Here is a 45,014-nt window from a genome sequence, read left to right on the forward strand (position 1 = left end):
ACGATGAACGGCGCCGTCCTGCCGGTGCTCGCGCTGTACATCGTCGCGGCGGAGGAGCAGGGCGTGCCGCCCGAGAAGCTCTCCGGGACCATCCAGAACGACATCCTCAAGGAGTTCATGGTCCGCACCACCTACATCTACCCGCCGGCACCGTCGATGCGGATCATCTCGGACATCTTCGCGTACACCGCGCAGAAGATGCCCCGGTTCAACTCGATCTCGATCTCCGGCTACCACATCCAGGAGGCCGGGGCGACGAACGACCTCGAGCTCGCCTACACGCTGGCCGACGGCGTCGAGTACATCCGCGCGGGCCTGGACGTGGGCCTGGACATCGACGCGTTCGCGCCGCGACTGAGCTTCTTCTGGGCCATCGGGATGAACTTCTACATGGAGGTCGCGAAGCTCCGTGCCGCCCGCGCGCTGTGGGCCCAGCTCGTCGCCGACTTCAAGCCCCAGAACCCCAAGTCGCTGAGCCTGCGCACCCACAGCCAGACCTCGGGCTGGTCGCTGACGGCGCAGGACGTCTACAACAACGTCGGCCGCACCGCGATCGAGGCGATGGCGGCGACGCAGGGGCACACCCAGTCGCTGCACACCAACGCCCTCGACGAGGCCATCGCGCTGCCGACCGACTTCAGCGCCCGCATCGCCCGCAACACCCAGCTGCTGCTGCAGCAGGAGACCGGCACGACCGACATCATCGATCCGTGGGGCGGCTCCTACTACGTCGAGAAGCTGACCCACGACCTCGCCAACCGGGCCTGGGCCCACATCCAGGAGGTCGAGAAGGCCGGCGGCATGTCCAAGGCCATCGAGGCCGGCATCCCCAAGATGCGCATCGAGGAGGCGGCGGCCCGCACGCAGGCCCGGATCGACGCCGGCACGCAGGCCGTCATCGGCGTCAACACCTACCGGCTGCCCGACGAGGACCCGCTCGACGTGCTCAAGGTCGACAACAAGGCGGTGTACGCCTCGCAGATCGCCAAGCTCGAGCGGCTGCGCGCCGAGCGCAACCAGGACGACGTCGACGCCGCCCTCGCCGCCCTGACCAGGAGCGCCGAGCGTGGCTCCGCCAGCGACGGCTCGCTGGACGACAACCTGCTGACCCTGGCGGTCAACGCCGCGCGTGCCAAGGCCACGGTCGGCGAGATCTCCGACGCGCTGGAGAAGGTCTACGGGCGCCACCAGGCCGTCATCCGTACGATCTCAGGTGTGTACCGCACCGAGGCCGGACAGGCCGGCAACGTCGCCCAGGTCATCGCGGCGACCGAGGAGTTCGAGAAGGCCGAGGGCCGCCGCCCGCGCATCCTGGTCGCCAAGATGGGCCAGGACGGGCACGACCGCGGCCAGAAGGTCATCGTGACGGCGTTCGCCGACATGGGCTTCGACGTCGACGTCGGCCCGCTGTTCTCGACGCCCGAGGAGGTCGCCCAGCAGGCGATCGACGCCGACGTGCACATCGTCGGCGTCTCGAGCCTCGCGGCGGGCCACCTCACGCTGCTGCCGGCGCTCAAGGCGTCGCTGGCCGAGCTGGGACGTCCCGACATCATGGTCGTCATCGGCGGGGTCATCCCGCCCGACGACGTGCCGACGCTGCTCGAGATGGGCGCCGCCGCGGTCTTCCCGCCCGGCACCGTCATCGCCGACTCGGCGCTGGACCTCCTGGACAAGCTGCGCACGGCGTCCGCCGGCTGATGGTCGACGTCTCTGACCTGTCCGACGACGTCCGGGTGGGCAAGCGGGCCGCGATCTCGCGGGCCATCACGCTGGTCGAGTCGAGCCGGGCCGACCACCGGGCCGAGGCGCGCGAGCTGCTCGGGATCCTGACCCCCGAGGCCGGGGGAGCCATCCGGGTCGGGATCTCGGGTGTCCCGGGAGTCGGCAAGTCGACGTTCATCGAGGCCCTGGGCAGCCACCTGATCGAGGAGGGCCACCGGGTCGGTGTGCTCGCGGTCGACCCGTCCAGCGTACGCACGGGAGGCTCGGTCCTCGGCGACAAGACTCGTATGTCGACGCTCGCGGTCAGCCCCGACGCGTACATCCGGCCCTCGCCCAGCGCCGGAACGCTCGGCGGGGTCGCCCGCGCCACGAGCCAGGCCATGACGATCCTCGAGGCGGCCGGCTACGACGTGATTCTCGTCGAGACCGTCGGTGTGGGGCAGTCCGAGATCACGGTCGCGGGGATGGTCGACACGTTCCTGTTTTTGACCATCGCCCGCACGGGTGACCAGCTCCAGGGCATCAAGAAGGGCATCCTGGAGATCGCCGACGTCGTCGCGGTCAACAAGGCCGACGGCGACCGGGCCCAGGAGGCCGAGGTGACGGCCAAGGATCTCGCCGGCGCGCTGCGGCTCGTGCACGCCGGCACGCAGGGCTGGGTCCCGCCGGTGCTGACCTGCTCGGCGCTCGACGGCACCGGGATCGACACGGTGTGGAGCCGGATCATCCGGCACCGCGAGTTCCTCGGCACCCGCGGGCTGCGCGAGAAGCGGGCCCAGCAGCAGCTCGACTTCACCTGGGCGCTGGTCCGCGACGAGCTCGACCAGCGGCTGCGCAGCGATCCCAGCGTCGCCGCCGTCCGGGCCGAGATCCGCGAGGCCGTGCTGTCGGGCGAGATGCCGGCCGCCACCGCCGCCGACCAGATCCTCGCCGCCTACGACTCCTGACCCCCCGCGATCCGCGAGTGGCGGAAAGCGATCCGCGAGTGGCGGAAAGTGCAGTTCTTGGGACGGCGTGTCGTCCACTTCTGCGCCACTCGCGGGATGGTCTGCGCCACTCGCGCTACTGCGTGATCCGCGGTGCACCTTCCCGCACCCGGCCAGCAGCAGTCCGACGCCGTGACAGTAGGGGACCGGTCAGCGTCACACCCGCTCGGCTGGGGCGATCCGTCCCGCTGTGACAGGATCGGGAAGTGAAGCGAACCGTCTCGGCCCACCTCCAGCTCCACCTCCACGGCGAGGCCGACCTGATCTTCTCGATCGCGGTCGCCGAGCGCGAGGGCGTGAGCGAGAAGCTCGAGATCACCTCCGGCGGGACGAGGCTCGAGGCGCAGGAGATCGTGGGTCGCCACGGCACTCGCCTGCACCGGCTGACCGGACCGGTCGGGCCCATGGTGATCGACTACTCCGCGGAGATCACGGGGCAGGCCGAGCCCGCCCCGATCGAGCAGCTCGACATCATCGAGTACCGCCGGCCGAGCCGCTACTGCGAGTCCGACACGCTCTTCGCGACCGCGCAGTCGGAGTTCGCCGGGGTCCACGGCAAGGAGCTCCTCGACGCCGTGAGCTCGTGGGTGGGGGACAAGCTGACGTACGTCCCAGGGGCCAGCCAGCCGACCGACGGTGCCGTTGCGACGATGCTGGCGCGCAAGGGGGTCTGCCGCGACTACGCGCACCTCGTCGTGGCGCTGCTGCGCTCGCTCGACGTCCCGGCCCGCCTCGCCTCGGTCTACGCCCCGGGCCTCTTTCCGATGGACTTCCACGCCGTCGCGGAGGCGTACGTCGAGGGGTCCTGGCGGGTCGTCGACGCGACCGCGCTGGCGCCCCGCAGCAGCCTGGTGCGGATCGCGACGGGGCAGGACGCCTCCGAGACGGCGTTCCTGTCGCAGCACGGTGCCGCCGTCGACCTGCGGTGGATGGCCGTGACGGCCGTCGTCGACGCGCTGCCGGGCGACGACCTGACCGAGCTCGTCTCGCTGCGCTGACCCGCCGGCGTCGGACTCAGCCCCGACGCCGGGCGGCGTCGGTCGCCTCGCGCAGCTCGGCCGACGTCAGCCGAGGTCCGTAGCCCGGGGTGTCGGGCTGGATGCGCCAGCCCTCGGCCAGCGGGCCGAGGTCCACGACGTCGAAGCCGATCTCGTCGATGAATGCCGCGACCGCCGCCTTCGCGGCCGCATCGTCACCGGCGATGCTCAGGGCGCGACGACCGGCGGATCCGGTCGGCTGCGCGTGCTCGGTGATGTGCGCGGAACCGATGTGGTTGAACGCCTTGACGACGTGCGACCCCGGCAGGTGGGCCTGCAGCAGCTCCGAGCTCGTCGTGGACTCGTCGTCGAGTGAGTCGACGTGGCCGTCGCGCTGCGGGTAGTAGTTGTTGGTGTCGATGACCGTCGTGCCGGCCAGCGGCTCGACCGGGACCGAGTCGATCGCCTTGAGGGGGATCGTGACCACCGCGAGATCGGCGGCTGCGGCGGCCTCGGCGGGGGTCGCGGCGCGGGCCGACGGGCCCAGCTCGGCGGCCAGGTCCTGCAAGGTCTCGGGTCCGCGTGAGTTGCTGATGACGACGTCGTGGCCGGCCGCGACGGCGGCGCGGGCGATCTGGCTGCCGATGTGGCCGGCGCCGATGAGTCCGATGGTGTGGGTCATGCAGTCCTCAACGCCCGGCGTCGCGGCATATTCCTCCTCGGGGATGGCCTGCCTCGGTGGGACCATGGACATCTAGTCCCAAATAACTATGTGTCGAGCAAATGTCAAGACTGCACTTGTCGGCAGTTATTGGTTACTGTCTTTCACAGATGCACTGACGCGCGAGCGTTGTGGGCCGGCCGTCTCGGGGGGATGGCCGGCCTCCTCTTTTTCCTGGGAACAGGAGGGGTTACCGGACGTCGAGCCGGGCGTACGTCGACGGTCCCGTCGTGAGGGTGTCCCAGCCGCCGATGCGCCAGCTCGGCCGCCCTGGTGGCGCAGTGCCGGTCGAGGACGAAGCGGACCGCGGCGCACGCGGCGGCGCGGGCCGGTCCGCCTCAGCCGGTGCGGGGTTCCAGCAGGTCGAGGGCGACCATCCGCTGGTACAGGTACGGCGCGAGGGTCCGCATGAAGGTGAACGTGGGGTGCGACGTGTCGCGATAGACGTTGACCCCGCCGATCACGGCCGGACAGGTGCCGCCGCGACAGTAGAAGTCGGTCAGGTCGATGCTCGCGCCGTTGTCGGTCACGCGGGCCGCGTCGGGCATCGCGTCGTCGAACCGGAGACCGTGCGCGCGGGTGAACGAGCAGCTGTCGGGCGTGATGGGCCGCGTCTGCGCGAGGCACGTGTTGGGGTCGCGCCCCGGGTCGGGGTTGTCGCGCAGCGCGAGCACCGGGATCCCCTTCCGGCCCATCGAGCTCCACGTGGCGGAGAAGGCCTTGACCCGGGCGGCGTGGCTCCCGCTCTGGTACTTCGCCCGCCCGGTGGTGACGACGAGGTCGATCGACGGCGCCTGCGCCTCGAGCCACCGGGCGAGCTTGTGCCGCCAGGTCGTGCAGCTCTCGACCCGCAGCGTGTCCTCGTCCTCCAGGGGGATCGAGGTCCAGGCGCAGCTGCTCTTGAGCTGCGCCGTCAGGGTGATCTGTCGGTTCTTGGCCAGCTCTACGAAGATCGGCAGGTACGAGCGCAGGTGCGAGTCGCCGACCAGGACGACGTGCGGCAGGGACGTGTCGCTGACGTCGCCGAACGAGCAGTCGGTGCTGAGGTCGGGCGTGCCCGGGCCGGCGAAGCACCCGGGGTAGGCGTCGTCCTCCTCCCGTCCCGCGGCCTCGGGTGCCGGCACCAGGGTGCCGACCAGGTCGGGGTTGGTGCACGGATGGTCGGGGTCCATCGCCGCGGCGCCGAAGCAGGCGGGCTGGTTGGCGTTGAGCCTCTTGGTGACCGCCTCGGCCCGGTCGGCGGCGGCCCCGGCGATCGAGGACCCGACCAGGCTCGTGGTCACGAGAGCCGTGGCCGCGACACCGGCGAGCGCGAACGTGACGCCGCTGCGCCGCAGGCCGAAGGAGCCGGCGACACGGACCGGGTCCTCGACGTAGCGCTTCGTCAGCACGGAGAGGGCGATCGTGCCGGCCAGGATGCCGATCCGTGACCACAGCCCGAGCTCGTGGCCCAGCACGAACGGGAGGACGACGATGGGTGCCCAGTGCCACAGGTACATCGAGTACGAGATGTCGCCCAGCACCTGCACGGGGCGCAGCCGGATCAGGGGGGCGGGGGACACGGGGCCGCTGGGCGTACCGGCCACGATGACGGCCATGGCCGCCGCGACCGGCAGCAGCGCGGCGACGCCGGGAAATGCGGTCGACGAGGAGAAGGCGAACGCGCACCATGCCAGCGCGAGCAGCCCGCCCCACGACACCAAGGCCATCGAGGTCCCCGGCTCGCGGCGGGCTCCGCGCGTCCCCGGCGCACGCCGGGTCGTCCAGAGGGCGAGGAGCGCGCCGGCGCCGAACTCCCACGCGCGCGTCGGCGTCACGAAGTAGGCGGCTGCGGGGTTGTGGTCCGTGAGGTACAGCGAGTACGCCAGGCTGGCGAGCGTCACGCCCCCCAGGACGAGGGTCAGCGCCCGGCGGCTGGAGATCCGGGAGGTCAGTCCGGCGAGGGCGACCGCCGCGACCACCAGCACCGGCCAGAAGAGGTAGAACTGCTCCTCGACCGACAGCGTCCAGAAGTGCTGGGCGACGCTCGGCGCGTTGTCCGAGGCCAGGTAGTCGACGGCGTCGGACGCCAGCACCCAGTTCTGCGCGTAGAGCGCCGAGCCGACGATCTCCCGGAAGTTCTGCGCCCACGCGATCTGCGGGACCCAGACGTACACCGCGATCGCCGAGCTCAGCAGGACGACGTACGCCGCGGGCAGGAGACGGCGCGCCCGCCGGGCCCAGAACCGGGCCAACCGGACGCGGCCGGTCGACTCGACCTCGCGCAGCAGGTGGGCCGTGATCAGGAATCCTGAGATCACGAAGAACACGTCGACGCCGACGTATCCTCCGGGCAGCCGCCCCGGCCACAGGTGGTACAGGACCACCATCAGCACCGCGACGGCCCGGAGGGCCTGCACTTCGAGGCGCAGCTCGTTCTTCACCCTCGGTAACTCAGTTGGGTGCGAGGCCTAGGCCTTGGCCCAGTCCGGGTTCCAGCCGTCGACCTCGTCGGCGCGGCGCGAGGCCGGACCGGTGTAGATCGCGGACGGACGGATCAGGCGCCCGGTGCGCTTCTGCTCCAGGATGTGCGCGCTCCAGCCGGCGGTGCGGGCGGAGGTGAACATCGCGGTGAACATGTGCGGCGGGATCTCGGCGTAGTCGAGGATGATCGCGGCCCAGAACTCGACGTTGGTCTCGAGCACGCGGTCGGGACGACGCTCCTTGAGCTCCTTGAGCGCGGCCTCCTCCAGCGCGATCGCGACCTCGGCGCGGGGGGCGTTGAGCTCCTGCGCCGTACGACGCAGCGTGCGGGCACGCGGGTCCTGCGCGCGGTAGACGCGGTGGCCGAAGCCCATGAGGCGTTCGCCGCTGTCGAGCTGCTCCTTGACGTACGCCGTGGCGTCGCCGGACTTCTCGACGGCCTCGATCATCGACAGCACGCGGGCCGGGGCGCCACCGTGCAGCGGGCCGGACATCGCGCCGACGGCTCCGGAGAGCGCAGCGGCGGCGTCGGCGCCGGTCGAGGCGATGACCCGGGCGGTGAACGTCGAGGCATTCATGCCGTGCTCGGCCGCGGAGACCCAGTAGGCGTCGATGGCCTTGACGTGGTTGGGGTTGACCTCGCCGCGCCAGCGCGTCAGGAACCGCTCCGTGATCGTCGAGCACTTGTCGATCTGCGCCTGCGGCACCATCGGCTGGCCCACGCCACGCGCGGCCTGGGCGACGTAGGAGAGGACCATGACCGCGGTGCGGGCAAGGTCCTCACGTGCCTGGACGTCGTCGATGTCGTAGAGCTGCTTCATGCCCCAGGCGGGGGCGGTCAGCGCGATGGCGCTCTGCACGTCGGCGCGGATGTCGCCGGAGTGTACGGGGATCGGGAACGGCTCGGCGGGCGGGAGGCCGGGCTCGTACGTCCCGTCGACCAGCAGGCCCCAGATCTTCTCGAAGGGAACACGCCCGACGAGGTCGTCGATGTCGACGCCGCGATAGCGAAGCGCAGAGCCTTCCTTGTCGGGTTCGGCGATCTCGCTCTCGAACGCGATGACGCCTTCCAGTCCGTGGTGCACTTCAGTCATACGCTGCATTCTGCCCTGCGCCACTACGGTAGGCACATGGAGACCCCGGATCTGGCCCGGATGCGCGAGGAGTACGCCCGTGAGGGCCTCGACGAGACGGCCGCCGGAGACGATCCGCTGGCCCTGTTCGCGCGGTGGCTGGACGACGCGGTGGACGCCCACGTGCACGAGCCCAATGCGATGGCGCTCGCGACGGCGACCCCCGAGGGACGGCCGTCGGTGCGGGTCGTCCTGCTCAAGGGCCTCGACGCGCGGGGGATGACGTTCTACACCAACTACGACTCCCGCAAGGGCCGCGAGCTGGCCGCCAACCCGTGGGCCGCGGCGACGATGCTGTGGCACCCGCTGCAGCGACAGGTCCGGGTCGAGGGTGCCGTGGCGCGGCTCGACGCGGCGGAGTCCGACGCCTACTTCGCGTCCCGCCCGCGTGGCTCGCGGATCGGTGCCGTGGCGTCGCCGCAGTCGCGTCCCGTCGCGGGCCGGCGGGACCTGGAGCGGGACTTCCGGGAGGTCGAGGAGGCGTACGCCGGCCGCGACGTCGACCGGCCGGCGGCCTGGGGCGGCTACCGGATCGCGATCGAGTCGGTCGAGTTCTGGCAGGGCCGGGTCAACCGCCTGCACGACCGGCTCCGCTACGTCCGGCAGGGCGGCGGCTGGTCGCGGGAGCGACTCGCCCCGTAGCCACGGCCCGCTCGCGGGTGCTGACGGGCAGCGTTCACGTCCCGTCCACCGGGCGGCCCGAAGCGGGACGCCTCGCCCCCGCAGCGTGAGGGGCATGACAGCAATCGTCTGGACCCTGGCGCTCGGCTTCTGCCTGGCCTTCGCGGAGTCGGGGCTGGGGCTCGGGATGGTCCTGCCCGGTGAGACTGCGGTGGTGGTGCTCGCCGCGACGATGCGCTCGACGCCGGAGATGATCGCGCTCGGCCTGGCCGTCATGGTCGGCGCGAGCCTGGGCGATCACGTGGGCTACTTCCTGGGCCGTCGTTACGGCGACTCGCTCCGCGAGACCCGGGCCGTACGCCGTCTGGGTCGGCACCACTACGACCGGGCGACCGACCTGCTCCGACGCCGCGGCGGGGCCGCGGTGCTCATGACCCGGCTCGTGCCGATCGTGCGGACCCTGACGCCGGCGGCGGCCGGGGCGTCGGGGCTGGAGTACCGCCGGTTCGCGACCGCCTCCCTGGCCGGCTCGGCGCTCTGGTCGGGCGCGTACGTCGGAGGGGGGTCGGTCGTCGCGGGGGTCAGCGCGGTGACGAGCGACTGGCTCGGCCGGGCCTGGTGGCTCGTGGTGGTGCTCGTCGCGCTGGTGGTCGTGCCGGTCCTGCTGATCCGGGCCGTCGTCGGGGTGCGCCCTGCGACCGCCGCACCGGACGTCGCGTCACTCGAGCTCGCCACCGGCGTCATGCCGCCGCGCCCGACCTCCGGGGCACTGGCCGGCGAGCGTCACTGAGCTCAGAGGATCAGCGCGCCGGCCACGACGGCCGGCAGGACGCCCAGCAGGACCCATGCCGAGACGGGGGGCAGGCCGTGGACCAGCCGGATCGCGACCAGCGCCAGCACGCCCAGCGCCGCCATCACGACGAGCAGCAGGACCGCGTCGGCCTGACGCCCGTCACCGGCGACGCTGTGCGCCACGGCGGTCAGCGCACCCAGCGGGAACGACGCGACGGCCAGGATCAGGAACGACATGACCCAACGCTGCACCTGCTCGATGCTGAGCTCCCGTCGCGGTCCGGTCACGATCCCAGCATGGCACTCAGGCGCGGTGATCCGGTAGCGGACGAACGACGGCACGGCGAGTGCCGCGACGACGACGCCGATCACGACCAGCACCCCGCCACCGGCTGCGGCGGTCGCCGCGCCGACGGACGCCGCGGTCGCGCCGTGCAGCGTGTCGGCGATCCGGGGGCCGCCGGCCACCACGACGATGAAGACCCCTTGCAGCCGCCCGCGCACCGCGTCGTCGGCCGCCGACTGCAGCATGCTGGTCCGGAACGCCGCGGACGCCATGTCGGCCGCGCCGCCGAGGACCAGCATCAGCAGGGCGATGACCAGCATCGTCGTCATCCAGTGGTCCGCGAGGGCCACCGCGACGCCGAAGCCGATCATCGACACGCCCCAGAGCGCGATGCAGACGATGACGGCGCGACCCTGCCGGTCGACCCGGGACACCCAGCCGCTGAACACGCCACCGATGACCGATCCGGCGGGGATCGCGGCGAACAGCAGCGCGAACACGATGCCACCGTTGTCGGGCCCGCCGAAGTCGAGATGGGCGATCTCGGGGAACAGCGCCCGCGGCATGCCGAAGACCATCGCGATGAGGTCGACGACGAACGACATCATCAGCACGGGCTGCGTGCGCAGGTAGGTGAATCCCTCGATGACGGCTTTGAGCCCGGGAGTCCCCGTCACGGCGTCCAGGACCGGCAGCCGGGGCAGGCGGACGACGGCGCCCAGCGTCGCGAACAGCGTGACCGTGTCGATCAGGTACATCCACTCGAAGCCGATGATCGGGATGAGGATGCCGGCGACCAGCGGTCCCGCGATCGCCCCGGCCATCGTCACCGTCATGCTCAGCGAGTTGGCGGCGGGCAGCAGGGTGTGGTCGATCAGCTTCGGCAGGATCGCGCTGCGCGTCGGCTGGTTGACCGCGAAGAACGCCTGCTGCACCGCGAACAGCGTCAGCAGCGTCCACACGTTGGTGTTGCCCAGCGCGGCCTGCAGCCAGAACAGGCCGCTGGTCACGATGAGGCCGGTCGTCGTGACGATCAGCAGCGTGCGCCGGTCGAACACGTCGGCCAGCGCCCCGCCGTACAGGCCGAACACGACGAGCGGCACCAGGCCGAACATGCCGGCCAGTCCGACGTACGCCGAGGACCCCGTGTCGGCGTAGATCTGGGCCGGGACCGCGACGACGGTCAGCTGGGCGCCGACCACCGTGACGATGTTGGCCAGCCACAACCGGCGGAAGTGCGGGTTGCGCAGGGGCCGGGTGTCGGCGAGGAGATAGGAGATCGATCGCCGGGCCACGTCAGGACAAGATACGCCCGCCGGTCAGGCGAATGTGGCGGGGTCGACCTCGATCCAGATCTGCTCCGAGCGCCCCAGCAGCTCGCCGTCGATCGTGTAGAGCGCCGTGCTGGTCATGAACTTGCGGCCGTCGTGCCGGGTCAGCTCGCCGGCCGACACGTGCGGCTCGTCGGCGCGGGGCGCCCGGACGACCTCGGCGGTCATCCGACCCAGCACCATCGTCTGCCGGGTGAAGTCCGCGGCCCAGCCGCCGGGGCAGTCGAGCGCGGCCCACGTCGTCGGCACGTCGAGGAGCCCGCCTGGTCCGGCGAAGGCCGGGTGCGGTGTCCACGGGCCGGCGGTCCGGCCGTCGCCGACGGGGCCGGTGAACAGGCGCAGCCCGTCACCCTCCTCGCGGGCGGTCCCGCACGTGAAGCACCGGTCGAACGGGTGGTGGTGGAAGCCGGGATAGGCCGCCAGCCCCGCCTGGGCCTCGGCGTCCGTCGGCCGGGCCGGAGCCTCGCCCGCGAAGCCGCCGGGTGCTGCCTCGCCGACCACGGCACCGCCGGGGGTGAGGAGCCGGACGGTGTCCCCGTCGTGCTCCCAGCTCAGCGGGACGTCCAGCGGCGGTGGCAGCCGCAGCGTCGAGGTGACGGGACCCGGACCGCCCTGCGCCGCTGCGAGCATCCCGGCGACGTAGCCACCGTTGCCGGAGTGGTCGGGTCCGTTGAACTGTCCCGGGATCGTCACCATGACGCCCAACCTATCCTCAGCGGATCGCGTCGTAGCGCCGCAGGGACTCGGCCCGCTCCTCGGCATGGTCGACCAGCGGGGGCGGGTAGTCCGCGGGCGGCTCGTCCAGCTCCCACGGGGTCTGCACGTACCGGCTCGGCACGTCGGCGAGCTCGGGGACCCAGCGGCGGACGTACTGGCCGTCCGGGTCGAACTTCTTGCCCTGCGTCATGGGGTTGAAGATGCGGAAGTACGGCGACGCGTCCGTGCCGGATCCCGCGACCCACTGCCAGCCGTGCTGGTTGGACGCGAGATCGGCGTCGACCAACCGGTCGAGGAAGTGCCGGGCCCCGTGCTGCCACTCCAGGTGCAGGTCCTTGACCAGGAAGCTCGCGACGATCATCCGCACCCGGTTGTGCATCCAGCCCTCGGCCAGGAGCTGCCGCATCCCGGCGTCGACGATCGGGATCCCGGTCATGCCCTGCTTCCACGCCTCGAGCTCCTCGCCGGGCTGGTCGTACTGCATGCGCTCGAACGCCGGGTTGTAGTAGCCGAACGCGGAGTCGGGGCGCTGGTGCAGGACGTCGGCGTAGAACTCACGGAAGGCGAGCTCGCGGGCGTACGCCTCGGCGCCCTGAGAGCGCAGCGGGGTCAGGTCGGCCAGCATCGTGCGCGGGTGGATCGTGCCCCACTTGAGGTGCACCGACATGCGCGACGTCCGGTCCGGACCGGGCAGGTCGCGGGTGTCGTCGTAGTCGGCGACGTCCTCGTCGAGGAACGCGCGCCAGCGCTCCAGCGCCGCGGCCTCGCCGACCGGGGGCAGGGTCACGCCGGGGGGTGCAGAGGCATCGGGGATCTGGTGCGTACGGCCGTCGGGCCGCAGCCACGGGACGTCGTCGGGGGTCCGGGCCGGCGCCCGCCAGCCGTGCTCCTGCCAGGCGCGGAAGAACGGGGTGAACACGCGATAGCCCGTCCCGTCGCCCTTCGTGACCCGCCCTGGCGCGACGGCGTACGGCGAACCCGTGCGGACCAGGGCGATGTCGTGCTCCGCGAGGGCCCGCTCCACGTCGGTGTCACGCTCGGCGCCGTACGGCGTGAAGTCCGCCGACACGTGCACCGAGCCGGCCCCGACCGCGCGGGCGATCCGCGCGACCTCGGTGGCCGGGGAGCCGTGCACGACGTGCAGGCCGCCGATACGGTCGGAGAAGTCGTGGAGCAGCTGCACGAGATAGGCCTGGCGCACGCTGGCCCCCGGTCCCCAGAATGTGTCGTCGAGCACCAGGAGCGGGACGACCCCGCCCGGTCCCGCCTCGATCGCCGCCAGCAACGCCGGTTGGTCGTGCAGTCGCAGGTCGGTGCGGAACCACATCACGGATGTCGCCATGACGTCCATTGTCGGTGGTGACAGGGCAACCCGCTCGCCATGGAACAATGGACGGGTGAGCGACCTGATCGACACCACAGAGATGTATCTCCGCACGGTCTACGAGCTGGAGGAAGAGGGCATCGTCCCGTTGCGCGCGCGCATCGCCGAGCGCCTTCACCAGAGTGGACCCACCGTGAGCCAGACCGTCGCCCGCATGGAGCGCGACGGGCTGCTGGCGGTCGAGGGCGACCGGCACCTCGAGCTCTCCGAGAAGGGGCGCCAGCTCGCGACCCGGGTGATGCGCAAGCACCGCCTCGCGGAGCGGCTGCTGATCGACATCATCGGCCTGGAGATCGAGTACGTCCACGAGGAGGCGTGCCGCTGGGAGCACGTCATGTCCGAGCAGGTCGAGCGTCGTCTCGTCGAGCTGCTCGAGCACCCGACCGAGTCGCCCTACGGCAACCCGATCCCGGGCCTGGAGGAGCTGGGCGAGGTCACCAACGAGGCCGTGTTCCTGACCGGCGTGCAGCCCATGACGAAGGCCGTCGCCGGCTCCGTCGAGCCGATCCGCCTGGTCGTCCGGCGCATCGCCGAGGAGCTGCAGAAGGACACCGAGGTCATGTCGGTGCTGCGCCGTGTCGGCGCCCTGCCGGGCAACGACGTGCTGGTGTCGACGGGCCACGACGGCGTCGTCGTCGCCCGCCAGGGCGAGACCGCGGAGATCGACGCCGAGGCCGCCTCCCACATCTTCGTCACCGCCTGACCCCCCACCCACGCGTCAGTGGGGGCGGCGGGGGGTCACTTCCTCGGGGGTAGGGGGATGAAGCCGCTGGTGCGGCGGACGTACTCCTCGTAGCCGGGCTTGGACTTCTTCATGCCCTTCTCGTTGAGCGAGGCGCCGGTGACCTTGGTCAGGAAGATCGTCATCGCGATCGGGCTGATGACCGTCGCGAGCCCGGCCCACGAGCCGGCGACGACGATCCAGATGCCGGCCCACACGCACGCGTCGCCGAAGTAGTTGGGGTGACGGGTGTAGCGCCACAGCCCCTGGTCCATGAGCCTGCCCTTGTTGGCGGGGTCCTTCTTGAACGCCGCGAGCTGCGCGTCGCCGACCGACTCGAAGAAGAACCCGATCGCCCAGACCAGGATGCCGAGGACCAGCAGCGGCACGCTGATGTCTTCGTTGTTGGCGCCGACCATGATGGGCGTCGCGACGAGGAACATCGCGATGCCCTGCGGCACGAACACCCGCATCAGGGCGACCTGCGCGAACGGTCGACCGTCGGCGTCCGCCAGCTCGGCGTAGCGCGGGTCCTCGGCCTGGCCGGAGTTGCGCCGGTGCAGGTGCCACGCGAGGCGTCCGCCCCACACCGCCACCATCGCCAGCAGGATCCACCGCAGCGCGGGGTCCCCGTCCCCACCCGAGGACACCAGGGCCGTCTCCGCGGCGACCAGGACGAAGCCGAGGCCCCACAACGTGTCGACGACGGTCAGCTTCTTCTGCCGCTGGGCGATCGCGAGACCCACACCCATGAAGGCGATGACGACGCCCAGCCCCCCGAGGAGGCTGGCGCCGGACTGGGACAGGTCGTTGGGGGTCATCGGTCGATCATGTCAGTGCCGGGCAGCCACGCGAGCGGCGACGACGGCATCCCGCTCACGCCGCGGGCGCTGGGCTTGACCGCGAGGATCTGGTCGACGCCCATGCGATTCTCCTCGAACGCCAGCGCCCCGCCGGCGAGGTAGAGCCGCCACACCCGTGCGTTCTCCTCCCCGATGAGCTTGACCGCGGCGTCCCAGCGGTCCTCCAGCCGCTCGGCCCACCCGGCGACGGTCTGCGGGTAGTGCTCGCGCATCGCCTGCACGTCACGGATCTCCAGGCCCGACGCGGCGATCAGGCCGATCGTCTTCGCGAGCGGCTTCATGTGCATGTCGGGGGCGATGTACGTCTCGATGAACGGCCCGCCGCCGGGTCGGTCCCCGGGGGCGTCGTTGCTGCGCGACATCTGCTGGATCAGGGCTCGGCCGCCCGGCTTGAGGTAGCGGTGGATCGAGTCGACGAACACGACGTACTCCTCGTCGCCGACGTGCTCGCCCATCTCGATCGAGGCGATCGCGTCGATGTCGTCGTCGTGGACGCCCGACGCCTCCAGGTCGCGGAAGTGGCGCAGGCTCACGTCGACCCGGTCGGCCAGCCCCCGCTCGGCCGCCCTGCCCAGGACGTAGTCCCGCTGCTCGACCGACAGCGTCACGCCCGTGACGTGGACGCCGTAGTGCTCGGCGGCGAACAGGGTCAACGATCCCCAGCCCGAGCCGATGTCCACCATCTTCATCCCCGGCCGCAGGCCGAGCTTGCGGCACACCAGGTGCAGCTTGGCGGTCTGCGCCTCCTCGAGCGTCATCCCGGGGGTGACGTGGAACCCGCTCGAGTAGGCCATGGTGGGGTCGAGGATCAGCTCGTAGAAGTCGTTCGACAGGTCGTAGTGGTGCGAGATCGCGGCCTGGTCCCGCTCCTTGCTGTGCAGCTCGCCGGTCAGGTTGGACTCGGCGTCGGGGGCGGGCGGGCGCCGGCCGACGAGCCCGAGGCGCAGCGCGAGCGCCGCAGCCCGGGCGACCTGCTTGGGACCGATCCGCGGGCGACCGGCGGCCGGGTCGGCGACCCGGGCGTCGCGCACGGCGTCCCACATCGCCCGCAGCCCGTCACCGAGGTCGCCCTCGACGTCGAGATCGCCCTGGACGTACGCCCGCGCGACCCCGAGCTCGCCGGGCTGCCACATGACATGTCGCAGGGCCCGCTTGCTGCGGATCACCACGACGGGAGCCCCCGGCACGCCGGCCTCGCTGCCGTCCCAGGCCCGCAGGCGGATCGGGAGGGTGAGGCCGAGGGAGTCCTCGACGAGCGACAGCAGGGAGGCGGCGACGTTCATGCGCCAAGTCAATCGGGGAGTCGAGGGTTACGCCATCCGAATCCGCCGGATGCGGCAGACTTGGAACATGAGCGTCGGGACCGTGTTGAGGGTTTGGTTCCAGCGCACAGGATCGGAGATCCTCGGCTGGACGCTGATCCCTGTCGGCATCGTCCTGATGCCCCTGCCCGGACCCGGCATGATCATCGTGGTGGCCGGTGTCGCGCTGCTGTCCCGCAACTACGTGTGGGCCCAGAAGCTGCTCGACCCGCTCGAGCGGCGAGCCGTCGAGGCGGCCCGCTACGGCGTCGCGACGTGGCCCCGGATCGCGCTCGGCTTCCTCGGCGGCCTGTGGCTCGCGGTGCTCGGCGTCATCTGGTGGATCAGCCCCGAGATCCCCGAGTTCGAGATCCTCAGCGTCGGCTTCGGCCCGCAGCTGCCGGCGCACGGCTGGGCCACCGCCCTGGGCCTGTGGGCCTCGGCCCTCGCGGCGTGGGGCGTGCTGGGCTACAGCGTCGTCACGTGGCGTCACCCGCACGAGTCGGAGTGACGGGGTGAGCCGGCTCGAGGGACCCGTGTTGTTCCTCCAGACGCACGGTCCCCGCCCCGAGAACGCCTGACACGACGGCGGCCCGTAACCCGGCCCGGTCCCGCCGCGTTGTCCCTTGTGTGGCCCGTCGACGCACCATCGCGATCCTGGCCGCCGTGCTCGCCCTGCTGCTGGGCGTCGTGCCGGCGGCCGGGGCCGACGAGGGACCGCTCGACGGCGAGGCGCGCAGGATCCTGGCGACGGCGGCCCCCGGGCTCCCGCTCAAGGTCGTGACGACGTCACGGTCCGACGCCGGCCCGCGGATCACGACCGCCACGGCGTCCTCGGCCGGCGGTGCGCTGGCGTTGATCGAGGCGGCGCTGGCGCGGCCGTCGACGATCGGCGTCGACATGGCGCAGCGCGTGACGATCGCCGCCAGCCAGGACACCTACCGCTCGAAGCAGTACGCACTGACGCGCTTCCAGGCCGAGAAGGTCTGGCTGACGTCGTCCGGCCGGGGAGTCGTCGTCGCGGTCGTGGACACCGGGGTCCGGCGGGACCACCCCGACCTCGCCGGGCAGGTGCTGGCGGGCCGTGACTTCGTCGCCCCGGGCACCCCCGCGACCGACCAGAACGGTCACGGGACGCACGTCGCGGGCATCATCGCCGCCCGCGCCGGCAACGGTCGCGGCGTCGCCGGTCTCGCGAAGTCGTCCCGCATCCTGCCGGTCCGCGTGCTCGACGCCGCCGGGTCCGGCGACACCGCCGCCGTGGCCCGGGGGATCGTCTGGGCGGTCAAGCACGGGGCCGACGTCGTCAACCTGTCGCTGGGGACGACCCGCTCGGACACCGCGACGCGGGAGGCCGTCGCGTACGCCGTGTCCAGGAACGTCGTCGTCGTGGCCGCGGCGGGCAACGACGGCTGCGCCTTCCTGTTCGGCTCGCCCACGACATATCCCGCGAGCTATCCCGACGTCATCGGCGTCGCGGCGGTCGACCGCAACGGGGCCACCGCGTCGTACTCCAGCTGCGGCTCGTGGGTCGACGTCGCGGCACCCGGCAGCGACATCTTCTCGACGATGATCGCCCGGCCGGACTCCCGGCTGGGCTGCCCGGCCACGGCGATGTACTGCTCCCTGTCCGGGACCTCGATGGCGTCGCCGCAGGTCGCCGCGAGCGCGGCCCTGCTGATCGCGCGGCTGGGCAAGGGCTGGCGGGCCTCGACGGTCGGCTCGATCATCCAGGGCTCGGCCGACGACGTCGGCGCCGCCGGCCGGGACCGGAGCACGGGGACCGGGATCATCAACCCGCGGCGGATGCTCCGCGGCCGTTGACCCGCTGCGGTGGTCCCACCGCCTGCCGGGTAGCAGGATGGGGACATGGGTGATCTCTCGTGTGACGTCGTCGTGGTGGGACTGGGACCGGGCGGGGAGGCGCTGGTCGCCCGCCTCGCCAAGGCGGGGCTCGACGTCGTCGCCGTCGAGGCCGAGCTGGTCGGCGGCGAATGTCCCTACTGGGGCTGCATCCCGTCCAAGATGATCATCCGCGCGGCCAACGCACTGGCCGAGGCGCGTCGGGTCGACGGGCTCGCCGGCACCGCGACGGTCGAGCCGGACTTCGCTGTCGTCGCCCGCCGCATCCGCGAGGAGGCGACCGACGACTGGGACGACCAGGTTGCCGCCGACCGCGTCACCGCGGCCGGGGCCCGCCTGGTCCGCGGCCGGGGCCGCCTCGCCGGCGCCCGCACCGTCGTGGTCGGCGACGACACGATCACGGCGTCGAAGGGGGTCGTCCTCAACACCGGGACCACTCCCTCGGTGCCACCCATCCCCGGCCTGGCCGACACCCCCTACTGGACCAACCGCGACATCCTGAAGGCCGAGACCGCCCCCGCCACGATGATCGTCATCGGTGGCGGCGCGATCGGGCTCGAGCTGGCCCAGGCGTTCGCGCGCTTCGGCACCGAGGTCACGGTGCTCGAGGTCGCGCCGCGCATCCTCGCGGTCGAGGAGCCGGAGTCGTCCGAGCTGATCGGCACGGTCTTCGAGGCAGAGGGCATCGGCGTGCACGCCGGCATCCCGATCGACGCCGTGGCGCACGACGGCTCGGTCTTCCACGTGACGTCGGGCGACGTGACGTACGAGGCCGAGCGCCTGCTCGTCGCCGCCGGCCGCCGGTCGCGGCTCGACGACGTCGGCCTCGACACCGTCGGGGTCGAGGTGGACCGGTTCCTGACGGTCGACGACGCGATGCAGGTCACCGACGGGCTGTGGGCGATCGGCGACATCACGGGCCGCGGCGCGTTCACCCACGTCTCGATGTACCAGTCCGAGCGGGCCGCGCGAGCGATCCTGGGCGAGGACCTCGAGCCGTACGACACGAGCTTCCCGCGGGTGACGTTCACCGATCCCGAGATCGGCGGGGTGGGACTCTCGGAGGCGCAGGCCCGCGACCGCGGCATCAACGTCCGGGTCGGTCTCGCGCCGATCCCGGAGTCGAGCCGCGGCTGGATCCACGCCGCCGGCAACGAGGGCCTGATCAAGATCGTGATCGACGACGACCGCGGTGTCATCGTCGGCGCGACCAGTGCGGGGCCGGCCGGCGGGGAGACCCTGGCGGCGCTGGCGTTCGCGGTCCGCGCCGAGATCCCGGTCGCGACGCTCCGCAACACGATCTACGCCTACCCGACGTTCTGGCGGGCGATCGAATCCGCGCTGTGACCGTCAGGCCCGCTTCAGCATCTTCAGGACGTCCCGCTCGAGGGCCCGGCTGATCGTCGCGCCGGGGGCGACCCGCCGGTGGTCCCGGCCCACAGTGACCCCGTCGTCGAACAGGTCCACGACCCGCGGGTCGACATAGGACGACCGGGCCACGGCGGGTGTGTTGCCGAGGTGGTCGGCGACCTCGCGCATGACGGCCGCGACGGACTTCTTGCGACGGACCGGGGTGGAGCCGTCGGCGCCCGCGAGGGCCAGTGCCGCGATCGACGTGCCACGCCAGGTGCGGAAGTCCTTGGCCGTGTAGTCCTCCCCGAGCAGGTCCTTGACGTACGCATTGACGTCCTCGGCGTCGAGGGTGCGCCACGCCCGCCCGGACTTGTAGGCCAGCAGCCGGTCCCCGCCGCCGCGGCGCCGGCGCAGCGACTCCAGCACGACCCGGACCCGCTCGTCGCGGACCGTGACCTCGACCTCCTGCCCGGACTTGGCCGGATAGGCGAACGTCATGCCGCGACCCGAGCCGTGGACGTGGGTCCTCTCCAGCGTCGTGAGCCCGTAGCTGCCGTTCTCCTCGACATACCGCTCCGAGCCGATGCGGAACATGCCGAGGTCGAGCAGGCTGAACGCCGTCGCTGCGACCCGCTCGAGCGTCAGCGCGTCGCCGGACAGGTCACGTCGCGACTGGGGACGCTGCTTCAGCAGGGACGCGGCGAAGCCCTCCATCCGCTCGAACTTCTCGCGGTCGCGGCGCAGCCGCCAGTCGGGGTGGTAGAGGTACTGCCGCCGGCCTGCGTCGTCCGTGCCGACGGCCTGCAGGTGACCGTTGTCGACCGGGCAGATCCACACCGCCTTCCACGCCGGCGGGATCACGAGGAGCTTGCACCGCTCGACCTGCTCGGGCTCCAGCGGTCGACCGTCCTCGTCGACATAGCTGAAGCCGCGGCCGCGTGGGACACGGGACCAGCCCGGCGTGCTGGGGGAGGTTCTGCGGAGGCGCACCATGGTGAGATCACGCTAGGTGAGCGCGCGTGACCCCGCACGTCAGCGGCCACGACACCGATAGGGTGCGGTGGTGACCGCACACGATGACGCCGCCGGACCATCGTGATGACGATCGCCGACCAGCCGGTCGAGCCGCACGAAGCGGCCGCGATCGAGTCGATGCTGGCCGAGACGAGGGCGCTGCTCGGCGCCGACACCGCGACGATCCTGCTCCTGGACGCCAGCCTGACCGCGCTCGACCCGTACCTGTCGGTCGGGCTCGACCGGACGCCGCGCCTGGCGACCCGTGTCCCGCTCGGTGAGGGCTTCGCCGGACGGGTCGCCCTGCTGCGCGAACCTGTCGTGCTCGAGCACGTCACCCCGGACAACGTCCTCAACCCCGTCCTGCGGTCGCACGGCGTGGAGTCCCTGCTGGGCGTGCCCCTCGTCGTCGACGACGAGCTGATCGGGGTGCTTCACGTGGGGTCCCGGGCCGAACGGCGCTACGGCGCCGAGGACGTCACGATGCTGACCAGCGCCGCCCGCCAGCTCGCCTCGGCGATCCGCGCCCAGACCCGCGACCTCGAGCACCAGGCCGCGATGGTGCTGCAGCGGAGCCTGCTGCCCAGCACCCCGGTCACGGTCCCCGGCCTGGACATCGCGGCGAGGTATCTCCCGGCGGAGGGTGACCTCGGCGGCGACTGGTACGACGTGTTCACCCTCCCCGACGGCCGGCTCGGCGTCGTGATGGGCGATGTCGTGGGGCACGGGCTGCACGCCGCGGTCATCATGGGCCGGATCCGCAGCGCCCTGCGGGCGTACGCGCTCGACCACGACGACCCGGCCGAGGTGCTGACCCGGCTGGACCGCAAGATCAGCCACTTCGAGACGGCGGCGCTGGCCACCGTCATCTACGGCGTCGCCGAGGCGCCCTTCCGGACGTTCCGGTTCAGCTCGGCCGGGCACTGGCCTCCCGTCGTGGTGGGCCAGGACGCCGACGACGTCGGACAGGTCACGTCGGAGGTCATGCTGGGGGTCAGGCCCGACACCCGACGGACCACGACGGTCGTCGAGCTCGTGCCGGGATCGCTCATGTGCCTCTACACCGACGGGCTGGTGGAGCGCCGCAGCAGCGAGCCGGGGACCGATCCCCTCGAGCGCGGGCTGGAGCGCCTCCGTGGCGCGCTGAGCGCGGATGTCGCCGCCGAGGACAACGTGCGCTCGGTCATCGCGGCCCTCGTGGCCCAGGACGTCATCGAGGACGATGTCGCGCTGCTGGTGATCAAGACGACCTGATCGACGCTGGCGCTGTCACTTCCGGGCGGACGAATCCTCCTCGGAGGCCTTCTTGGCAGCGGCCTTGATGTCCGCAGCGGCCGCGTCGTCGATCGCATGGTCGACGACGGCTTCCGCGTGGGTCAGGGCCTGCCGGATCTTGACCTCGCCGGGATCGGAGACGAGGGCGACGATTCCGGAGTGACCCGGTGCGACGGAGTCCTTCAGCTCATCGGCCAGCTCGCTTCGGTGGTGCCGCTCCCGCACCTTGCCCGTCGCTGCGCCGGCGGCGCCCACGGCGGCTGCACTGCCCAGGATCGAGGGCGGGAAGATGACACCGAGGGCGATGCCACCGACGACGCCCCACTTGAGCCCCGAGCGGGTGCTGTGGTCCGTGGCCTTCTGGATCTCCAGCTTTCCGTCGTCACTGCGTTTCACCACGACGACGCCCTCGATGGCGACCGTGGCTCCGTCCTCGGCGGCCTTCAGCTCCTCGTAGGCAACCCACGCGGACTGGGTGTCCGGGAAGTCGGCCACCATGAGCGAGTACGCCCCGTCGGTGACGCCGGCGACCACGGGGTCGTCGGACCTCGTCGGGCCCGTGTTCTCTGACTCTGACATCGTTCACTCCTTGTCTTGGCCTGTCACGCCTGTATGGGTTCAAGAACCTAGGGCGGAGTCCGCACGCCGACCTCCTTCACAGCGGGTGAGATCCGGGAGTCACGAGCGCTGACCGCTCCCGCTGCGTCGCGGAAGCCAGTCGTAGACGACCATCGTGCGCAGCAGCAGGTCCTGGACCGAGCGGCGTCGAGGGTTCACGGCACACCACAGCAGTCCCATCGGGAAGACGGCGCACAGCGCGGCGCGAGCCAACGCCCGGGCAGGACCCAACGGACCCCTCGCCAGGGTGACCACGCGGACCCCCATGACGTGGTCACCGAAGGTGCGGCCCCCGATCGACCACGCGGCAGCGAGGTACAGCACGAGGACGGTGAGGTAGACGGCGACGTCCAGGACGAGGGCCAGGTCGGGGAACTCGAAGCGGCGCGGGTCGACGACGAAGAGGAACGCGGCGTAGCCGGCGTACGACCCGATCAGCACCGCGCCGACCGCGAGACCGTCGATGCTGCTCGCCGCAAGCCGCGTGACGACCCCGGCAGCTGTCCCCTGGTGCGAGCGAGCCTCGAGCGGGATGATCGACAGGTCTGGTTCGTTCACGGTGCGTCGGCCCCCGGCCCGTCCGGGGCCCTCGGGCGCCGGCGGCGGAGGAAGTGCCGCTCCAGCGTCCGGCTGATGGCGTCGTCAGCGGAGATGCCGGTCATGCGGGCGCCCCGCACGGTCTCCGACGCCATCGAACCGGTGGAGTCCCTGATGATGGCCGGCAGGTCGATCGCGGCGATCACCTCCTCCACCACGGCCACGAGGTCGACCCGGTCGATCACCGCACCGATGTCCAACCGGTCCGCGATCGCGTCGACGTCGACGTCCTCGACGACCGCGTCGAGGTCGACATGGCGAGTCACGATCCCGGTCAGGTCGAGCCGGGAGACCACCGTCTCGACGATGACCGGCGCCCACTGGTCAAGCCATCGCTCGACGTCGTGTGCCGCCCGTGCCCGGTGTCGGGCGCCGCGCCGAGCAACCTCGTCGAGGACAGCGGCCGGTTGCCAGCGAGCAGGAACGAGCGGCGGGTGCCACAGGGCCCACGAGCGGAGGACCGGCAGCCCGGAGGTGGCCCGCACCACCCTCATGCCGGCGCCGACGGTGGTGCTGACGATCCCCACCGCCACGTCGACCACGAGCTCGGCGTCGGAGCGCGCCCCAAGCACCTCCAACTCCCGTGGGACCTCGGCGAGGTGTGTCACCGTCTCAGGCTGCCCCGGTGCGACCAGGCTCGCTTCACCCACGTCGGATGACATGGGGCGCTGCGGGGGTGCCCTCGACAGGAATCGAACCTGTGGCCTACCGCTTAGGAGGCGGTCGCTCTATCCGACTGAGCTACGAGGGCGCGTGCACAGGTTATCGACTCTCAGGTTGACGACATACGATCGCCCTTGTGTCAGCACTCATCCGCCGCTCCCCGCGACCGGGAATCGAGCGTTGAGGCGGCTCCTGGCCGGCGCCGTGGTCGTGGCGATGGTGATCGCGGGACTCGGGGCGTGCGCGTCCTCCGAGCCCGAGCGGACAGCACCCGACCGGTGCTCCACGGGGCGTCCCCTGGACGTCGGGACGACGACGCGGACGGTCGTCGTCGGCGGGGTCACCCGCACGTACGTCCAGCACGTCCCGCCCGGTTACGACCCGACGGCGCGCACACCCCTGGTGATGCTGTTCCACGGGCTGGGCGGCGACCCTCGGGCCGTCGTCCGCACGACCGGCATGGCGCAGGCCGCCGACGAGCGCACCGCGATCCTCGTCGCGCCGCTGGGCAGCGGCAAGGTCTCGCACTGGGACTTCCGCTCCCCGATGACCGAGCCGACCTCCGACCTCGCCTTCGTCCGGACCCTGGTCAAGGAGCTCAGGCGCGACGGCTGCATCGACTCGTCACGCACGTACGCCGCGGGCTTCTCCAACGGCTCGGCGCTGACCCTGGCGTTGGCGTGCGACGGGTCGACGGACTTCGCGGCATACGCCGCCGTGTCCGGGCCCTACTTCACGCCGGACTGCGCCAGTGCGCCGCCGGCGTCGATCGTGTACTTCCACGGGATGAAGGACCGGACCGTGCCGTACGAGGGCGCCACGACCGTGGTCGGCCAACTCCCCGCCGTCAACGACACGATGTCGATGTGGGCGTCGCACGACGGCTGCCCGGCGTCCGGCGCGACGACCACCGCCTCGGACGACCTCCGGCACTACTCGTGGACGTCGTGCCGCGACGCGACGGCAGTCGACATCTACGCGATCGTGGACGGCGTGCACGGCTGGCCCGGCGGCGGTCCGATGTCGCCCGGACGGACGTCGCGGACCGAGGACAGCCCGGTCGACGCGACCCGGCTGATCTGGGAGTTCTTCGATCGGCATCCCGCTGGTGGACAATAGCGGCATGACGGAAGCCCGACCATGACCAAGCCCATCGAGACCTGGCTCACCGACATGGACGGCGTCCTCGTCCACGAGGAGAAGGCGATCCCGGGCGCCGCGGAGTTCATCGCCCGTCTGCAGGAGACCGGGCGCAGCTTCCTGGTCCTGACGAACAACTCGATCTTCACGCCCCGCGACCTCTGCGCGCGCCTGCGCAGCGCGGGGATCGACCTGCCCGAGTCGGCGATCTGGACCTCCGCGCTCGCGACGGCCCGCTTCCTCAGCGAGCAGCGCCCCGGGGGCACGGCGTACGTCATCGGGGAGGCGGGGATGACGACGGCGCTGCACAACGTCGGCTACATCATGACGAGCCAGGACCCCGACTACGTCGTCCTGGGGGAGACCCGCACCTACTCCTTCGAGGCGATCACCCGGGCGATCCAGCTGATCGAGAAGGGCGCGCGCTTCATCGCGACCAACCCGGACGCGACGGGGCCGTCCCCGGCCGGCTCCCTGCCCGCGACGGGGTCGGTCGCCGCCCTCATCACGAAGGCCACGGGAGTTGAGCCCTACTTCGTCGGCAAGCCCAACCCGCTCATGATGCGCAGCGCCCTCAACCAGATCGAGGGACACTCCGAGACGACCGTCATGATCGGCGACCGGATGGACACCGACGTGCTGTCGGGGCTCGAGGCGGGCCTGCGGACGTTCCTGGTGCTGACCGGCTCGACCCACCGCGACGCGGTCGAGCGTTTCTCCTACCGGCCGACCGAGGTCTACACCTCGATCGCGGACATCGTGCCCTTGATCGGCGGCTGATCCACACCCAGGAGTTACCCATGGGTAATATCCACCCGGGTAAGTTTGTTATCGTTTCGTAATCTCCGAGAGGATCCACCGGTCCCGACGGAGGAGCTCCGGCAGAAGCTGCCGGGGGAACCCACCAGGGAGTGAAACGTGAAGGTCTTCCTCACGGGTGCGAGTGGAGTGATGGGCCGATCGTCCATCGAAGCCCTGCACCGAGCCGGCCACGACGTGGTCGGACTGACGCGGTCCTCGGGGACCGCCGAGCTGGTCGCGGCCATGGGCGCGCAGCCGTGGCCCGGCGACCTGTACGACCGGCCCAACCTGACCGCGGGGATGCAGGGGTGCGACGCCGTCGCCAACCTCGCCACCAAGGTCCCCGTCGGCACGGCCGCCCTGCGGCCCGGATCGCTCAAGGCGATCGACCGCATCCGTCTCAACGGGTCCCGGATCGTCGCCGACGCCGCCCACCGCGCGGGGGTCGAGCGGATCGTCCAGCAGAGCCTGAGCTTCATCTACGCCGACCACGGGGACGGCTGGATCGACGAGCACAGCCCCGTCGACGTCACCCGCGCCACGGAGCCGGTCGTCGTCGCCGAGGACAACGTCAACAGGTTCGCGGTCGACGGCGGCACGGCGGTCAGCCTGCGCTTCGGCCTCATCACCGGCGACGACGCCAACACCGCCTGGCTGTTTCGCCGGGCGGCGGCGGGCCGGTCGATCGGCCTGGGGCCCGAGGAGTCGTGGATGCACGTCATCCACCCCGAGGACGTCGGCACCGCCGTCGTCCACGCCCTCACGGCACCCGGCGGGGTCTACAACGTCGGCGCCGAGCCGGTCCAGCGCCGCGACTACGTCGACATGATTGCACGGGCCGCGGGCCGGGAGGCCGGACACTTCCTGCCGGGCTGGATCCTGCGCCTCGGGGCCGAGAAGCTCGAGATCCTCACCCGGTCACAGCGGGTCAGCTCCCAGCTGTTCAGCGACCGGACGGGCTGGCAGCCGGTGCACGCGACACTGAGGCGGGAGTGGTTCGATGCCCTCGTCCCGGCCTGATCCCGCGGAGCGGGAGCGCCGCCGCCGCGCGGCCGAGCTGCTGGGTGACCTGATGCCCAGCACGACGTCCGACGAGACCGACGAGGGCTGGAGCGAGTTGGGCGGGACATCGCGCGACGAGGACTACCTCCGCGATGTCCCGCCCCACCACGGCTAGCTGGAGCTGCGTCGTGCCTCCGGGCGGGTCGCCAGGGAGTCGCGGATCTCGCGCAGCAGCGCGATGTCCTCCGGAACGGCCTCTGGCTCGTCGACACCGGGTCCGGGCTTGCGCATGGCCTGCAGCTTCTGTACCGGCACGACGATCGCGAAGTAGATGACCGCCATCGTGACGACGAAGACGATCAGGGCGTTGATCAGCCCGCCGATGTTGACGAAGGTCGCATCGCTGTCGGTGATGTTGAAGCCGAAGCCCTGGGCCTTGTCACCTCCGGCGACCGCGATGATCGGGTTGACGAAGTACGTTCCGAATGCGCCGACGAGCGTCGTGAACGCGACGCCGATCGCGATGCCGACGGCGAGGTCGATCACGTTGCCGCGCATCAAGAAGTCCTTGAAGCCTTTGACCATGCTGTCCCCCTGGGGGTGTGGGAAGTGCTGACCGCTCGACAGTAGTGGTGACAACGCGGCCACCACTAGGACGACGTGATGAGGCTGAATCGCGCCTCCAGGCCGGCCGTCGCCAGCGACAGGGCGTCCTTCTCCGACGTCACGATGCCCAGCGACGTCGCGTCCGGATCGTCCGGGCCCGGGACGGTGACGACCTCGACGGCGCGCGCGACGACCGTCGCCCGGCTCTCGCCGTCGGGGTCCACCGCGACCACGTCGACCCGGTCACCGACCCTCACGCCCGCGGCGCCGTCGGCCAGGTCGACCCGGATCGTGGTGAGGACGGCGCCGGTCCCGTAACCGGCCAGGGCGTCGGCACGCAGGACCCGGAAGTCGGTGACGGTCTCGCCCCGGCGCATCGGTCCGGCGACACGTCGACCGACGGCGGCGGACCGGTCCAGCGCGTGCCCGGCGGCGGCAGCGGCCGGGACCGTGGTCGTACGCAGGTCGCGCTCCGTGATGACGTGGCCGCTGCGCAGGTCGTGCCGGGAGACGACGACCGGGATGCCGTCCGTCGGCTGACGCAGCGACGAGAGCCCGGTCAGGACCGCGAGGCCGGCGAGGACGGCGGCGAGCAGCCTGCGGTGCTCGAGGACGAGCTGCTGGATCCGGTCCATGACCAGAGCCTAGGAAGATCGGCCCGGACCCGCAGGAGTGTGTCCACAGGGGGGGCGAGCGGGCTACGCGGCGGAGCCGGAGTCGCTCTTCTTGGCCGGCGCCGCCGCGGCGGGCTTGCTGTCCGAGGAGGAGCTCTTGCTGTCGCTCGAGGACGGCTTGGCGGCGTCGGACGACGACGACGTCGACCGGCTGTCGTTGCGGTAGAACCCGGAGCCCTTGAACACCACGCCCACGGCGTTGAACACCTTGCGCAGGTCGCCGCCGCAGGTGGGGCAGACGGTCAGCGCGTCGTCGGTGAAGCTCTGCTGGACCTCCAGCGCTTCTCCGCAGTCCTTGCACTGGTACTGGTACTTCGGCACGACATGCTCCCGCTCGATCGGCAATGCTCCCCAAGGGTACAGTTGCCGCACCGTGATCGATCGCATCCCTCGTCGCCAGAGCCCTCTCGGAGCCCATCGATGACCGAATGGCTGCTGCTGGCCACGTCCCTCCTCCTGATGCTCGCCTGCGGGGTCTTCGTCGCCGCCGAGTTCTCGTTCGTGACGGTCGACCGCGCGACGATCGAGCGTGACGCCGAGGCCGGCGACAAGGGCGCCCAGGGCACGCTGCTCGCGCTGCGGTCGCTGTCGACCCAGCTCAGCGGCGCCCAGCTCGGCATCACGATCACCAACCTGGCGATCGGCTTCCTGGCCGAGCCGGCGATCGGCAAGCTGTTGCACGACCCGCTGGAGTCCGCGGGGCTGCAGGACGGCGCGCTCAAGGGGGTCTCGTACGGCATCGCGCTGATCGTCAGCACGGTCGTCACGATGCTGGTCGGCGAGCTCGTGCCCAAGAACTTCGCGCTGGCGCTGCCGCAACGGACCGCCGCACTGACCCAGTGGCCCCAGCGGGCGTTCACCCGGGCCATGGCGTGGCCCATCCGGGCGCTCAACGGCCTGGCCAACACGATCCTGCGGGCGCTCGGCGTCGAGCCGCAGGAGGAGCTGCGCTCGGCCCGATCGCCGGTCGAGCTCCGCTCTCTCGTGCTGCGGTCGGCGGTCGAGGGCGCGATCGACGACGAGACCGCGGACCTGGTCGCCCGCAGCATCGCGTTCGGCGACCGGACCGCGGCCGACGTGCGTACGCCGCGGGTGCGCGTCCACTTCCTCGAGGGACGCGACACGGCCTTCGACGTCATCGAGGCCGCCCGCCAGACGGGCCACTCCCGCTTCCCGGTCATCGGCAAGAGCCCCGACGACGTCCTCGGGATCGTCCACGTCAAGCAGGCCGTCGGCGTCGAGCCGGACCGCAGGCGCTCGGTCCGCCTGACCGACATCCTGGACCCGCCGACGATCGTGCCGGACAGCATCGAGCTCGACCCTCTGCTGTCGGTGCTGCGCGAGCAGGGGATGCAGATGGCGATCGTGGTCGACGAGTACGGCGGCACCGACGGGGTCGTGACCCTCGAGGACCTGGTCGAGGAGATCGTGGGCGACATCGCCGACGAGCACGACCGGCTGTCGTCCCGCAGCCGGCACCGCCGCGACGGCACGTGGTCGCTGTCGGGCCTGCTGCGGCCCGACGAGGTCGAGGAGCAGACCGGCATCGCACTGCCGGAGGGCGAGGACTACGAGACCATTGCGGGCCTCATCCTCGAGCGGCTCGGCCGCCTGGGCCAGCGTGGCGACGTCGTCAGCCTGCGCCTCGACCGGACACCTGACGACGACGAGGACGATCCCGAGCCGCTGCTCGTGACGCTGACGATCGAGCGCATGGAGGGCCGCCGCATCGACCGGGTCTCCCTCACGGTCGACGACGAGGCCATGCCCGGGGAGGTCACCTCATGAGCGACATCGGAGCCGTCGTCCTGACGGTCGTGCTGCTGGCGCTCAACGCGTTGTTCGTCGCTGCGGAGTTCGCGCTGATCTCGGCCCGCCGCACCCAGCTGGAGCCGCGCATCGCGGCCGGCTCGGCGCCGGCGCGGTTGGCGATGCGGGCGATCGAGAACATCACGCAGGTCATGGCCGCGGCGCAGCTCGGCATCACGATCTGCTCGCTGGGCCTCGGCGCCGTCGGCGAGCCGGCGATCGCCCACCTCATGGAGCCCGTCTTCGAGGCGGTCAACGTCCCCGAGGGGGTCGTGCACCCCGTCTCGTTCGTCATCGCCATGACGATCGTGGTGTTCGCCCACGTCGTGCTGGGCGAGATGGTGCCCAAGAACCTCGCGCTGGTCGGTCCCGACCGGGCGGCACTGTTCCTCGGCCCGTTCATGCTGGCGGTCGTGCTGGTCCTCAAGCCGTTCGTCGTGCTGCTCAACGGCACGGCCAACATGATCGTCCGGGCCTTCGGCGTCGAGCCCAAGGATGAGGTCGCCTCGACGTACTCGCACGACGAGGTCGCGGGGCTCGTCGAGGAGTCCCGCCGCGAGGGCCTGCTCGACGAGGACGAGTACGGACTGGTGTCCGGCGCGCTCGACTTCTCCGACGGCACCGTCGCGCAGGTCCTGCTGCCGCGGGCCGGGCTCGTCACGATCCCGCCGAGCGCGACCCCGGTCGACGTCGAGCGGGCCTGCGCCGACACCGGCTTCTCCCGCTTCCCGGTCGTCGACGCGATGGGCGACATCACGGGCTACCTGCACATCAAGGACGTGCTGGAGACCGACGGCGCGGCCCGCCGCGAGACGATCGCGGACAAGTGGCTGCGCCCGCTCGCGACGGTGCACGCTGACTCGGGGCTCTACGAGGCCCTCCGCACGATGCAGGCCCGGGGCTCGCACATGGCTCGGGTCGCCGACGAGTCCGGCCAGGTGCTCGGCGTCATCATGCTCGAGGACGTCCTCGAGGAGCTCGTCGGCGAGATCCGCAGCGGCAGTACCGGCGACGGCAGGCGCGCCTGACGGCTGGGCACGGGTCGCGTCGACCCGGGCAGCGGTGTGGGTGAGAATGGCTCGGTGCGCCGCTTCGTCCTCGTGACCTCCTCCGTGCTGTTGCTGGCCGTCCTCGGGGCGGCGATCTTCTCGTTCGTCACGGTCCGCAAGTCGTTCCCCGACACGACCGGGGAGCTGACCGCGAGCGCGCTCAAGGGCACCGTCACGGTCCAGCGGGACGGCAAGGGCATCCCGCAGATCTATGCCGACAATCCCGAGGACCTGTTCTTCGCGCAGGGCTTCGTCCAGGCGCAGGACCGCTTCTACGAGATGGACTTCCGCCGCCACGTCACGGCCGGGCGCCTGTCCGAGCTGGTCGGCGAGGGGGGGCTGGAGACCGACAAGTTCGTCCGCACGCTGGGCTGGCGCCGCACCGCCGAGAAGGAGCTGGCCCTCCTCGACGACACGACGCTCTCGCTCGTCCGGGCGTACGCCCGAGGGGTCAACGAGTACATCGACGACCGGTCGGCGTCCCAGCTGTCGCTGGAGTACTCCGTCCTGTCGCTGACCGGGCCGGACTACACGCCCGAGCCGTGGACCGCGGTCGACTCGCTGGCCTGGATCAAGGCCATGGCGTGGGACCTGCGCAGCAACATGGATGACGAGATCACCCGGGTGCTGTCGACCGCCAAGCTGTCGGTCGACGAGGTCGAGGAGCTCTACCCTGGCTATCCCTCGGACCACGCCACGATCGCCGGCGAGGGCACCGTCGGGGGTGGCACGTTCCGCCGGACGGTGACACCCGATCCGGCCCTGGCCCGCTCCGCCGTGGCCTCGCTGTCGTCGGCACAGAAGGGCGCCGAGGCGTTGCCCGCGCTGCTGGGCATCGGGGAGGGCATCGGCTCCAACTCGTGGGTCGTCGACGGCGAGCACTCCACGACGGGCAAGCCGATCCTGGCCAACGACCCGCACCTGGCGCCCTCGATGCCGGGCATCTGGTACCAGGTCGGGCTGCACTGCCGCACCGTCAGCGCGGCCTGCCCGTACGACGTCTCGGGCTTCTCGTTCGCGGGTCTGCCCGGCGTGGTCGTCGGCCACAACGACCGGATCGCGTGGGGCGTCACGACGATGTACGCCGACGTCGCGGACCTGTACCTCGAGAAGGTCACCGGCGACACGTACGAGTACGACGGACGGCAGCTCCCGCTCGAGACCCGTCAGGAGACGTTCGAGGTCGCGGACGGGGACACCGAGCGGATCACAGTCCGGTCGACCCGACACGGACCGATCCTGTCCGACCTCGACGACGACCTGTCGAGGGATGTCGCCGACGTCGGGGCGGGCCAGCAGGCCACGGCGACCCGAGGCGCGTACGAGGTGTCGCTCGGCTGGACCGCGCTGACGCCCGAGCCCACGATCAAGGCGGTCTTCGCCCTCGACAAGGCGCAGGACTGGGACGACTTCCGGGCCGCGGCGAAGCTGTTCACGGTGCCGGCGCAGAACCTCGTGTACGCCGACCGGGCCGGCAACATCGGCTATCAGTCGCCCGGCACGATCCCGGTGCGCCGCAAGGGCGACGGCCGGTGGCCGGTCCCCGGCTGGGACAAGAGCTACGGCTGGACGGGGACGATCCCGTTCGAGGAGCTCCCGACGGTCTACAACCCCGACGAGGGCTTCATCGTCACGGCCAACAACCGGGTCATCGGCAACCAGTACCCGCACGTCCTGGGTGCCGACACCGCCGACGGCTACCGGTCCGAGCGCATCCGTGACCTCATCACGGCCAAGGACAAGCTCAGCGTCGCGGACATGTCGCGGATCCAGAACGACACCTACAGCGCCAACGCCGCCCGGCTCGTGCCGGAGCTGCTCCGGATCCAGCTCGAGAGCGCCTACTACCGCCAGGGGCAGGCGACCCTCCGCGGGTGGGACTTCCGCCAGGACGTCGACTCGCCCGGTGCGGCGTACTTCAACGCGGTCTGGCGGCACCTGCTCGAGCGGACGTTCCACGACGAGCTGCCCAAGAACGCCTGGCCGACCGGTGGGGAGCGGTGGTTCACGATCGTCGCGAGCATCCTCGACCAACCCGGCAACCACTGGTGGGACGACACCACGACTCCGGGCATCAAGGAGACGCGCGACGAGATCCTCGCCGACGCGATGCGGGCCGCGCGGGACGAGCTGACGATGATCCAGTCCCGCAGCCCGAGCGAGTGGCGGTGGGGCACGATGCACAAGCTCGAGCTCGTCAACCCGACCCTGGGTGACTCGGGCGTCGGCCTGGTCAACCGCATCTTCAACCGTGGCCCGTTCAAGGTCGGTGGCGGCAGCGGCATCGTCGACGCGACGAGCTGGGACGCCACGGAGGGCTACGAGGTCACCGCGGTGCCGTCGATGCGGATGGTCGTGGACCTGGGCAATCTCGACCGCTCCCGCTGGATCCAGCTGACCGGCAACTCCGGTCACGCGTTCGACGACCACTACCTCGACCAGGCGCCGCTGTGGGCCAAGGGCGAGACGCTGCCGTGGGCGTTCGGCCGCAAGGCCGTGGCCGCATCGACCGACGACACGCTGACGCTCAAGCCCAGCGGGACGAGCTAGCGGGACGAGCCAGCGGCGCCGGCTAGGGGACGCGGAACAGCCCGGCCGGGGTGACCGCCATCTGCACGGGCACGTCGTGCGGCTCGTGCGGCAGCGTCGGCAGCAGCTCGTGGGTGAACACCACGGCGCACAGCGGCGCGGACGTCCCGGCGAGCGCGCGGTCGTAGTAGCCGGCGCCCCGTCCGAGCCGGTGACCCGCGTGGTCGACGGCCAGCGCCGGCAGGATCACCACGTCGCACGTCTCGAGCGCGTCGACCCCCAGGCGTACGCCGGCCGGCTCCGGGATGCCGAGCGCGGTCGGCGTCACCGCTGCGGTCGGGTCGTACGTCGACCAGTCGAGCGTGTGGTCATCGAGGCTGATCGGCACGACGACCTCGACCCCACGGTCGTGCAGCGCCGCGACGAGCGGGCCGGTGCCGGGCTCGGTCGGCATCGACAGGTAGCAGGCGACCCGGTTGGCGCGGGCGATGACGGGTACCGCGAGCAGGTGCAGCGCGATCGCCTCGGCGGCCTCGGCACGCTCGCCGGGCGACATCGCACGACGTCGGTCGAGGAGCTCGCCGCGCACCTGAGCCTTGGTCACGCGCTGACGCTAACCTATGGGCGCCGGAAGGCGCTCGAACTAAGGAGGTCTCGTGACGGGCTTGGAGCAGGCGCAGCAACGGATGGTGGACGCGGGGGTGCCGCAGCGAGCGATCGACGTGTTCTCCTCCTTCTACGGACAGCTCGAGGGGGGCGCCTCCGGGATGATCCCGGAGTCCGAGGTGGACCCGCTCGTCGACATCGACCACGCCGGTGCGATCTCGCTGACCGACGAGCAGTGCCGCGAGGCGGCCGCCGTCACGGCTGTCATCAAGCTCAACGGCGGCCTCGGCACCTCGATGGGGCTCGACCGGGCCAAGACCCTGCTGCCCGTCCGGCCCGACCTGACGTTCCTCGACGTCATCGCGGGACAGGTCCTGCACCTGCGCGAGCAGCTCGGCGTGACGCTGCCGCTGCTGTTCATGAACAGCTTCCGCACCCGCGACGACACCCTGGCCGCGCTCGCGAAATACGACGACCTCGCGGTCGAGGGACTGCCGATCGACTTCCTGCAGAATCGTGAGCCCAAGCTCCGCACCGACGACCTGACGCCCGTCGACTGGCCGGCCGACCCGTCGCTCGAGTGGTGCCCCCCGGGACACGGCGACCTCTACACCGCGCTCGAGGTCTCCGGGATCCTCGACGCCCTGATCGACGCCGGCTACCGCTACGCCACGGTCTCCAACGCCGACAACCTCGGTGCCGCGCCGGACCCGGCGATGATGGGCTGGTTCGCGGCCTCGGGCGCGCCCTACGCCGCCGAGGTCTGCCGACGCACTCCCGCGGACGTCAAGGGCGGCCACATCGTGGTCCGCAAGAGCGACGGCCGCCTGGTCCTGCGGGAGACCGCGCAGACCCCCGACGAGGACGCCGCGGCGGCCGCCGATCCCGAGCGGCACCGCTACTTCCACACCAACAACCTGTGGTTCGACCTGCGGGTCATGAAGCAGACGCTCGAGGACCGCGAGGGCGTCCTCGGCCTGCCGCTGATCCGCAACACCAAGACCGTCGACCCCACCGACAAGTCCTCGACCGAGGTCGTGCAGATCGAGTCCGCGATGGGTGCCGCCGTCGAGGTGTTCGACGGGGCGACCGCGATCGAGGTCGACCGGTCCCGGTTCCTGCCGGTCAAGACGACCAACGACCTGCTCCTGCTGCGGTCGGACGTCTACGGCGTGGGGGACGACTTCCGCGTGCGCTCGCAGGTCGACGCGGCCCCGCTGGTCGACCTCGACCGCCGGTTCTACTCCACGATCGCGGACTTCGACGCGCGGCTGCCGTCGCCCCCGTCGCTGGTCGAGGCGCGGCGGCTGACGGTCCGCGGGGACTGGCGGTTCGGCCGCGGAGTCACCGTGCGTAGGGACGTCACCCTGGACGACACCGGCACGGCCGAGAGCGTCGCGGCGGACACCCGGTTAGGCTGACACGCATGTCCTCAGGAGGAAATGACCACGGACCGGAGCAGCGCATGCTCCCGACCGAGCCGGGTCAACCTCCTGCACAGGCCGGCCCGAGCACCGCTGGGGCCGGCGACGAGGAGCTCACCCAGCCCGTGACGCGTCCCGAGACCCCGGCCAGCGAGGCGGCACCGGCACCGGCCGTCCGCCCCCGGCCCGAGAGCGTCCGGGAGGGCGTCCTGACGGTCGAGGACCACCTCGAGAAGATCCTGCGCGGCATCGGGCCGCTGGCCCCCTACGAGCAGCCGCTCGTCGAGTCGCTGGGCCTGCCGATCCATGAGGCGTTCGTCAGCCCGATCGACCTGCCCCGCTTCGACAACTCCTCGATGGACGGCTACGCCGTGCGCGCCGAGGACATCACCGGAGCCACCCGCCAGCAGCCCGTGACCCTGCCGGTCGTCGGCGAGATCTCCGCCGGATCGGCCAAGCCGTTCGCGATCAGCGCCGGCACCGCGGTCAAGATCATGACCGGCGCCCCGATCCCGCGCGGCGCCGACGCCGTCGTGCCGTTCGAGGAGACCGATCGCGGCAACGCCCGCGTGCAGATCTACGCCTCGGCCGACCGGGGCGCCCGGATCCGCCCCCAGGGCGAGGACATCCGCACCGGCGACACCGTGCTGGCCGAGGGCACGGTCCTCGGCCCGCGCGAGATCAGCCTCCTGGCCTCGCTCGGCGCGCCCCGGGTCAAGGCCCGGCCGCGCCCCCGTGTCGTCGTGATCTCGACCGGCAGCGAGCTGCGCGAGCCCGGGACCCACCTCGACTACGACTCGATCTTCGACGGCAACAGCTACATGCTGGCCGCGGCGGTGCGCGAGGCCGGAGCGATCTGCTACCGCGTCGGGGCGGTCGACGACAGCCCGCGCCGGTTCCAGCGGGTCCTGTCCGAGCAGCTCGTGCGCGCCGACCTGGTGGTCACCAGCGGCGGCATCAGCAAGGGCGACCACGACGTCGTCAAGGAGACGCTGTCGGCGCTCGGGACGGTCGACTTCAACGAGGTCGCGATGCAGCCGGGCAAGCCGCAGGGCTTCGGCAAGGTCTTCGACGAGCAGACCCCCATCATCACGCTGCCGGGCAACGCCGTGTCGGCCTACGTGTCGTTCGAGGTGTTCGTCCTGCCGGCGATCCGCCGCATGATGGGCCGGACGCCCTACCGCCGCCCCATGGTCCACGCCGTGCTGGCGTCCGACCTGCGATCGCGGCCGGGCGTGCGGCAGTACGTCCGCGCGGTCTTCGAGGTCACGCACCGCGGTGCCAAGGTCACCCCGTTGGAGGGCGCCGGGTCCCACATGGTCGGGACGCTGGCCAAGGCCAACGCGCTGATCATCGTCGGGGAGGACCAGACCGCCCTCAACCTCGGCGACACGGTCCGCACCCTCGTGCTGGACAGGCCCTTCTAGTGGCGGACCGTCTGACCCACGTGGACGACTCCGGGGCGGCGCGGATGGTCGATGTCACGGCCAAGGACATCACCGCCCGGACCGCCACGGCCCGCGGCCGGGTCGAGGTCAGCAGCGAGGTCGTGGCGCTGCTGCGCGGCGACGGCATGCCCAAGGGCGATGCCCTGGCGGTCGCCCGGATCGCCGGCATCATGGCCACGAAGCGGACGCCCGACCTCATCCCGCTGTGCCACCCGCTCGCGATCAGCGGTGTGGAGGTCGACCTCGAGGTCGACGACGGTGTCGTCCTCATCCAGGCGACGGTCCGGACCGCGGACCGTACCGGCGTCGAGATGGAGGCGTTGACCGCCGTCAGCGTCGCCGCGCTGACCGTCGTCGACATGGTCAAGGCGGTCGACAAGCTCGCCCGGATCACCGACATCGAGGTCATGGCGAAGTCCGGCGGCAAGAGCGGGGACTGGCAGCGCTCATGAAGGCAGCCGTCGTCGTCGCGTCCAACCGTGCCTCGAGCGGTGTCTACGAGGACACCACGGGCCCGCTGATCGTGGACGCCCTGCGGAGCTGGGACTTCGAGGTCGGCCCGCCGGCCGTCGTCCCGGACGGTCAGCCGGTCGCCGACGCCATCCGTGCGGCGCTCGTCGATGGCGCGGTGGCGGTCATCACGACCGGCGGGACCGGGATCAACCCGACGGACCGCACCCCCGAGGCGACGCGTCCCCTCCTGGATCGTGAGCTCCCCGGCGTCGCCGAGGCGATGCGGGCGCGCGGCGTCGCCAACGGGATCGCCACGGCATCCCTGTCGCGGGGACTCGTCGGAGTAGCCGGATCGGCTATCGTCGCGAACCTGCCCGGCTCGCGTGGAGGCGTCAAGGATGGTCTCGCGGTGCTGGCCGAGGTCCTGCCGCACGCGGTCGACCAGCTGCAGGGCGGCGACCACCCCAGGAGCGAGTCCTGAGCGCCGGCTGGCCGGTCACGCTGTCGCACGGCTCGATCGGCGTCCGTCCGCTGCGACGTCGCGACGCCCGCGCGTGGCGGAGGCTGCGAGCCGCCAACGCGGAGTGGCTCGGACCGTGGGAGGCGACGTTGCCCCGGGAGGCCGGACAGACCTCGACGTCGTACGTCGCGATGATCGGCGCCCTGCGTCGTCGGGCCCGGCTCGGGCAGGCCATGCCGTTCGCGCTGACCTGGGACGACGAGCTCGTCGGGATGCTGACGGTCAACGGGATCACGTGGGGCTCGGCGCGCTGGGCCAACCTGGGCTACTGGGTCGCGCGGAGCCACGCGGGCCGCGGGATCACCCCGACGGCGGTGGCGCTGGTCTGCGACCATCTGCTGACGACCGCGGGGTTGCACCGGATCGAGATCTCGATCCGGCCGGAGAACGCCGCGAGCCTGCGGGTCGTGGACAAGCTGGGCTTCTCCGAGGTCGGGCTCGCTCGCCGCTACCTGCACATCGCGGGGGAGTGGCGGGACCACCGGGTCTTCCAGATCCTGGCCGAGGACGCGCCGAACGGCCTGCTGTCCCGGCTCACCTCGCGCTAGACCCTCGGGTGGACCGGTGAGCGGTGCGCCAGCGTTCAAGGGGTGGATCGATGTGGCCGCCAGCGCATCAGCCCGGGCGGGCGGCTATTGGCGGAGGTGGCCGGGTGGGCCCGATGTTGCGAGCCATCCCGACCTCACCGATCACCGACAGCCCCGGATCGCCCTGACCCAGGCCGATCCGGTGGACCGCTCGTCGTACGAGGCCGCGACCTGGGCGGCCTGCTCGGCCTGCGCCGCACGGATCACCCGGTCCAGCGCGACAATCGCCTCGACCCGGACGAAACCGGTCTCCACGACCGGCAGCGACTCGAAGTCGTACGACAGCACCTGACCCAACAGGGAGTCGATCGGCGCGTCCTCTAACATGCTTCGACTCCAGAGGCCGCCACCGACACGAACTCTCTGCAAGGGCAGCCCATTCCGTGACCTGTGGAAGCGGTCCCGTCGACGGGAGGGGCGCCGCGGGCCGAGCGAGTCACACACGCCCCACAAGTTCTCAGGCGACACACGCCCGTGCTGCGGGTGATGGGGCTGCTGACCGCCTACCGTTTTGCTCGTGGGCCAGAGTGGTGGGTTGATCATTGCGTTCGTCGTCGTTGTCTGGGCGGCGTACTTCATTCCGCTTGCCCTCCGCCGCTATGACGAGGCCGGCAAGAACGACTCCGTCGAGACCTCCGGGTCGCTCGGCCGTGTCATCTCCCGCCCGACGCCCGCGACCGCAGCGCCTGTGATCGCCGAGAAGGTCGACGTGACGCCGGCCGCTGCGACCGACACCCCCGCTCGTACGCTCGACCGACCCGCCGCACGACTGGCAGCCCGTCGCCGTCGCCGCACCCTGCTCACGCTGCTGGCGCTCACCGCCGTCGTCGGGATCCTTGCCGGACTCGGGGTCGTCCCCGTCCTCGCGCTGGCGGTCCCCGCGGTCCTCGACATCGCCTGGCTCGTCGCCTGCCGTGTCCAGGTCCGTGGTGAGCTCGGCCTCGCTGCGCCCAAGCTGCCGCGCAAGCGGGACACGCCGGTCGCGTTCGACGAGGAGGACACGATCATCGTGTCCGGCCAGTTCGAGGACATCAACCCGGGTCGCAAGCACCGGATGGAGGACGTGGCCCTCGAGGTCGACGCCCTCGATGACCAGATCGTGATCGCGGTCCCGTCCGTCTCGACCGCCGGCGAGGCTCTCTGGGACCCGCTGCCGGTCACCCTGCCGACCTACGTCACCAAGCCGCGTGCCGGCCGGACGGTCCGCACGATCGACTTCTCGCAGCCCGGAACGTGGACCTCGGGACACATCGAGGGCGAGGACGTCGAGCTGCCGAAGAGGGCCGACGGACCCGACCAGCAACGCCGCGCAGTGGGTCACTGAGTGGCCTGATAAAGTTGGCGAGCGCCCGCAGTTCGGGGCGCATGGGGCATTGGCGCAGTTGGTAGCGCGCTTCGTTCGCATCGAAGAGGTCAGGAGTTCGAATCTCCTATGCTCCACCATTGACAGCGGGACCGGGAATGCTTTCTCCCGGTCCCGCTGTCAATTTGTGTGGCGAGTGATTCGGGGAGGAGCCGCTCTCGGAGCCCCGTGCCGTTTGTCGCCAGTGAAGTAGGGGTAACCCCAGCCCCAGCGGTCACTCGGGTCCGCCCCACTGAAGGAGCAGACCATGGCGCACGACAGCCAGCACGACCTCACCACCCACGACAGGGATCACGACCACGACGGGCGTACCGACCTGATCGCGACGGACGAGGACCATGCCCGCGACAAGTTCGGCGGGCTCAACACCGGCGCAGCATTCTTCGGCTGGATCGTCGCGATCGGTGTGGCGGTCCTCCTGGCCGGCATCATCGGCGCGATCCTGACGGCGGTGGGCTCCTCCGTCGAGGTGACCCAGTCCGACGCGGAGCGCTCCGCCGGGACGATCGCCGCCTCGACGGCCATCGCCCTGTCGGTGATCCTGGCTCTTGCCTACTACGCGGGCGGCTACGTCGCCGGCCGGATGTCCCGGTTCGACGGCGCCCGGCAGGGTGTCGGCGTGTGGGTCATCGGCCTGGTCGTGACGGTCATCGCGATCGTGCTGGGAGCGATCTTCGGTGACAAGTACAACGTGCTGGACCGGGTCGACCTGCCGCGGATCCCGATCTCGACGGACGAGCTGACCGGGGGTGCCGTCATCACCGGTGTCGCCGTGATCCTCGTGACCCTCCTGTTCGCGATCGCCGGTGGCCTGATGGGCCACCGCTATCACAACCGCGTCGACCGGGCTGCTCGCAGCTAGGCATCACCTACGCACGACGGCCCCACGCAGACGCGTGGGGCCGTTGCTGCGTACGGGGCTACTTCTTCTTCCTGCTCTTGGCTTTGGCCTTGGTCTTGGTCTTGGTCTTGCTGTGGCTCTTCTTCGCCTTGACGGGCGTGCCGCTGCTCTTGGCGGGGCCCGAGGAAGCAGGGGAGGAGACGGTCGGCTGCCGCACCACCACGGGAGCGACCGCGACCGACAACGTGATGGTCGTCCCGTCGGGCAGCCGTCCGGACTTGTCCAGCGCGACGACCTCACCGGCGTCAGCGGCCTGGGTGACGTCCTTGCGCGCGACGACGAAGCCGAGCTTCTCCAGGCCGGCCGACGCCTTCGCGTACGTCGTGCCGATGACGCTTCGCGCCGAGACCCTGATCTTGCCCGAGACCACGGACAGCTCGACGACGTCGTCGTCACCGGCCTCGTCTCCGCGCTCGGGGGACTGGTCGACCACGAGCCCGGCGGGCTTGCCGGCGACGTCGACCGACTCGCGGCGAACGGTCAGCCCGGCGTCCCGGACCTTGGCGGTGGCGTCCTTGACGTCGAGCCCGACGACCGAGGGCACGACCGGGGCTTCGTCGGCCTGCATCCGCTGCAGGCCGAGCGCAGCCAGGACGACCGCGACGCCCAGACCGGCGTAGAGGGTCCGAGGGCGGGGGCGTCGTGCGGCGGGGTGCGCGACGGGATCGGAGGTCCCGGTCGGCAGCGGGGCGGACACCATCGTGTCCTCGGCAACGAGCTCCGACGGCACGTCGACCCCGACCGGGGGCTCGGCCGAGGGTCCCACCACGACGCGCTCGCTCGCGCCGGCGGCGGCCGCCAGGAGTGCGACGGCGGCCGCGGTGGACGGACGGTCCTCGGGTGCCTTGGCGCTGAGGGAAGCGATCAGGTCCCGCACGGGCGCGGGGACCTCGTCACCGACCGGCGGCAGGTCCTCCTGCAGGTGCGCCAGCGCCGTCGCGACGGGGGACTCCCGGCGGAACGGGGAGACGCCCGACAGGCAGTGGTAGGCGACGACCCCCAGGGCGTACAGGTCGGACTGCGGCGTGGCCGTGCGACCGGCGGCCTGCTCGGGGCTGAGATAGTCCGCGGTCCCCAGCAGCGAGCCGGTGTCGGTGAGCGGCTCGCTCAAGGGCGAGCGGGCGATGCCGAAGTCGACCAGGACCGTGCGGCCCGTCGGCGTCACCATGATGTTGGCGGGCTTGAGGTCGCGGTGGACGATGCCGGTCTCGTGCGCGGCCTGCAGCGCATCGGCGACCTGCATGACGACCGACATGACCTGCTCGGGCGCCATCGGGCCCTGCTTCATGAGCTCGGCGAGCGTACGGCCCTCGATGAGCTGCATCGCGATGTACGCCATGCCGCCATGCGTCGAGCCGTCCTCCTCGTAGTCGTAGATCTGGGCGACGCCGGGGTGGAGGATCGACGCGGCCAGGCGGGCCTCGCTGCGCATCCGGGCCCGGGAGACGTCGTCCGCGAGCGGTCCGGCCCGCAGGACCTTGATCGCGACGGGGCGGCCGAGCCGGGTGTCGTGGGCGCGATAGACCGCGCCCATCCCGCCGGAGCCGAGGATGTCCCCCAGCTCGTAGCGGGCGCTCAGCAGCTCATCCATCCCAAGACACCTGTCATCCGGCCCGCGACGGCGTCGACGGTTAGCGGGGGAGTACCCCGAGATCCGGCCGACAAACCGCCCACCGAAGGTGAGGACGAGGGCGAGGCGCCGGGGTCATACTCGGGAGAAACACAGCGACGAGGAGGAATGCATGACCAATCTCAACCCCTACATCACGTTCGAGGGCCAGGCCGCCGAGGCGATGCAGTTCTACCAGTCCGTGCTGGGCGGCGAGCTGACCAGCAACACGTTCTCGGAGTTCGGGATGACGCCGGACCCGGCGTACGCCGACCAGATCATGCACTCGCAGCTCGAGACCGAGGACGGCCTGGTCCTGATGGGCGCGGACCTCCCGCCGGGAATGCCCTATAAGCCGGGCATGACGATCTCGATCTCGCTCAGCGGTGATGACGAGGCGACCCTGCGGTCATGGTTCGACGGGCTGTCGGCCGGCGGGACGATCTCGCAGGCGTTCGAGCCGGCGCCGTGGGGCGACACGTTCGGGATGTTCACCGACAAGTTCGGGATCGACTGGCTGGTCAACGCCGCGGGTCAGCGGGGCTGAGGTCAGGCTCGTCGGCGCAGGAGGAGGCGGCCGATCCCTGCGATCACCACGGCGACCAGGGCCCACGGCAGCAGCACGCCGACGATCTCGACGGTGTGGTTGACGGTCGACACCAGGGCGTTCCAGCCGTCCCGCAGCCCGCCGGTGAAGCCGCCGGGCTCGACCGAGTCGACCTGACGCTTCTGCGACAGGTCGATCGACAACGTCGAGAGCGACACCTGGTCGGCGACAGCCTTGCGTTGCGCCTCGAGGCTCTCGAGCTGCTCCTGCCGTTGGGTCAGCGCGTTCTCCGCCCTGATGACCTCGCCGCTGCTGCCGGCCTCGGCCAGGATCCCCTCCAACCGGCCGATCGAGAGCTGCAGCGCGTCGATGCGGGCATCGAGATCCTTGGTCTGCGCCGTCACGTCCTCATTCTGCAGCGAGACATGCTCGACCGTCCCGTACGTCGTGAGGCGATCGATCGTCGCAGTCACCCGGGTGCTGGGGACCCGCACCGTGACGAATGCCGATGCCTCGTCTCCCGAGCCGCTCTCCGAGCGGTTGTCGACGCGGCCGCCGATGCTCTCGACCCACGTGCTGAGACGTTGTGCCGTGCCGCGCGGGTCCTTGACCGTCACGCTGACCTCGCCGGTCGTGATCACCTGGCGGTCGTCCTCGGGGGCGACGGACTTCGCGTCGCCGGCGGCGGAGCCGCTGCCCTCAGCCGCTGCGCTGTTGCGCTCGGCGCGGCCTCCGCTGTCGTCGGCCGAGATGCTCGACGAGGGCTGCGTCGAGTCGAGGGACTCGAGCGCGTACCCACCGAGCCCGACGACCAGCACGCTCGCGGCGGTGAGCCCGATGATGGTGCGCGCGCGGCGGCCGCGGCGCTTGATGTCGCTGTCGACGGAGTGCATGACGGACAGGCGCATCTTGTCGATGCGGTCGTCATGGAGGGTCGGGGTGGTCATGATGTCTCCCTCATCGAGCGGAGGTCGGCACGGAGCCGGCGGCGGAGGCGTGAGATCCGGTTGCGGACGACGGCGTGGGTGACGCCCAGCTCGTGGGCGGCCATCTCGTAGGTGTGGTCGCCCGCGACGCAGAGGTCGTAGAGGCGGCGGTCGGTCGGTGACAGGGTGGCGGTGGCCTTGTCGATCTCGGCGCGGACCAGGCCGGACTCGACCTCGTCCTCGACGGCGCGGTCCGCCGCCACGTCGGGGTCGAGCTCATCGGTGCTGCGCCGCCGGCGGGTGCGGCTGGCGTTGAGCGCCGTGTAGCGGGCGGTCACGAGCAGCCAGGGGAGGACGGACTCGTCGACGACGGTGATGGTGCGGATCTTGTGCCACGTCGTGATGAACACGTCCTGGGTGATGTCCTCGGCCTCGCGCTCGTCGCGGACCACGCTGTACGCCTGCCAGTAGACGGGACGCACATGCCGGTCGTACAGCTGTCCGAACGCTCCGCGGTCACCGGTCGCGGCGCGCGCCAGCAGCTCCCGGTCGCCGATCGCGGGACCGTCGTCGAGGGTCGTCGGTGAGGTCACCCGGCGCTCCGTTCTGTGCTGTCGTGCGGACGCTTCTACTGGTAGATGTCCGGACGAGGCTCACCGTCTCACGTCGGCTCGGAATTGATCGGGGATCGGCCGGATCCCTCGGACGTACAGTGGAGGCGGGGACCGAGGGGGTGGGCGTGAGACGAATCGGACGGGTTCTCGCGGCCTGCGCGCTGCTGGTGCTTGTCGTGTCCTGCGCGAGCCACGCCCCGGTCCCTTCGCGCTCCATGGAGCTCGCGACGCTGGACCCGGTCAAGCGCGTGACGTCACCGCCGGACGCCGACGTCCGCCGCTCGGTGTATGCCACCTCGCGGCTCAGCCCCTCGCCGATGCTGCTCAACCTCTGCCGCGGGCCCATCGCGATCGACCTCGGCCCGGACCGACCGGTGCTGGTGGCCGAGCACGACTACTGCGGCGGCCGGGCGTGGATCCCGCAGCTCGAGCCCGGGGACGCGGTCGCGCTGACCGGTGACGGTGTCGAGGACGGCACGTATCTCGTGACCGACATCTCGACCGAGCGTCGCGGCAAGGCGCAGGTCGGTGACCTGCCCGCCGCCGACGTCGTCCTGCAGACCTGCATCTCGCCGGGGGAGATGGTGCTGGTGGCGGCGAACCGGTTCGTGCCGGCGTTGCAAAACTGACAGGTTTGCGCGTCAGGCCGTCTGAAAGTCTCTCTAGGGGGTCCGGGGACCCGTCCCGGTCTCGACCCGCTGTGAGTGGTCGATGCTTGGAGGGATTAGTCCGGGCAAGCGGCGACCCTTGGCGTAGGACGGCGTCCGCAACCCAGCCGTCGCATGCCGGAATCGCTGCAAATACAGCAGATATCAACAGCTGGGGAGGGGGATGCTGCCGAGATGTCGAGAAGTAGGACGTGCTCCAGATCACATTTTGTCAGCTATCGACGGTAAATGACTACCTGTCATCTAGTCCGAAAGAACTAGAGAAAGATAGTCACAAAAGTGACCCCAAGTCGGGACGTTAGGCCTTACGTTTCTCTCAGGGAGCGCCACCGTCCGG

46 protein-coding genes and 2 tRNA genes are annotated in these 45,014 nt (G+C 71.2%); 27 read left to right on the forward strand and 21 right to left on the reverse strand.

Features of this window, described 5'->3' with window-relative positions; all coding sequences use genetic code 11:
* The 3 genes from scpA to JWQ91_RS03040 form a co-directional block, all read left to right on the forward strand.
* A partial coding sequence (scpA, locus tag JWQ91_RS03030) for a methylmalonyl-CoA mutase (RefSeq protein WP_297780653.1) occupies positions 1-1,698 on the forward strand: 1,698 nt, incomplete at its 5' end.
* Positions 1,698-2,669, forward strand: coding sequence for a methylmalonyl Co-A mutase-associated GTPase MeaB (meaB, locus tag JWQ91_RS03035; RefSeq protein ID WP_297780656.1), 972 nt, complete (start codon positions 1,698-1,700; stop codon positions 2,667-2,669). The genes scpA and meaB, both read left to right, overlap by 1 nt.
* Positions 2,670-2,914: 245 nt before the next feature.
* On the forward strand, positions 2,915-3,706 hold the full coding sequence (locus tag JWQ91_RS03040) for a transglutaminase family protein (protein WP_297780659.1): 792 nt from the start codon (positions 2,915-2,917) through the stop codon (positions 3,704-3,706).
* A gap of 16 nt (positions 3,707-3,722) precedes the next feature.
* Here JWQ91_RS03040 and JWQ91_RS03045 read toward each other — a convergent pair whose 3' ends face one another.
* The 3 genes from JWQ91_RS03045 to JWQ91_RS03055 all read right to left on the reverse strand — a co-directional run bounded on the left by JWQ91_RS03045 (position 3,723) and on the right by JWQ91_RS03055 (position 7,963).
* The gene (locus JWQ91_RS03045) at positions 3,723-4,367 is read right to left on the reverse strand and encodes an NAD(P)-binding domain-containing protein (RefSeq protein WP_297780662.1); all 645 of its coding nucleotides are present in this window, start codon (positions 4,365-4,367) and stop codon (positions 3,723-3,725) included.
* Positions 4,368-4,744: 377 nt separating this feature from the next.
* The gene (locus tag JWQ91_RS03050) at positions 4,745-6,829 is read right to left on the reverse strand and encodes an acyltransferase family protein (RefSeq protein ID WP_297780664.1); all 2,085 of its coding nucleotides are present in this window, start codon (positions 6,827-6,829) and stop codon (positions 4,745-4,747) included.
* A gap of 27 nt (positions 6,830-6,856) precedes the next feature.
* Complete coding sequence (locus JWQ91_RS03055) at positions 6,857-7,963, reverse strand: citrate synthase 2 (RefSeq protein ID WP_297780667.1); 1,107 nt, start codon at positions 7,961-7,963, stop codon at positions 6,857-6,859.
* 36 nt (positions 7,964-7,999) lie between these two features.
* On the opposite strand from JWQ91_RS03055, the gene pdxH reads away from it, so the two are divergent.
* Together pdxH and JWQ91_RS03065 are read left to right on the forward strand one after the other, a co-directional pair.
* Entirely contained in the window at positions 8,000-8,644 is a 645-nt protein-coding gene (gene pdxH, locus JWQ91_RS03060; protein WP_297780669.1) for a pyridoxamine 5'-phosphate oxidase, read from the forward strand.
* A 94-nt stretch (positions 8,645-8,738) separates the two neighbouring features.
* Entirely contained in the window at positions 8,739-9,413 is a 675-nt protein-coding gene (locus tag JWQ91_RS03065) for a DedA family protein (RefSeq protein WP_297780672.1), read from the forward strand.
* Between the two features lie 2 nt (positions 9,414-9,415).
* Here the strand turns inward: JWQ91_RS03065 and JWQ91_RS03070 are convergent, their stop codons facing one another.
* Genes JWQ91_RS03070 through JWQ91_RS03080 form a run of 3 tightly spaced genes read right to left on the reverse strand, consistent with a single transcriptional unit; the run spans position 9,416 to position 13,091 of the window.
* Positions 9,416-10,996, reverse strand: a complete 1,581-nt coding sequence (locus JWQ91_RS03070; RefSeq protein WP_297780675.1) for an MFS transporter — start codon at positions 10,994-10,996, stop codon at positions 9,416-9,418.
* 24 nt (positions 10,997-11,020) lie between these two features.
* The gene (locus tag JWQ91_RS03075; protein ID WP_297780678.1) at positions 11,021-11,728 is read right to left on the reverse strand and encodes a hypothetical protein; all 708 of its coding nucleotides are present in this window, start codon (positions 11,726-11,728) and stop codon (positions 11,021-11,023) included.
* A gap of 16 nt (positions 11,729-11,744) precedes the next feature.
* The gene (locus tag JWQ91_RS03080; RefSeq protein ID WP_297780681.1) at positions 11,745-13,091 is read right to left on the reverse strand and encodes a deoxyribodipyrimidine photo-lyase; all 1,347 of its coding nucleotides are present in this window, start codon (positions 13,089-13,091) and stop codon (positions 11,745-11,747) included.
* A gap of 55 nt (positions 13,092-13,146) precedes the next feature.
* Between JWQ91_RS03080 and JWQ91_RS03085 the strand changes: the two genes are divergently transcribed.
* Positions 13,147-13,836 (forward strand): metal-dependent transcriptional regulator, encoded by a 690-nt coding sequence (locus tag JWQ91_RS03085; protein ID WP_297780683.1) that lies wholly within the window; start codon positions 13,147-13,149, stop codon positions 13,834-13,836.
* 35 nt (positions 13,837-13,871) lie between these two features.
* On the opposite strand, the gene JWQ91_RS03090 is transcribed toward JWQ91_RS03085, so the two are convergent.
* The gene (locus JWQ91_RS03090; RefSeq protein ID WP_297780685.1) at positions 13,872-14,675 is read right to left on the reverse strand and encodes a DUF1295 domain-containing protein; all 804 of its coding nucleotides are present in this window, start codon (positions 14,673-14,675) and stop codon (positions 13,872-13,874) included.
* Positions 14,672-16,000, reverse strand: a complete 1,329-nt coding sequence (locus JWQ91_RS03095) for a cyclopropane-fatty-acyl-phospholipid synthase family protein (RefSeq protein WP_297780687.1) — start codon at positions 15,998-16,000, stop codon at positions 14,672-14,674. Before JWQ91_RS03095 ends, JWQ91_RS03090 begins: the two co-directional genes overlap by 4 nt.
* Before the next feature lie 67 nt (positions 16,001-16,067).
* On the opposite strand from JWQ91_RS03095, the gene JWQ91_RS03100 reads away from it, so the two are divergent.
* The 3 genes from JWQ91_RS03100 (at position 16,068) to JWQ91_RS03110 (ending at position 19,228) form a co-directional block, all read left to right on the forward strand.
* Positions 16,068-16,529: a PGPGW domain-containing protein gene (locus JWQ91_RS03100; RefSeq protein WP_297780689.1), complete on the forward strand. Its 462-nt coding sequence runs from the start codon at positions 16,068-16,070 to the stop codon at positions 16,527-16,529.
* A 119-nt stretch (positions 16,530-16,648) separates the two neighbouring features.
* Complete coding sequence (locus JWQ91_RS03105) at positions 16,649-17,842, forward strand: S8 family serine peptidase (protein ID WP_297780690.1); 1,194 nt, start codon at positions 16,649-16,651, stop codon at positions 17,840-17,842.
* Between the two features lie 45 nt (positions 17,843-17,887).
* The gene (locus JWQ91_RS03110) at positions 17,888-19,228 is read left to right on the forward strand and encodes an NAD(P)/FAD-dependent oxidoreductase (protein WP_297780692.1); all 1,341 of its coding nucleotides are present in this window, start codon (positions 17,888-17,890) and stop codon (positions 19,226-19,228) included.
* Between the two features lie 3 nt (positions 19,229-19,231).
* Here the strand turns inward: JWQ91_RS03110 and JWQ91_RS03115 are convergent, their stop codons facing one another.
* Positions 19,232-20,227 carry a DNA topoisomerase IB gene (locus JWQ91_RS03115; protein ID WP_297780695.1) on the reverse strand — a complete coding sequence of 332 codons (996 nt, stop codon included), beginning with the start codon at positions 20,225-20,227 and terminating at the stop codon, positions 19,232-19,234.
* A 105-nt stretch (positions 20,228-20,332) separates the two neighbouring features.
* Here JWQ91_RS03115 and JWQ91_RS03120 point away from each other — a divergent pair, with 105 nt between their 5' ends.
* The gene (locus JWQ91_RS03120) at positions 20,333-21,502 is read left to right on the forward strand and encodes a GAF domain-containing SpoIIE family protein phosphatase (protein ID WP_297780698.1); all 1,170 of its coding nucleotides are present in this window, start codon (positions 20,333-20,335) and stop codon (positions 21,500-21,502) included.
* A 15-nt stretch (positions 21,503-21,517) separates the two neighbouring features.
* On the opposite strand, the gene JWQ91_RS03125 is transcribed toward JWQ91_RS03120, so the two are convergent.
* From JWQ91_RS03125 to JWQ91_RS03140, 4 genes are all read right to left on the reverse strand, one after another.
* Positions 21,518-22,102, reverse strand: a complete 585-nt coding sequence (locus tag JWQ91_RS03125; RefSeq protein ID WP_297780701.1) for a DUF1269 domain-containing protein — start codon at positions 22,100-22,102, stop codon at positions 21,518-21,520.
* A gap of 99 nt (positions 22,103-22,201) precedes the next feature.
* The gene (locus tag JWQ91_RS03130; protein ID WP_297780703.1) at positions 22,202-22,699 is read right to left on the reverse strand and encodes an RDD family protein; all 498 of its coding nucleotides are present in this window, start codon (positions 22,697-22,699) and stop codon (positions 22,202-22,204) included.
* A complete protein-coding gene (locus tag JWQ91_RS03135) occupies positions 22,696-23,346 on the reverse strand; it encodes a hypothetical protein (RefSeq protein WP_297780707.1) in 651 nt (216 codons plus the stop codon). Before JWQ91_RS03135 ends, JWQ91_RS03130 begins: the two co-directional genes overlap by 4 nt.
* A gap of 69 nt (positions 23,347-23,415) precedes the next feature.
* Positions 23,416-23,489: transfer RNA gene (locus JWQ91_RS03140), tRNA-Arg, on the reverse strand.
* Between the two features lie 92 nt (positions 23,490-23,581).
* Between JWQ91_RS03140 and JWQ91_RS03145 the strand changes: the two genes are divergently transcribed.
* The 4 genes from JWQ91_RS03145 (at position 23,582) to JWQ91_RS03160 (ending at position 26,519) form a co-directional block, all read left to right on the forward strand.
* Positions 23,582-24,520, forward strand: coding sequence for a PHB depolymerase family esterase (locus tag JWQ91_RS03145; protein ID WP_297780710.1), 939 nt, complete (start codon positions 23,582-23,584; stop codon positions 24,518-24,520).
* Positions 24,521-24,541: 21 nt separating this feature from the next.
* A complete protein-coding gene (locus tag JWQ91_RS03150; protein WP_297780712.1) occupies positions 24,542-25,321 on the forward strand; it encodes an HAD-IIA family hydrolase in 780 nt (259 codons plus the stop codon).
* A 138-nt stretch (positions 25,322-25,459) separates the two neighbouring features.
* Positions 25,460-26,362 carry an NAD-dependent epimerase/dehydratase family protein gene (locus JWQ91_RS03155; RefSeq protein WP_297780715.1) on the forward strand — a complete coding sequence of 301 codons (903 nt, stop codon included), beginning with the start codon at positions 25,460-25,462 and terminating at the stop codon, positions 26,360-26,362.
* A complete protein-coding gene (locus JWQ91_RS03160; protein WP_297780717.1) occupies positions 26,343-26,519 on the forward strand; it encodes a hypothetical protein in 177 nt (58 codons plus the stop codon). The genes JWQ91_RS03155 and JWQ91_RS03160 overlap by 20 nt, the downstream gene beginning before the upstream one ends.
* Here the strand turns inward: JWQ91_RS03160 and mscL are convergent.
* From mscL to JWQ91_RS03175, 3 genes are all read right to left on the reverse strand, one after another.
* Positions 26,516-26,929, reverse strand: coding sequence for a large conductance mechanosensitive channel protein MscL (gene mscL, locus JWQ91_RS03165; RefSeq protein WP_297780719.1), 414 nt, complete (start codon positions 26,927-26,929; stop codon positions 26,516-26,518). The genes JWQ91_RS03160 and mscL overlap by 4 nt on opposite strands.
* 65 nt (positions 26,930-26,994) lie before the next feature.
* Entirely contained in the window at positions 26,995-27,585 is a 591-nt protein-coding gene (locus JWQ91_RS03170; protein WP_297780722.1) for an SAF domain-containing protein, read from the reverse strand.
* Positions 27,586-27,648: 63 nt separating this feature from the next.
* The gene (locus JWQ91_RS03175; protein ID WP_297780725.1) at positions 27,649-27,945 is read right to left on the reverse strand and encodes an FmdB family zinc ribbon protein; all 297 of its coding nucleotides are present in this window, start codon (positions 27,943-27,945) and stop codon (positions 27,649-27,651) included.
* A gap of 99 nt (positions 27,946-28,044) precedes the next feature.
* Between JWQ91_RS03175 and JWQ91_RS03180 the strand changes: the two genes are divergently transcribed.
* Genes JWQ91_RS03180 through JWQ91_RS03190 form a run of 3 tightly spaced genes read left to right on the forward strand, consistent with a single transcriptional unit; the run spans position 28,045 to position 33,032 of the window.
* On the forward strand, positions 28,045-29,412 hold the full coding sequence (locus JWQ91_RS03180) for a hemolysin family protein (RefSeq protein WP_297780728.1): 1,368 nt from the start codon (positions 28,045-28,047) through the stop codon (positions 29,410-29,412).
* The gene (locus tag JWQ91_RS03185) at positions 29,409-30,461 is read left to right on the forward strand and encodes a hemolysin family protein (protein ID WP_297780730.1); all 1,053 of its coding nucleotides are present in this window, start codon (positions 29,409-29,411) and stop codon (positions 30,459-30,461) included. Before JWQ91_RS03180 ends, JWQ91_RS03185 begins: the two co-directional genes overlap by 4 nt.
* A 54-nt stretch (positions 30,462-30,515) precedes the next feature.
* Entirely contained in the window at positions 30,516-33,032 is a 2,517-nt protein-coding gene (locus JWQ91_RS03190; protein ID WP_297780735.1) for a penicillin acylase family protein, read from the forward strand.
* A 22-nt stretch (positions 33,033-33,054) separates the two neighbouring features.
* Here JWQ91_RS03190 and JWQ91_RS03195 read toward each other — a convergent pair whose 3' ends face one another.
* A complete protein-coding gene (locus JWQ91_RS03195) occupies positions 33,055-33,615 on the reverse strand; it encodes a 5-formyltetrahydrofolate cyclo-ligase (RefSeq protein ID WP_297780738.1) in 561 nt (186 codons plus the stop codon).
* Positions 33,616-33,697: 82 nt separating this feature from the next.
* Between JWQ91_RS03195 and JWQ91_RS03200 the strand changes: the two genes are divergently transcribed.
* The 5 genes from JWQ91_RS03200 to JWQ91_RS03220 are packed head-to-tail and all read left to right on the forward strand — an operon-like array spanning position 33,698 to position 38,010.
* On the forward strand, positions 33,698-35,038 hold the full coding sequence (locus JWQ91_RS03200) for a UTP--glucose-1-phosphate uridylyltransferase (protein ID WP_297780771.1): 1,341 nt from the start codon (positions 33,698-33,700) through the stop codon (positions 35,036-35,038).
* A 5-nt stretch (positions 35,039-35,043) separates the two neighbouring features.
* A complete protein-coding gene (gene glp, locus JWQ91_RS03205; protein WP_297780741.1) occupies positions 35,044-36,468 on the forward strand; it encodes a gephyrin-like molybdotransferase Glp in 1,425 nt (474 codons plus the stop codon).
* On the forward strand, positions 36,468-36,941 hold the full coding sequence (moaC, locus tag JWQ91_RS03210) for a cyclic pyranopterin monophosphate synthase MoaC (protein WP_297780744.1): 474 nt from the start codon (positions 36,468-36,470) through the stop codon (positions 36,939-36,941). Before glp ends, moaC begins: the two co-directional genes overlap by 1 nt.
* Complete coding sequence (locus JWQ91_RS03215) at positions 36,938-37,423, forward strand: MogA/MoaB family molybdenum cofactor biosynthesis protein (protein ID WP_297780747.1); 486 nt, start codon at positions 36,938-36,940, stop codon at positions 37,421-37,423. The genes moaC and JWQ91_RS03215 overlap by 4 nt, the downstream gene beginning before the upstream one ends.
* The gene (locus JWQ91_RS03220) at positions 37,420-38,010 is read left to right on the forward strand and encodes a GNAT family protein (RefSeq protein ID WP_297780774.1); all 591 of its coding nucleotides are present in this window, start codon (positions 37,420-37,422) and stop codon (positions 38,008-38,010) included. Before JWQ91_RS03215 ends, JWQ91_RS03220 begins: the two co-directional genes overlap by 4 nt.
* 141 nt (positions 38,011-38,151) lie before the next feature.
* Here JWQ91_RS03220 and JWQ91_RS03225 read toward each other — a convergent pair whose 3' ends face one another.
* On the reverse strand, positions 38,152-38,376 hold the full coding sequence (locus JWQ91_RS03225) for a hypothetical protein (protein ID WP_297780750.1): 225 nt from the start codon (positions 38,374-38,376) through the stop codon (positions 38,152-38,154).
* 208 nt (positions 38,377-38,584) lie between these two features.
* On the opposite strand from JWQ91_RS03225, the gene JWQ91_RS03230 reads away from it, so the two are divergent.
* The 3 genes from JWQ91_RS03230 (at position 38,585) to JWQ91_RS03240 (ending at position 40,274) form a co-directional block, all read left to right on the forward strand.
* Positions 38,585-39,373: a hypothetical protein gene (locus JWQ91_RS03230; protein WP_297780753.1), complete on the forward strand. Its 789-nt coding sequence runs from the start codon at positions 38,585-38,587 to the stop codon at positions 39,371-39,373.
* Positions 39,374-39,416: 43 nt separating this feature from the next.
* A tRNA-Ala gene (locus tag JWQ91_RS03235) sits at positions 39,417-39,492 on the forward strand.
* A gap of 167 nt (positions 39,493-39,659) precedes the next feature.
* Entirely contained in the window at positions 39,660-40,274 is a 615-nt protein-coding gene (locus JWQ91_RS03240; protein ID WP_297780755.1) for a hypothetical protein, read from the forward strand.
* Between the two features lie 58 nt (positions 40,275-40,332).
* On the opposite strand, the gene JWQ91_RS03245 is transcribed toward JWQ91_RS03240, so the two are convergent.
* Positions 40,333-41,904, reverse strand: coding sequence for a protein kinase (locus JWQ91_RS03245; RefSeq protein WP_297780758.1), 1,572 nt, complete (start codon positions 41,902-41,904; stop codon positions 40,333-40,335).
* A 151-nt stretch (positions 41,905-42,055) separates the two neighbouring features.
* Here JWQ91_RS03245 and JWQ91_RS03250 point away from each other — a divergent pair, with 151 nt between their 5' ends.
* Positions 42,056-42,469, forward strand: a complete 414-nt coding sequence (locus tag JWQ91_RS03250; protein ID WP_297780761.1) for a VOC family protein — start codon at positions 42,056-42,058, stop codon at positions 42,467-42,469.
* Positions 42,470-42,471: 2 nt separating this feature from the next.
* Here JWQ91_RS03250 and JWQ91_RS03255 read toward each other — a convergent pair whose 3' ends face one another.
* Together JWQ91_RS03255 and JWQ91_RS03260 are read right to left on the reverse strand one after the other, a co-directional pair.
* Positions 42,472-43,416 carry a DUF4349 domain-containing protein gene (locus tag JWQ91_RS03255; protein WP_297780764.1) on the reverse strand — a complete coding sequence of 315 codons (945 nt, stop codon included), beginning with the start codon at positions 43,414-43,416 and terminating at the stop codon, positions 42,472-42,474.
* A complete protein-coding gene (locus tag JWQ91_RS03260) occupies positions 43,413-43,988 on the reverse strand; it encodes an RNA polymerase sigma factor (protein WP_297780767.1) in 576 nt (191 codons plus the stop codon). The genes JWQ91_RS03255 and JWQ91_RS03260 overlap by 4 nt, the downstream gene beginning before the upstream one ends.
* Before the next feature lie 146 nt (positions 43,989-44,134).
* Here JWQ91_RS03260 and JWQ91_RS03265 point away from each other — a divergent pair, with 146 nt between their 5' ends.
* Positions 44,135-44,638, forward strand: a complete 504-nt coding sequence (locus JWQ91_RS03265) for a hypothetical protein (RefSeq protein ID WP_297780769.1) — start codon at positions 44,135-44,137, stop codon at positions 44,636-44,638.
* Positions 44,639-45,014: the final 376 nt, after the last annotated feature.

Source organism: Aeromicrobium sp. (assembly GCF_025965075.1).
Classification (GTDB): domain Bacteria; phylum Actinomycetota; class Actinomycetes; order Propionibacteriales; family Nocardioidaceae; genus Aeromicrobium.

Excerpts from the sequence above, each read along its gene's own strand:
- meaB (WP_297780656.1), top strand. The coding sequence starts at position 1,698 with ATGGTCGACGTCTCTGACCTGTCCGACGACGTCCGGGTGGGCAAGCGG.
- JWQ91_RS03045 (WP_297780662.1), bottom strand. The coding sequence starts at position 4,367 with ATGACCCACACCATCGGACTCATCGGCGCCGGCCACATCGGCAGCCAG.
- JWQ91_RS03055 (WP_297780667.1), bottom strand. The coding sequence starts at position 7,963 with ATGACTGAAGTGCACCACGGACTGGAAGGCGTCATCGCGTTCGAGAGC.
- pdxH (WP_297780669.1), top strand. The coding sequence starts at position 8,000 with ATGGAGACCCCGGATCTGGCCCGGATGCGCGAGGAGTACGCCCGTGAG.
- JWQ91_RS03065 (WP_297780672.1), top strand. The coding sequence starts at position 8,739 with ATGACAGCAATCGTCTGGACCCTGGCGCTCGGCTTCTGCCTGGCCTTC.
- JWQ91_RS03075 (WP_297780678.1), bottom strand. The coding sequence starts at position 11,728 with ATGGTGACGATCCCGGGACAGTTCAACGGACCCGACCACTCCGGCAAC.
- JWQ91_RS03080 (WP_297780681.1), bottom strand. The coding sequence starts at position 13,091 with ATGGCGACATCCGTGATGTGGTTCCGCACCGACCTGCGACTGCACGAC.
- JWQ91_RS03090 (WP_297780685.1), bottom strand. The coding sequence starts at position 14,675 with ATGACCCCCAACGACCTGTCCCAGTCCGGCGCCAGCCTCCTCGGGGGG.
- JWQ91_RS03095 (WP_297780687.1), bottom strand. The coding sequence starts at position 16,000 with ATGAACGTCGCCGCCTCCCTGCTGTCGCTCGTCGAGGACTCCCTCGGC.
- JWQ91_RS03100 (WP_297780689.1), top strand. The coding sequence starts at position 16,068 with ATGAGCGTCGGGACCGTGTTGAGGGTTTGGTTCCAGCGCACAGGATCG.
- JWQ91_RS03110 (WP_297780692.1), top strand. The coding sequence starts at position 17,888 with ATGGGTGATCTCTCGTGTGACGTCGTCGTGGTGGGACTGGGACCGGGC.
- JWQ91_RS03115 (WP_297780695.1), bottom strand. The coding sequence starts at position 20,227 with ATGGTGCGCCTCCGCAGAACCTCCCCCAGCACGCCGGGCTGGTCCCGT.
- JWQ91_RS03120 (WP_297780698.1), top strand. The coding sequence starts at position 20,333 with ATGACGATCGCCGACCAGCCGGTCGAGCCGCACGAAGCGGCCGCGATC.
- JWQ91_RS03125 (WP_297780701.1), bottom strand. The coding sequence starts at position 22,102 with ATGTCAGAGTCAGAGAACACGGGCCCGACGAGGTCCGACGACCCCGTG.
- JWQ91_RS03150 (WP_297780712.1), top strand. The coding sequence starts at position 24,542 with ATGACCAAGCCCATCGAGACCTGGCTCACCGACATGGACGGCGTCCTC.
- JWQ91_RS03160 (WP_297780717.1), top strand. The coding sequence starts at position 26,343 with ATGCCCTCGTCCCGGCCTGATCCCGCGGAGCGGGAGCGCCGCCGCCGC.
- mscL (WP_297780719.1), bottom strand. The coding sequence starts at position 26,929 with ATGGTCAAAGGCTTCAAGGACTTCTTGATGCGCGGCAACGTGATCGAC.
- JWQ91_RS03170 (WP_297780722.1), bottom strand. The coding sequence starts at position 27,585 with ATGGACCGGATCCAGCAGCTCGTCCTCGAGCACCGCAGGCTGCTCGCC.
- JWQ91_RS03180 (WP_297780728.1), top strand. The coding sequence starts at position 28,045 with ATGACCGAATGGCTGCTGCTGGCCACGTCCCTCCTCCTGATGCTCGCC.
- JWQ91_RS03185 (WP_297780730.1), top strand. The coding sequence starts at position 29,409 with ATGAGCGACATCGGAGCCGTCGTCCTGACGGTCGTGCTGCTGGCGCTC.
- JWQ91_RS03200 (WP_297780771.1), top strand. The coding sequence starts at position 33,698 with ATGGTGGACGCGGGGGTGCCGCAGCGAGCGATCGACGTGTTCTCCTCC.
- glp (WP_297780741.1), top strand. The coding sequence starts at position 35,044 with ATGTCCTCAGGAGGAAATGACCACGGACCGGAGCAGCGCATGCTCCCG.
- JWQ91_RS03215 (WP_297780747.1), top strand. The coding sequence starts at position 36,938 with ATGAAGGCAGCCGTCGTCGTCGCGTCCAACCGTGCCTCGAGCGGTGTC.
- JWQ91_RS03225 (WP_297780750.1), bottom strand. The coding sequence starts at position 38,376 with ATGTTAGAGGACGCGCCGATCGACTCCCTGTTGGGTCAGGTGCTGTCG.
- JWQ91_RS03240 (WP_297780755.1), top strand. The coding sequence starts at position 39,660 with ATGGCGCACGACAGCCAGCACGACCTCACCACCCACGACAGGGATCAC.
- JWQ91_RS03245 (WP_297780758.1), bottom strand. The coding sequence starts at position 41,904 with ATGGATGAGCTGCTGAGCGCCCGCTACGAGCTGGGGGACATCCTCGGC.
- JWQ91_RS03250 (WP_297780761.1), top strand. The coding sequence starts at position 42,056 with ATGACCAATCTCAACCCCTACATCACGTTCGAGGGCCAGGCCGCCGAG.
- JWQ91_RS03255 (WP_297780764.1), bottom strand. The coding sequence starts at position 43,416 with ATGACCACCCCGACCCTCCATGACGACCGCATCGACAAGATGCGCCTG.